Source organism: Xanthomonas floridensis, assembly GCF_001642575.1.
Classification (GTDB): domain Bacteria; phylum Pseudomonadota; class Gammaproteobacteria; order Xanthomonadales; family Xanthomonadaceae; genus Xanthomonas; species Xanthomonas floridensis.
In genome coordinates, this window is sequence record NZ_LXNG01000058.1 from 115343 (window position 1) to 160178 (window position 44836).

Annotated in this window: 34 protein-coding genes, 1 pseudogene and 1 riboswitch (1 of these 36 only partly in view); of the genes and pseudogenes, 22 read left to right on the plus strand and 13 right to left on the minus strand. The window is 66.5% G+C overall.

Annotated features, from left to right (window positions below; genetic code table 11):
• From A7D17_RS22100 to A7D17_RS22160, 13 genes are all read left to right on the plus strand, one after another.
• Positions 1-735 carry the 3' portion of an O-acetylhomoserine aminocarboxypropyltransferase/cysteine synthase family protein gene (locus A7D17_RS22100; protein WP_064511085.1) on the plus strand. It extends 552 nt beyond the left edge of the window, so 735 of the gene's 1287 nt are visible here — the last part of the coding sequence; the start codon falls outside the window, past its left edge; its stop codon occupies positions 733-735.
• A gap of 518 nt (positions 736-1253) precedes the next feature.
• A riboswitch (cobalamin riboswitch) is annotated at positions 1254-1480 on the plus strand.
• Between the two features lie 117 nt (positions 1481-1597).
• Positions 1598-3475: a TonB-dependent vitamin B12 receptor gene (gene btuB / locus A7D17_RS22105; RefSeq protein WP_064511086.1), complete on the plus strand. Its 1878-nt coding sequence runs from the start codon at positions 1598-1600 to the stop codon at positions 3473-3475.
• 398 nt (positions 3476-3873) lie between these two features.
• Positions 3874-4467 (plus strand): hypothetical protein, encoded by a 594-nt coding sequence (locus A7D17_RS22110; protein WP_064511087.1) that lies wholly within the window; start codon positions 3874-3876, stop codon positions 4465-4467.
• A complete protein-coding gene (locus A7D17_RS22115) occupies positions 4464-5075 on the plus strand; it encodes a hypothetical protein (protein WP_064511088.1) in 612 nt (203 codons plus the stop codon). Before A7D17_RS22110 ends, A7D17_RS22115 begins: the two co-directional genes overlap by 4 nt.
• A complete protein-coding gene (gene cobO, locus A7D17_RS22120; protein ID WP_064511089.1) occupies positions 5072-5683 on the plus strand; it encodes a cob(I)yrinic acid a,c-diamide adenosyltransferase in 612 nt (203 codons plus the stop codon). The genes A7D17_RS22115 and cobO overlap by 4 nt, the downstream gene beginning before the upstream one ends.
• 64 nt (positions 5684-5747) lie before the next feature.
• Positions 5748-6662 (plus strand): adenosylcobinamide-phosphate synthase CbiB, encoded by a 915-nt coding sequence (gene cbiB, locus A7D17_RS22125; protein WP_064511090.1) that lies wholly within the window; start codon positions 5748-5750, stop codon positions 6660-6662.
• A gap of 87 nt (positions 6663-6749) precedes the next feature.
• Entirely contained in the window at positions 6750-7733 is a 984-nt protein-coding gene (gene cobD / locus A7D17_RS22130; protein WP_064511124.1) for a threonine-phosphate decarboxylase CobD, read from the plus strand.
• The gene (locus A7D17_RS22135) at positions 7730-9205 is read left to right on the plus strand and encodes a cobyric acid synthase (protein ID WP_064511091.1); all 1476 of its coding nucleotides are present in this window, start codon (positions 7730-7732) and stop codon (positions 9203-9205) included. The genes cobD and A7D17_RS22135 overlap by 4 nt, the downstream gene beginning before the upstream one ends.
• Entirely contained in the window at positions 9193-9726 is a 534-nt protein-coding gene (gene cobU, locus A7D17_RS22140; protein ID WP_064511092.1) for a bifunctional adenosylcobinamide kinase/adenosylcobinamide-phosphate guanylyltransferase, read from the plus strand. Before A7D17_RS22135 ends, cobU begins: the two co-directional genes overlap by 13 nt.
• Positions 9726-10772 (plus strand): nicotinate-nucleotide--dimethylbenzimidazole phosphoribosyltransferase, encoded by a 1047-nt coding sequence (gene cobT, locus A7D17_RS22145; protein ID WP_064511093.1) that lies wholly within the window; start codon positions 9726-9728, stop codon positions 10770-10772. The genes cobU and cobT overlap by 1 nt, the downstream gene beginning before the upstream one ends.
• The gene (locus A7D17_RS22150; RefSeq protein ID WP_064511094.1) at positions 10769-11383 is read left to right on the plus strand and encodes a histidine phosphatase family protein; all 615 of its coding nucleotides are present in this window, start codon (positions 10769-10771) and stop codon (positions 11381-11383) included. The genes cobT and A7D17_RS22150 overlap by 4 nt, the downstream gene beginning before the upstream one ends.
• On the plus strand, positions 11380-12114 hold the full coding sequence (locus tag A7D17_RS22155) for an adenosylcobinamide-GDP ribazoletransferase (RefSeq protein WP_064511095.1): 735 nt from the start codon (positions 11380-11382) through the stop codon (positions 12112-12114). The genes A7D17_RS22150 and A7D17_RS22155 overlap by 4 nt, the downstream gene beginning before the upstream one ends.
• A 159-nt stretch (positions 12115-12273) precedes the next feature.
• Positions 12274-13113: an AraC family transcriptional regulator gene (locus A7D17_RS22160; RefSeq protein WP_239692269.1), complete on the plus strand. Its 840-nt coding sequence runs from the start codon at positions 12274-12276 to the stop codon at positions 13111-13113.
• 117 nt (positions 13114-13230) lie between these two features.
• Here the strand turns inward: A7D17_RS22160 and A7D17_RS22165 are convergent, their stop codons facing one another.
• The 7 genes from A7D17_RS22165 to A7D17_RS22195 all read right to left on the minus strand — a co-directional run bounded on the left by A7D17_RS22165 (position 13231) and on the right by A7D17_RS22195 (position 23651).
• Positions 13231-14427: a type III PLP-dependent enzyme gene (locus tag A7D17_RS22165; protein WP_064511096.1), complete on the minus strand. Its 1197-nt coding sequence runs from the start codon at positions 14425-14427 to the stop codon at positions 13231-13233.
• Entirely contained in the window at positions 14424-16193 is a 1770-nt protein-coding gene (locus A7D17_RS22170; RefSeq protein WP_064511097.1) for an IucA/IucC family protein, read from the minus strand. Before A7D17_RS22170 ends, A7D17_RS22165 begins: the two co-directional genes overlap by 4 nt.
• Positions 16171-17355: an MFS transporter gene (locus A7D17_RS22175; protein ID WP_064511098.1), complete on the minus strand. Its 1185-nt coding sequence runs from the start codon at positions 17353-17355 to the stop codon at positions 16171-16173. Before A7D17_RS22175 ends, A7D17_RS22170 begins: the two co-directional genes overlap by 23 nt.
• Positions 17352-19154: an IucA/IucC family protein gene (locus A7D17_RS22180; RefSeq protein ID WP_064511099.1), complete on the minus strand. Its 1803-nt coding sequence runs from the start codon at positions 19152-19154 to the stop codon at positions 17352-17354. Before A7D17_RS22180 ends, A7D17_RS22175 begins: the two co-directional genes overlap by 4 nt.
• Positions 19151-20377, minus strand: a complete 1227-nt coding sequence (locus A7D17_RS22185) for an ATP-grasp domain-containing protein (RefSeq protein WP_064511100.1) — start codon at positions 20375-20377, stop codon at positions 19151-19153. Before A7D17_RS22185 ends, A7D17_RS22180 begins: the two co-directional genes overlap by 4 nt.
• A 379-nt stretch (positions 20378-20756) precedes the next feature.
• Positions 20757-22889: a TonB-dependent receptor family protein gene (locus tag A7D17_RS22190; protein WP_064511101.1), complete on the minus strand. Its 2133-nt coding sequence runs from the start codon at positions 22887-22889 to the stop codon at positions 20757-20759.
• Positions 22890-23651, minus strand: coding sequence for an HpcH/HpaI aldolase family protein (locus A7D17_RS22195; RefSeq protein WP_064511102.1), 762 nt, complete (start codon positions 23649-23651; stop codon positions 22890-22892).
• A 326-nt stretch (positions 23652-23977) separates the two neighbouring features.
• Here A7D17_RS22195 and A7D17_RS24545 point away from each other — a divergent pair, with 326 nt between their 5' ends.
• The 4 genes from A7D17_RS24545 to A7D17_RS22215 all read left to right on the plus strand — a co-directional run bounded on the left by A7D17_RS24545 (position 23978) and on the right by A7D17_RS22215 (position 26924).
• On the plus strand, positions 23978-24145 hold the full coding sequence (locus tag A7D17_RS24545) for a hypothetical protein (RefSeq protein ID WP_162578030.1): 168 nt from the start codon (positions 23978-23980) through the stop codon (positions 24143-24145).
• A gap of 291 nt (positions 24146-24436) precedes the next feature.
• Positions 24437-25015 carry a hypothetical protein gene (locus A7D17_RS22205; protein ID WP_064511104.1) on the plus strand — a complete coding sequence of 193 codons (579 nt, stop codon included), beginning with the start codon at positions 24437-24439 and terminating at the stop codon, positions 25013-25015.
• A gap of 56 nt (positions 25016-25071) precedes the next feature.
• Positions 25072-26325 carry a Tle-like phospholipase domain-containing protein gene (locus A7D17_RS22210; RefSeq protein ID WP_425479659.1) on the plus strand — a complete coding sequence of 418 codons (1254 nt, stop codon included), beginning with the start codon at positions 25072-25074 and terminating at the stop codon, positions 26323-26325.
• A 29-nt stretch (positions 26326-26354) separates the two neighbouring features.
• The gene (locus A7D17_RS22215) at positions 26355-26924 is read left to right on the plus strand and encodes a hypothetical protein (RefSeq protein ID WP_064511106.1); all 570 of its coding nucleotides are present in this window, start codon (positions 26355-26357) and stop codon (positions 26922-26924) included.
• 129 nt (positions 26925-27053) lie between these two features.
• Here A7D17_RS22215 and ybaL read toward each other — a convergent pair whose 3' ends face one another.
• Positions 27054-28748: a YbaL family putative K(+) efflux transporter gene (gene ybaL / locus A7D17_RS22220; RefSeq protein WP_064511107.1), complete on the minus strand. Its 1695-nt coding sequence runs from the start codon at positions 28746-28748 to the stop codon at positions 27054-27056.
• Positions 28749-29494: 746 nt separating this feature from the next.
• Between ybaL and A7D17_RS22225 the strand changes: the two genes are divergently transcribed.
• Complete coding sequence (locus tag A7D17_RS22225; RefSeq protein WP_064511108.1) at positions 29495-30688, plus strand: cytochrome P450; 1194 nt, start codon at positions 29495-29497, stop codon at positions 30686-30688.
• Between the two features lie 141 nt (positions 30689-30829).
• Here the strand turns inward: A7D17_RS22225 and A7D17_RS22230 are convergent, their stop codons facing one another.
• The 4 genes from A7D17_RS22230 to A7D17_RS22245 all read right to left on the minus strand — a co-directional run bounded on the left by A7D17_RS22230 (position 30830) and on the right by A7D17_RS22245 (position 39621).
• Positions 30830-33229: a TonB-dependent receptor plug domain-containing protein gene (locus tag A7D17_RS22230; protein WP_064511109.1), complete on the minus strand. Its 2400-nt coding sequence runs from the start codon at positions 33227-33229 to the stop codon at positions 30830-30832.
• Between the two features lie 337 nt (positions 33230-33566).
• Complete coding sequence (locus A7D17_RS22235) at positions 33567-35954, minus strand: TonB-dependent receptor plug domain-containing protein (protein ID WP_064511110.1); 2388 nt, start codon at positions 35952-35954, stop codon at positions 33567-33569.
• Positions 35955-36229: 275 nt separating this feature from the next.
• Positions 36230-36655, minus strand: coding sequence for a VOC family protein (locus tag A7D17_RS22240; protein ID WP_064511125.1), 426 nt, complete (start codon positions 36653-36655; stop codon positions 36230-36232).
• A 572-nt stretch (positions 36656-37227) separates the two neighbouring features.
• Positions 37228-39621, minus strand: a complete 2394-nt coding sequence (locus tag A7D17_RS22245) for a TonB-dependent receptor plug domain-containing protein (protein ID WP_064511111.1) — start codon at positions 39619-39621, stop codon at positions 37228-37230.
• 181 nt (positions 39622-39802) lie between these two features.
• Between A7D17_RS22245 and A7D17_RS22250 the strand changes: the two genes are divergently transcribed.
• Both A7D17_RS22250 and A7D17_RS22255 read left to right on the plus strand, forming a co-directional pair.
• On the plus strand, positions 39803-41722 hold the full coding sequence (locus tag A7D17_RS22250; RefSeq protein WP_064511112.1) for an ABC-F family ATP-binding cassette domain-containing protein: 1920 nt from the start codon (positions 39803-39805) through the stop codon (positions 41720-41722).
• A 50-nt stretch (positions 41723-41772) separates the two neighbouring features.
• Positions 41773-42273, plus strand: a complete 501-nt coding sequence (locus A7D17_RS22255) for a YcxB family protein (protein ID WP_064511113.1) — start codon at positions 41773-41775, stop codon at positions 42271-42273.
• 18 nt (positions 42274-42291) lie between these two features.
• Here the strand turns inward: A7D17_RS22255 and ampR are convergent, their stop codons facing one another.
• Positions 42292-43167 (minus strand): LysR family transcriptional regulator AmpR, encoded by an 876-nt coding sequence (gene ampR, locus A7D17_RS22260; RefSeq protein WP_064511114.1) that lies wholly within the window; start codon positions 43165-43167, stop codon positions 42292-42294.
• A gap of 100 nt (positions 43168-43267) precedes the next feature.
• Here ampR and bla point away from each other — a divergent pair, with 100 nt between their 5' ends.
• Positions 43268-44161 carry a class A beta-lactamase gene (bla, locus tag A7D17_RS22265; RefSeq protein WP_064511115.1) on the plus strand — a complete coding sequence of 298 codons (894 nt, stop codon included), beginning with the start codon at positions 43268-43270 and terminating at the stop codon, positions 44159-44161.
• Positions 44162-44277: 116 nt separating this feature from the next.
• Positions 44278-44721: pseudogene (locus A7D17_RS22270) on the plus strand (alpha/beta hydrolase); the annotation flags it as partial.
• Positions 44722-44836 lie beyond the last annotated feature (115 nt).

A 44836-nucleotide genomic window follows, 5' to 3' on the forward strand; every position in this document is an offset into this window, starting at 1 on the left:
AACACTGTGGCCACGCCGTCGCTACTGCGGCCGATCGACTTCGGTGCCGACATCGTGGTGCATTCGTTGACCAAATACCTGGGCGGACACGGCAACAGCATCGGTGGTGCGATCGTGGACAGCGGGCGCTTTCCGTGGGCCGCACACAAGGCGCGCTTCCCGCGCCTCAACGAGCCGGATGTGAGCTACCACGGCGTAGTGTATACCGAGGCGCTGGGCGAGGCCGCCTACATCGGCCGTGCGCGGGTGGTGCCGCTGCGCAATACCGGTGCGGCGTTGTCGCCGTTCAATGCGTTCCTGATCCTGCAAGGGATTGAAACCTTGCCGCTGCGCATGGAGCGCATCAATGCCAATACGTTGGCGATTGCCCGCTACCTGCAGCAGCATGCGCGCGTTGCCTGGGTCAATTACGCGGCGCTGCCCGATCACCCCGAGCACGCGCTGGCGCAGAAGTACCTGGGCGGGCACGGCTCGGGCGTGCTGACCTTCGGGTTGCCCGGTGGGCGCGCGGCTGGTGCACGGTTTCTGGATGCGCTGCAGCTGTTTACCCGGCTGGTGAATATCGGCGATGCCAAGTCGCTGGCGACGCACCCGGCATCCACTACCCATCGCCAGCTCGGGCCGGCCGAACTGGAACATGCCGGCGTCAGCGAAGACACCGTGCGGTTGTCGGTTGGGATCGAGCATATCGATGACCTGCTGGCGGATCTGGAGCAGGCGCTGCAGAGAGCGTGAGGTTTTCAGCCATCTTCATAAGCAAGAACGGGGAGCCCCTCTCCCTGCGGCAGTGGGATTGGGGTGAGGGTACGGCGAAGCACGATGCCTGTCGGTAGCGGCTTCGGTAGGGGCGGCAGCGCGGCCGGGGACTGGCTCCTCGGCTCGGTCAGACATTCTGTCTGACTCGCCGCCGCGGCACATCCTTGTGCCGCTCTCCGCCAATCCCCAGCCACGCTGCCGCCTCGGCACGTTGCTTCCATGACCTGGAACCGTGAACACGCCGTTGAAGCGCGGCATGAAGCTCTTCTCGGGTCGGGGCATTACGGCACCGCTTGCGGCTACCGGTACGTGTGTCTCGGCTCGTGCGTGCTGCTGGCACGAGCCGGGGGCATGGAGAGTAGGCGGTACTTCACCTTTGAAGGCGCGTGGCGACGCGTGTGTCATTGCAGCCACTGACAGCTCCATGCGTCTCCGCTCATCCGGCGCTGCGCCTGGCCGGTTGCCGCGCACCTCCGAGGCGCCGCCGCCAATCCTGCTACCATGCGCGCCCCTGAGGTGACTGCCGGCTGGCCGGTGGTTTAAACGGGAATCCGGTGCGCGCATCGCCTTGGCGAGGCGCAAGTCCGGAGCTGCCCCCGCAACGGTGGGCGAGGCAAGGGTCCGCAGGTAAAGCCACTGTGCTGTGCATGGGAAGGCGCGGATCCGGGAAGCAACCAAGCTTCCGCTCGCAAGCCCGGAGACCGGCCTGAAGGGATTGACCCGGCACGCGGTGGGCGTGGCCTTGTGCATCTGGTGCGCGCGCGCCGGACGCCTGGCCCGTTGCTGCCTGCCGACCCCATTGCCCCCGCGCGGGTAGGCGCGGTTCCAGGAGCAGCAGTCGATGTCCGTTTCTTCCGTTTTGCCGTCTCGCGCCATGCTGGCCGTGGGGTTGTCGCTGTGCGTGGCCAATCTGGCCCAGGCCGAGGCCGCCATCGATCTCGACGAAGTGGTGGTGACCGCCTCGCGCACCGCACAGACCCAGGACCAGACGCTGGCGCCGGTCACCGTGATCGACCGCGCGCAGATCGAGCGCCGCCAGGTCACCGCGTTGCAGGACCTGCTGCGTGGCGAAGCCGGTGTGTCGCTGGCCAATAACGGTGGCCCGGGCAAGGCGACCTCGTTGTTCCTGCGCGGCACCGAGTCGGATCATCTGGTGGTACTGATCGACGGCGTGCGCATCGGCTCGGCCACGTCCGGTGGCGCGGCGCTGCAGGACCTGCCGATCGAGCAGATCGAGCGCATCGAAATCGTGCGTGGGCCGTTTTCCAGCCTGTACGGCTCCGAGGCATTGGGTGGGGTGATCCAGATCTTTACCCGTCGCCCGCAAGGCAGCTTCGTGCCCACGCTCAGCGTGGCGGCCGGCAGCGACAATGCGCGCCGTTATGGCGCCGGTGTCGCCGGGCGCAGCCAGGGCGATCTGAGCGAGGCCGGCGGCTGGTATTCGGTGAACGCCGTGCATGACGAAACCGATGGCATCAATGCGTATCTGGATACCAGCTCCAGTGCCTACGATCCGGACCGCGATGGCTATCGCAACGATTCGTTGAGCATGCAGGGCGGCTGGCGCTTCAACCGACAGTGGGATGCCGATGTGCATGCGTTGCGCGCGCAGAGCCGCAACGAATACGACGGCTCGGCCTTTGGCGGCAACCTGGGTAAAGGCGTGCAGCAGGCCGTGGGCGGGCGCGTGCGCTATGCGCCCAGCGACGCGCTCAAATTCACCGCCAGCCTGGGTAGCAGCGCCGATCTGAGCGATAGCTATTACGACGGCGCGTACCTGTCCACCTACGACACGCGCCGCAAGCAGGGCTCGCTGCAGGCCGACATCACCACCGCGCCCGGCCTGCTCACGGTTGGCTTCGACTGGCAGCGCGATGCCATCGCCAGCAGCGACACTTACGATGCCGACAGCCGGATCGACCGCGCCGCGTTTGCGCAGTGGCAGCAGAGCTTCGGTCGCCAGTCGCTGCAGGCCAGCCTGCGGCGCAACGACAACAGCCAGTTCGGCGGCAAAACCACCGGCAGCCTGCTGTGGGGCTGGGATGTTGCCGAGCATCTGCGCCTGACCGCCAGCTATGGCACTGCGTTCAAGGCACCCACCTTCAACGAGCTGTACTACCCCGATTACGGCAATCCGCTGCTGGGGCCGGAAACCTCCAAAAGTGCCGAGCTGGGCCTGCGTGGCAGCTACGACTGGGGCGTGTGGACGCTCAATGCCTTCCAGACCCGTATCGACGATCTGATTGCCTACGATGCGGGGCTGGTGGATGCCACCCATCCGTTTGGGCAGCCGAACAACATCGACCAGGCGCGCATCCGCGGTGTGGAAGCCGGCTACGACACCGAGCTGGCCGGCTGGACCCTGCGCAGCGCGCTGACCTGGCTGCAGCCGCAGGCCGATGGCGAGGTCAATCATGGCAACTGGTTGCCGCGCCGCGCACGGCAGAGCGGGCGGATCGATGCCGACCGCAACTTTGGCGCGTTCGGCGTGGGCGCGAGCCTGTTCGGGTCGGGCAAGCGCTACGACGACCTGGCCAATACCGAGCAACTGGCCGGCTACGGCTTGCTGGATCTGCGCGTGAGCTATGCAGTGAACGCAGACTGGAAGGTGCAGTTCACCGCCAACAATGTGTTCGACCGCCAGTACGAAACCGCACGCTGGTACGCACAGCCGGGACGCAACTACCTGCTGACCTTCCGCTACCAGCCGGCGCAGTGAGACGCGGCAAACACTGCGCGGTTCCTTGAGGTAGACAGGCGGCCGGTGTCGACGGGTCGCCATAAGGGCCATTCCCGTGCGCAAGATCGTTGTTGAGGCAGGCACTACCCCGCAGCGGATGAAACGGGCAATGCAGCCAGCGGGGCGGGTGGCCCGGCAAGACGGGGCCGCTACACTGCGGCCCTGGCCGGCTGCGTCGCTCCCTGTGTTGCCCCACCTGCGGTTGCGTTTTTGAAGCGCCGTGGAATCCCGCAGCGCCGCCGCGCCTGCAGCGCACCAGGGCATCTGCAGGCGGCATCGCGCATGCGTACCCGGCCATTGCCTCGCATCGCGCGGATGGATGGACCGATCTTCAGACCGACCGCTGCCTGCTGTTTGCCACTCTTCGAGGAACACCGATGACCCCGCTCTCCCGGCCCGCCCAGCGCAACCTGCTCATCGCCCTGATGCTGGCGATGACGGCCACCCGCTTCCATCACGTGGGCGATTGGCTGCATCTGCCCGATGCCTCGATGGCGGTGTTCTTCCTTGGCGGCTTGGCGCTGCGCCGGCATACGGCGTTTGCGCTGTTGCTGGCACTGGCGGTGCTGATCGACTGGGCCGCGGTATCGTTGGCCGGCGTCAGCGACTTCTGCATCACCGCCGCCTACGCCGCGCTGCCGCTGGCCTATGCCGTGCTGTGGTATGCCGGCCGTGCGTTGCAGGCGCGGCTTGCACCTGCGGCGATGCCGCTGTGCGCGGTCTGGGCGCTGGGGGTCGCGGCTGCAGCGGTATCGTTCCTGATCTCCAATGGCGCGTTCTATTGGCTGGGCGGGCGCTACACCGACCCGCACTGGGCGCAGTACCTGCAGCGTGCGTGGCAGTGGGGCCCGGTGTTCGTGCGTAGCACAGCGCTGTATCTGGCGGTGGCTCTGGTCGCTGCAGGGTGTGTGCTGCGCTGGCGCGCCACCCGCGCTGCCGCCGACTCGACCACCGCGCTGGAGCTGTCATGAGCGTAGCTTCGCATCAGGCCGCGCCTGCCCGAACGGCCCTGCACGGCGGGGCCGCATGGGCCTGTGGCATCGCGCTGGCGCTGCTGATGGTCTGCACCCGCGGCCAGCATTTTGCCAGCGTGGACGTGTTGCCCAGCGCCTCGTGGGCGGTGTTCTTTCTGGCCGGTGCATTGCTGCGCCCGGTGTGGATGCTGCCGCTGCTGTTCGGGCTGGCATCGGCATTGGATCTGATCGGCCTGGCCTCCGGCAGCATCAGCGACTGGTGCCTGTCCCCGGCGTACTGGGCCTTGGCGCTGGCCTATGCCACGTTGTGGCTGGGCGGGCGGTGGTCTGCCATGCGGCTGGAACGCGATGCCTGGTCGGAGCTGCCACGGGTGCTTGGCGCGCTGTTGTTCAGTGGTAGCGCGGCCTATCTGCTGTCCAAGGGGGGCTTTTACTTCCTTTCCGGCCGCTACCCACAGGCCACGCTTGGCGGCTTCCTGGCCCGCGTGCCGGTGTACTACCCGCGCGCGCTCGGCACCCTGGCCGGCTACGTGGGCATCACTTTCGCATTGCTTGCCGCAGGGCGCAGCCTTGCCGCACGTCCACTGATGGGAGAACGCGCATGACGCCCCCCGAGCACGACGACGCACATTATCGCGAACGCGCGCAACGCAAGAAGGAATTGGTGGACCGGCGCATCGCGCGCGCCGTGATCGACCGCGGCGTGCTGCTGGTCAATACCGGCAACGGCAAGGGCAAGAGTTCGTCCGGCTTCGGCATGCTGGCGCGCTCGCTCGGGCATGGCCTGTCCTGCGGCGTGGTGCAGTTCATCAAGGGCACGTTCTCTACTGGTGAAGAGGCGTTCTTTCGCCGTTTTCCCGATCTGCTCGACTACCACGTGATGGGCGAAGGCTTCACCTGGGAAACCCAGGACCGCAACGTGGACATCGCCGCCGCGCAGGCGGCCTGGCAGCTGGCGCGCGGCATGCTGGCCGATGCACGCTACGACTTCGTGCTGCTGGACGAACTCAATATCGCCCTGGTGAAGGACTACGTTGCGTTGGACGAGGTGCTGGCCGCAGTGGCTGCGCGTCCGCCGGGCCAGCACGTGGTGATCACCGGACGCGCAGCGCCCGCCGGCTTGATCGAGGTGGCAGACACGGTCACCGAGATGCGGCTGGTCAAACATGCCTTCAACGCCGGCATCAAGGCGCAGCTAGGCATCGAGCTGTAGGCATGCGTGCGCGTGCGTTGCCCGGCGGTGGGCTGGCGTGTGGCATGCGGTTGGGCCGCGCACGATGCTGCTGCTGATGGCCACCGCAGCAGTGCTGCTGGATCTGCTGTTGGGCGAGCCGCGGCGTGCACATCCGCTGGTGCTGTTTGGCCGCTGGGCGCAGCGCATCGAGCAACGCCTGCACCGTGACCACCGCAGCGCCGGCGTGCTGGCGTGGTGTGTGACGGTGCTGCCGTGCACGGTACTGGCCGCAGGGCTGCAGGCGCTGTTGTGGTGGTGGTCGGCCTGGGCAGCGGCCGGATTTGCCGCCGTGGTGCTGTATCTGGCGCTGGGATTGCGCAGCCTGGGCGAACACGCGCAACCGGTGATCGCTGGGTTGCAGGCCGACGACCTGCCGGCAGCCCGCGCAGCAGTGGGCCGCATCGTCAGCCGCGATACCGCCGCACTGGATGCCACGCAGGTGGCCGCGGCCGCCACCGAATCGGTGCTGGAGAACGGCAGCGACGCCGTATTTGCTGCGTTGTTCTGGGGCGTGATGCTGGGTGCGCCGGGCGCGGTGCTGTACCGGCTGTCCAATACGCTGGATGCGATGTGGGGCTATCGCACGCCGCGCTACGCCAGCTTCGGCTGGGCGGCGGCACGGATCGACGATGTGCTCAACTGGTTGCCGGCACGCCTGACCGCAGTGACCTACGCCGCGCTCGGCACGACGCATGCGGGCCTGCGCTGCGCCTGGCGCCAGGGCCGCGGCTGGAAAAGCCCGAATGCCGGGCCGGTGATGGCCGCTGGTGCCGGCGCGCTGCGTGTGCGCCTGGGTGGCCCAGCGCCGTATCACGGCCAGTGGCAGACACGTCCCGCCTTGGGCGAGGGCGCTCCGGCCAGCGCCGACAGCGTGCGCCGCGCGCTGCTGCTGGTGCGCGCAGGCGTGCTGCTCTGGTTGCTGCTCGGCGCCTTGTCGATGGCAATGGTGATGCAATGATCGCAGCCGGTGCCGACCGCCGCGCTGGCTGTGCAGTGCGCGGTTGCGACCGGGCGCGGCCGCATGTCTTTCCCTTTGGAGCACCGCATGCTTGAACATGGAGGCCGGTTGCGCCGCGCCGCGCAAACCTATGCGATCCCGCTGGCGCACTGGCTGGACCTGTCCACCGGCGTGAGCCCGTTTGCCTGGCCGGTGCCGTCGATTCCGGAGCCGGTGTGGCAGCGCCTGCCCGAAGACGACGACGGCCTGGCCGCAACCGCGGCGGCGTACTACGGCGCGCCGCAGGTGCTGCCGGTGGCAGGCTCGCAGGCGGCGATCCAGGCGCTGCCGCTGTTGCGTGGTCGCGGCCGTGTGGGCGTGCTTGCGCCGGGCTATGCCGAACATGCGCATGCCTGGCGACGCGCCGGCCACACCGTGGTGCCGCTGCCGGCAACGGCTTTGCTGCAGGCGGCGGATACCTTCGATGTGGTGGTGCTGATCCATCCCAATAATCCCTGCGCGGACAGCTTCGATCGTGAACTACTGTTGCAGCTGCATGCGCGGATGGCGGCGCGTGGCGGCTGGCTGGTGATCGACGAAGCCTTCATGGATGCGACCCCGCATGCGAGCGTGTGCGCGCAGACGCAGCAGCCGGGCCTGGTGGTGCTGCGCTCGGTCGGCAAGTTCTTCGGCATGGCCGGCGCGCGGGCCGGCTTCGTGTGCGCGCAGGCGCCGCTGCTGGACGCCTTGCGCGAACAGCTGGGGCCATGGTCCGTGAGCGGGCCCACCCGCTGGGCCGTGCAGCAGGCCCTGGCCGATACCGGCTGGCACGTGCAGGCACGCGCGCAACTGCACGCCGCATCGCAGCGGCTGGCGCAGTTGCTGCGTCGCCACGGCATCGTGCCATCGGCCGGTACCGCGTTTTTTCAGTGGTGCGAACGCGCCGATGCGCAGGCCCTGCACGTGGCGCTGGCAAGGCGCGGCATTCTGACCCGGCTGTTCGATACCCCGGCCAGCCTGCGCTTCGGCCTGCCGCCCGATGCGGCCGGCGAGGCACGCCTGGACGCGGCACTGCGCGAGCTGCTGGCATGAGCGCGCGCGTGCTGATGGTGCAGGGCTGCACCTCCGACGCCGGCAAGAGCACGCTGGTGGCCGCGCTATGCCGCTGGCTACACCGCCAGGGCGTGGCGGTGGCGCCGTTCAAGCCGCAGAACATGGCACTCAATTCGGCGGTCACCATCGATGGCGGCGAGATCGGCCGCGCGCAGGCGGTGCAGGCCCAGGCCTGCGGGCTGGAGCCGCACACCGACTTCAACCCGGTGCTGCTCAAGCCCAACAGCGATACCGGTGCGCAGGTGATCGTGCACGGGCGGGCGGTGGCCACGCTGGATGCGGTGGACTATCACGCCTACAAGTCCACCGCGTTCAGCGCCGTGCTGGCCTCGCACGCCCGCCTGGTCGAGCGCTTCGAGGCGGTATTGGTGGAAGGCGCCGGCAGCCCGGCCGAGATCAACCTGCGCGCCAACGACATCGCCAACATGGGCTATGCCGAGGCGGTGGATTGCCCGGTACTCCTGATCGCCGACATCGACCGCGGCGGTGTGTTCGCGCACCTGGTCGGCACCCTGGCATTGCTGTCGGACAGCGAGCGCGCGCGCGTGGCGGGGTTTGTCATCAATCGTTTTCGTGGCGACCTGGCGCTGTTGCAACCCGGTCTGGACTGGCTGGAACGCGAAACCGGCAAGCCCGTGCTGGGCGTGTTGCCGTATCTGCATGGGTTGCAGCTGGAGGCCGAAGATGCGTTGCCGCGGCATGCCGTGCACAAGCCGGATGCGCCATTGCGCGTGGTGGTGCCGGTGCTGCCGCGGATCAGCAACCACACCGATGTCGATGCCTTGCTGGCGCACCCACAGGTCGATGTGCACCTGGTCGGCCCGGGGCAGCTGCCGCCGCCCTGCGATCTGATCGTGCTGCCTGGAAGCAAGTCCACCCGCCGCGATCTGCAGTGGTTGCGCACGCACGGCTGGGACAGCGCCATTGCGCGCCACCTGCGCTACGGCGGCAAGCTGCTCGGCATCTGTGGCGGCCTGCAGATGCTGGGCGAGCAGATCCACGACCCCGACGGCATCGAAGGCCCGCCCGGCAGCAGCGCAGGCCTGGGCTGGCTGGCGCTGGACACGCAGCTGCACCCGCACAAGCAGCTGCGTCGCGTGCAGGGGCACTTGCTGCTGGGCAATGTGCGTGCGCACGGCTACGAGATCCATTGCGGCATCAGCACCGGCGCTGCACTGGCGCGTCCGCTGCTGCGGCTGGACGATGGCCGCAGCGATGGCGCCATGTCCGAGGATGGCCAGGTGCTGGGCACGTATCTGCACGGCATCTTCGACCACCCGCAGGCACTGCACGCATTGCTTGCATGGGCCGGCCTGGCGCAGGCGCTGCCAGTGGATCTTGCCGCGCTGCGCGAGGCCACGCTCGAGCGCCTGGCCGATGCGGTGCAAACACATCTGGATACCGCAGCACTGACGCGGCTGACCTGCAAGGACCCCTCATGCGGCAGTTGATCCTGGGAGGCGCGCGCTCCGGCAAGAGCGCACTGGCCGAACGCCTCGCCGCCAGCGCGCTCGCCGCCGGCACGGCTGCCGAGGTGGCCTACGTCGCCACCGCGCAGGCCTTCGATGCGGAAATGCAGCAGCGCATCGCACATCACCGCAGCCGGCGCCCGCCGCAGTGGCAGTGCGTGGAAGAACCCGTTGCGCTGGCGGCCACCCTGCAGGCACTGGCGGCGCCGCAGCGCTGCGTACTGGTGGATTGCCTGACCCTGTGGCTGAGCAACCTGCTGGGTCACCCGGATGCGGATGCCTTCGCGCGCGAGCGCGCGGCACTGCTGGCCACGCTGCCGCAGCTGCCGGGGCAGATCCTGCTGGTCAGTAACGAGGTGGGACAAGGCATCGTGCCGCTGGGCGAACTCACACGGCGTTTTGTCGACGAAGCCGGCTGGCTGCACCAGGCATTGGCGCTACAGTGCGAGCGGGTGGTGTTCGTGGTGGCGGGCTTGCCGATGGTGCTGAAGGGAGAGGGATGATGAGCAGCGACTGGATCTTTGCCGCATGCGCGGTGCCGGACGCACGCGTGCGTGCAGCTGCGCTGGCACGGCAGGAGCAACTGACCAAGCCGCACGGTGCGCTGGGCCGGCTCGAGCAGCTGGCGGTGCAGCTGGCGGCCTGGCAGCGCAACGAGCAGCCAGTGGTGCAGCGGATCTGGATCGCGGTGTATGCCGCCGACCACGGCGTCGCTGCCGAAGGCGTGTCTGCGTTTCCACAGGCGGTAACTGGCGAGATGGTGCGCAACTTCGCCCGTGGCGGTGCGGCGATTTCGGTGCTTGCGCGTGAACTCGGTGCGCGGCTGGAGGTAGTGAACCTGGGGGTGGTCAACGACCCGGGCGAGCTGCCGCGTGTGCGCCGCGCCTGGATCGCGCCTTCCAGCGCCAATATCTGCGAGCAACCGGCGATGACGCCCAGCCAGCTGCGCGACGCGCTCGCTGCAGGCGCGGAGAGCATTGCGCAGGCACGCAGCTGCGATACGCAGCTGTTTGTGGGCGGCGAGATGGGCATCGGCAACACCACCGCGGCCGCCGCGCTGGGCTGCGCGCTGTTGTCGCAGTTTCCGCAGGCGATGGCCGGCGCCGGTACCGGGCTGGATGCCGAAGGCATCGCACACAAGGCCACCGTGATCACCCGCGCGCTCGCGCTGCACGCCGATGCCGCCACCCCGCTGGAGCGCCTGCGCCGGCTCGGCGGTTTCGAGATTGCCGCCCTGGTGGGCGCCTACATCGCTGCCGCGCAGGCCGGCATCCCGGTGCTGGTGGATGGCTTCATCACCACCGCCGCGGCGCTGGTGGCCACCCATCTCAACCCCGGCGTGCGGCAGTGGCTGCTGTTCGGGCACCGCTCGCACGAACGTGGCCACACCGCCTTGCTGCGCGCCCTGGATGCCGATCCGCTGCTGCAGCTGGACCTGCGCCTGGGCGAAGCCAGCGGCGCGGCGGTGGCGATTCCGCTGCTGCGCAGCGCCTGCGCCCTGCACAACGGCATGGCCACCTTTGCCGAAGCAGGGGTCTCCGACGCATGAGCGCGCAGATTACCTTGCTGCGGCACGGCGACACCGGCCAGCGCAGCTATCGCGGCCAGCTCGACGACCCACTCACCGCGTTGGGATGGCAGCAATTACGTGCAGCCACCGCCGATGGCGTGTGGGAGGTGGTGGTGGCCTCCACGTTGCAGCGCTGCGCAGCGTTTGCCGCTGAACTCGCCGGCGCGCGCGGCTTGCCGCTGCAGCTGGAACCGCGGCTACGCGAATATCACTTCGGCCGCTGGCAGGGCGTGCCGGTGGCCGAGATCGATCGCGACGAAGGGCAAGCGCTGGGCCGCTTCTGGGCCGACCCGCTGCGCTACTCGCCGCCGCAGGCCGAGCCGTTTGCCGATTTCTGCGCGCGCCTGTCGGCCGCGCTCGATGCCATCGTCGCCCGCTACCCGGCACAGCGTGTGCTGGTGGTCACTCACGGCGGCGCCATCCGCGCCTTGCAGTGCCTGGTCGCCGGTAATGGTTTCGGCCGGATGACCGAACTGGCAGTGCCGCATGCGTCGCTGCATCCGCTGGCCTGGCCGCCAACCGACGCGGCTGGCGCCGTTGGGTCGCCGGTTTCATCCACGGCATTGCCACCGGCGCACGACACCGAATGATCGACGGGTTGCTGGCGGCGATCGGGTTTCTGACCCGTATTCCGGTGCCCGCCCGGGTGTTCACGCGCGCAGGCGCGCAGGCGCGCTCGCTGTGCTGGTACCCGCTGGTGGGCGTGTTGCTCGGTGGGGTGGTGTGCGGGTTGGCCTGGTGCCTGCGCGAGGTTGCGCCGTTGCTCGGCGCAGCGCTGCTGTTGAGCGCCTGGGTGTGGCTGACTGGCGCGTTGCATCTGGATGGCCTGGCCGACACGACCGATGCCTGGGTCGGCGGCATGGGCGAGCGCGCACGCACACTGGCGATCATGAAGGACCCCACCAGCGGCCCGATGGCAGTCACCGCAGTGGTGCTGGTGTTGCTGCTCAAATGCGCCGCATTGGCCACGCTGCTGCCGCATGCACCGGGTGCGTTGTGGCTGGCGCCCTTGCTGGCACGCGCCGCGGTGGTGGCGGCCTTCTTGACCACGCCCTATGTGCGCCCCACCGGCATCGGCAGCGCGCTGGTCGCCGCGCCGCGTGCAGGCCTTTGGCTTGCGTTGCTACTGGCGGTCGTGGTCTGCATGGCCGCCGGCCCGACGATCGCCGCTGCCTGCCTCGGCAGTGCCGTGGTGGTCTTCGTTCTATGGCGCCGCGCCTGCATGCAGCGCCTGGATGGCATGACGGGCGATACCTGCGGCGCACTGGTGGAACTGACCGAAGCCGCGCTGCTGGTGACGTTGGCGGTGTGGCTGGGCTGAGTCACACCGTGTAATGGACGCAACATCGCGCAAGATCGGGACCGCACCGGCAGGCGATGCAGGCGATGCTGATGCCGTCACCAGGGAGCCACTACCATGCATGCAGCAGACTCAGCAGTCACCACTTGGCAACGGGGTGTAGAGCGCGTCGTTGCGCATTTGCAAGCCAGCATTCGCAGTGGCGCCGCCTTGCCGGACCTGGCCGAATTGGCTGCCATCGCGCATCAGTCGCCGTACCATTTTCATCGGGTCTATCGCGCCCTGACCGGTGAGACCGTTGGCCACACCGTGGCGCGCTTGCGGTTGAGCCAGGCCTTACATCTGTTGGGCAGCGCAGATGCGTCGGTGACTGCGGTTGCACTGGCGGTCGGTTACCAGACGCCACAGGCGCTGGCGCGTGCCTGCCGCAGCGCACTGCAGGCCAGTCCCACCGTCTTGCGCTCGACACCGGCATTGCGGGCCAGCAAGTTGCAGCAGTTATCTGCGCCGGCATCCGCGTCATACCGTACATCTGCGCGACTGCAGGTCAGCGTGCAGACGCTCGAGCCATTCGAACTGGTGGTGCTGCGCAAGCGCGGCGCATTCGACGACCTGGATCGCGGCTTTGGGCAGATCGTGGCCTGGGCGGCGCACGCCGGCGTCGTCGACAGCCTGCGGTGTCTGGCGGGATTGCCGCTGAGCGATCACCGTGACGTTCCCGCGCACGCGCATCTATTCGAATGCGGCGTGGGCTTCGACGTGGCAGTCACGCCAGCGGCGCCCTTGCAGCTGCGTCGCCTGGAGGGCGGGCCGCATGCCGTCCTGCGCCATGTCGGCGCGTACGCCGGGCTGGAAGATGCGCTGGATCAGCTGCTGGCCGCTTGGCTGCCCGACAGCGGCTACCTGCTGCGCGACGCACCGCTGCATTACCTGTATCTGGACGACCCGGAAGAAACACCCGAGGCGATCCTGCGCGCCGATATTCGGGTGCCGGTGATGGCGACCGAAACGCGTGGTTGAGGGTACGCACGCCGCGCCGCGCGCAGCTGATCTGCGAGCGTGCGGAGCGGTGGTGCAAGCTGCTGCCTGCGCGTTTCACAGCTGCAAGCGCAGCATCGATGCCTGCGTGGGGCGCCGTCAGTCGATCACCGGTAAAAACACCTTCTGCGGCGGCGGGTGCATCAGGAACTGCTGGTGCGAAATATTCCACGCATAGGCGCCGGCCAGCGGGAAGGCCAGGCAATCACCGGGTGCAAGCGCGGCCACCGGTTGCTGGCGTGCCAGCACGTCCTTGGGCGTACACAGCTGGCCAACCAGGGTGACCGGCGTGTCGCTGATCACCGGGGCGCGGGTGCCGCGCAGCACGCGGAAGGGGTGGTCGTGGGCCTGCGCAGCCGGGGTGCGGAAATGGTGGGTGCCGCCGCGGGCAATCGCGAACCACTGGCCGTGGCTGCGCTTGAGATCCAGCACCTCCATCAGGTACCAGCCGCAGCTGGCGCTGACGTAGCGGCCCGGCTCCAGCCGCAGGCGCAGTGCGCTGCCGTGTTCGTGCAAGAGCGCGCGCAGCCCGGCGCAGAAGCCGGCCCAATCGAACGAGGCCTCCGGCGCCAGATAGTCCACGCCGAACCCGCCACCGGCGTTCACTCGCAACGGCCCGAGCGCGTAGGTCTGCCGCCAGTGCTGCACGGTGCGCAGATAGGCGCCGATCAACTGCAGTTGCGCACCGGCATCGCGCTGGTGTGACATCAGATGAAAATGGAAACCCTGCAGCCGCAGCGACGGGCTGGTGCGCAACAGGTGCATGGCCGCATCCAGATCCTGCGGGTCCAGGCCGAATGGCGAGGGCTGCCCGCCCATCATCAGGCGCGTGCTCTGCGCGCCAGGCACGGCGATATTCATGCGCAGGAACACCGGCACGCAGCGGCCGACCTGCGCCGCGATGGCGGCCAGGCGCTGCAGTTCGCCGATGCTTTCCACATGCACGCTGCAGTCGGGCAGGGCAGCGGCCTGCGCCAACTCGCTGTCCAGTTTGCCCGGCCCGCCGAACAGCAATGCCGCCTGCGGTTGCCGGGCGTGCAACCAGGCCAGTTCGCCGCCGGAAGCGGCTTCGAAGCCATCCACATGCGCTGCGAGCGTGCGCAGGATGGGCGCCTCCGCATTGGCTTTGGCCGCATAGAACAGCTCGCACTGCGCTGGCAGTTGCGCACGCATCCAGGCGGCATGCGCGTCCAGAGCGGCCAGATCGTAGACATACGCACACAGCGGGCCGTCGCTGTCGGCGCGCAGCTGTGGCAGCGCATGAATCACCGCGGCGGTGTCGATGCGCAGGCTCATGCGGCCACCTGCCGTGCAATGGCGAGCGCGGCGATGGGATTGGGCAGTGCGGTGTAATCGGCCTGGCGGTCGGCGCGTTGCAGCAGACGCGTGCCAAGATTGTTCTTGCCCGGCAGCGGCGCGCCATCGATCAGCCCCTGCAACGCCGGTTGCGCACCGTGACGCTGCTGCCAGCGCAGCGCCATCTCGCCTACGCAGTGCCACAGGCGCGCCTCCAGCACCGCGTCGCCTTCGCTCAGGTGGAAGATGGCCTCGGCCAGGTTATTGACCAGCGCGCAATACGCCACCCGGTTCCAGCCCTGTTCCGGTGTGTAGTACAGCGATTGCCGTGCGCGTGCGCCCACGCCGTGCAGGCGTGTTTCCGGCCAGTGGTGGGCGAGTAGCTTGGTGCCTTCCAGATCGCGGATCCACACGCGCGTGGGCCAGCCGTCGCGAAATCCGATCACGGTGTTCTGCAGGTGCGGCTCCAGAGCGATGCCGTGCTGGAACAGCGCACTCCACACGCCGTCCAGCAACAACCCGGCATAGGCGCCGAACCATTGCACGGTGCAGCTGTGCCGATCCCTGCGTGCACTGGTCAGCGCCTGCAGACGTGCGGCACAGACGCTGTTGCCCTGCGCATCGCAGGTGAACAGGGCAGCGGCCACCTGCGGCTGCCAGCGCGCGCGCTGCGCGGCGGGAATGGTCGTGCGATACAGGATGCCGAAACTTTCGGAGAGTGCACGCGCCGCCAGCGGGTTGGCGTCATGCAAGGCGCGATCCACCTGCGCCACCTCCAGCGAGGTGGCCGCCGGTTCCAGCATCACATCGAACCCCGGCACCTGCGCCGCCAGCGTGCGCCAGCTCGGCGCCAGCAGCTCGGTCAGGGCGACTGCACTTTCCAGCTCGTACCAGGCGTTCTTGCGCACGCAGTTGGTCAGCCGCACATGGACCGAGCATTTGAGGAAATAATCCAGCTGCGGGTGATACAGCGTGCGCACCGAGGAGGTGGGCCATAGCGCTTCGCCGCGTGGCCCCACCGGCTCGATCAACCCACGCGATTGCAGCCTGCGCAACAGCGGGTCGTCGAGCAGGCGCTGCGCTTCCCACGGGTGGCAGGGATAGAGCGTGTCGCTGCCGCTGAGGTGCCGCAGGCTGGCGCGGACGTCGGCGCCCTGTGTCCGCAGCAGGCGCGGGTCGATGCGGAACCAGAACAACGGGAACGTCGCCCGCGCTTCCGGCGCGCAGGCCAGGACCTGGTCGAGCGCGACACCTTCGCGGCTCTTCGGCGTGGGATGCAAGGCATGGCCCCACAGCAGCGACTGTTCGGCATCGATCATCGCCTCGCCGGTCGGTGTCCTGGCCTGCGCCTGGCGCAGCAACGCGGCGGTGATCGCCACGCTGTTGGCACTCTGTGCAAGCAGCTCCGGGTTGACCGCGTGCGTACTGCCCAGCGATTGCAGCAGGCAACGCGCCAGTGCAGGCGCGTCCAGGCTATGCCACGGCTGCCCGGCGGCCTTGAGGAAGGGCGTGGACGTGAAGCGGCAGCGCCCCAGGCGGTCGGCATAGGCGATGCGTGCGCATAGCGTGCCGGTCTCGCCCAGGTCGATGCGCAGCCAACGCTGCTCGGCCACGCGTGGGCCGGGGCGATCCAGGCCGCGGTAGTCGAAGTCGGCAGCGCGGCGCGGAATGGCGAACTCGCGCAGGTAGCAGTTGAGCCAGCAGGTGCAGGCCTGCGCGTCGGCCATGCTGGCGTACCAGGGATCATGCATCGTGTGCGGTGACATCGGCAGGTCTCCTCGAAGGAAAGCGCACCAGAACGGTGAGCGCAGCAGCGGCCGCAGCCAGCGCGGCGGCAAGAAAGGGCACGGCAGTACCGGCGGCCTGGGTCAGCGCACCCGCGGCGGCGCCGGCGAGCACGCCGGCCCACTTGCCGCACGCATCGAAGCGGCCGAACAGGCGACCGGCGCCGTGCCCGCTGGCCACCAGTGCCAGGCTGCGATTGAGCCCGCGCAGGCCGGCCAGCATGCCGACGCCGAACAGCAGGCGCGCGCAGGTCAACGCGACAGGATCGTGCAGCACCGCATGCCATACGCAGGCCAGCGCGAACAGTGCCAGGCCGGGCACCAGCCACAGCTCGCCATCGCCGCGCCGCCACCACGGCAGCACCACCAGGTAGACCAGATGCGGCAGGCTGTAGAGCAGCCCGGCCAATGCATCGTGCCCGGCGCCGCGCGCCAGTGCGTACGGAATGAAGTACGGAAACGTCACCACCATCGCGAAGCAGAACAGGAACTGCGCAAGCAGCAGCGCAGGCCATCGCGATGGAGTCGCCGGTGCTGCATGCGCGGGCGGCGTGCTGTCCGCGGCCGCAGCGTCATCGGCAACCGAGCGTACATGCGGTTGGTCGGCCGGCAGCCGCCAGGTCAGCGCGAACGCGACCAGTGGCAACAGCGCGAGCGCGCGATACAGCGCTTGCGCCGGGCCCAGCGCCAGCGCAAGCCCGAGCACTGCGGGGGCGCTGACCATCGCCAGCCGCGCCGAGTACTGCGTCCAGTCCAACGCCCGTGCCAACGGCCCGGCTTGCGGCTGGCTGGCGAGGTAGGCATTGGCCGCCGCCAGCGAACCGCCGCAGGCGCCTTGCACGACCAGGCCGATCACCAGCCAGCTCAGCGTGGGCGCGAAGCCGGCGATCGCAAAGCCCAGCGCCAGCCCCAGTTGCGCGCGCAGCAACGAGCGCTTGCGCCCGTAGCGATCGGCCAGCCGCCCCCAGCTGCCGGCAGTCAGTGCGGTGCACAGCGTCGGCAGCACGTACAGCACGCCGCTCCAGCCCACCGCCGCGCCCGGCGCCAGGTCGGCCAGCACCTGCGGCAGGAACAACGGCATGCCCAGCGCGGTGAAGGCCGCCAGGTAGTGCGCCGCCAGCACCGGGCCCAGGACGCGCCTCATCGCCGCCCCCCGGCCTGCAGACGCGGCGATGGCTGCGCGGCGGCGAACGCGGTGCCGAAGGGATTGGGCGCGCTGTCGCCGTAGAACTTGTTGATGTCGGCCGCACCGGTGACTTGCTTGCTGAGCAGGCTGCCGGCGCTGAGCAGGTACTTCACCGGCAGCCGTGGCGCAGCCAGCAGGCGATACGCAGGCGCGGTGTCGATGCCCTCGGCGTCCAGCTGCGCCAGGACCTGCAGCAATTGCTGCTGCAGCTGCGCAAGCAATGGCGCGCGCAAGCCGGGCTGCCATTCGGCCAGGCCCTCCAGCACCGCCTGCAGATCCAGCTGCAGCACGATGGTGCAGACCATCTGCGCCAGCGCCTGCGCATCGTCCACCGCGATACGCGCATCCTGCAGCGGCCCCAGCCCGGCGATCTCCGGCAGCTGCGCGCGTAGCTGCGGCAGGGCGATGCGTGCGGCGTCGTTGTCCTTCATCAGCAGCCGGGTGGGCCGGCCGGGCGCATACACCAGCACGCTGTTCTGCTGATTGGCCTCCAGCGCGATGCCGTAACCCAGCCACAGCCGCAGATGCACGGCAAGCAGCAGTTCGGTGTAGTCGCGCCACCAGGCGTGCACGTCGCCTTGCGCAAACCGCTCGGCCAGATGGACCGCCATCGGCCGGCCATCGGGCAGCGGCGCGCACAGCGCGGCAACCGGCACCAGCGTGCTGTCTTCCAGTGGCGGATAACGCCGCAGCAGATAGGCCAGATGCCGGGCCTGGCCGACATGCCCGCCGTGCGATTCGTCCACGAAGACGCAACGCCCGCGCAGCGCCGCATCGCGCGCATCGATCAGCCGCAAGGCGAGTTCCAGCCAGTGCCCATCGTAGAGCGTGGAGGGTTTGATCAGACGCAGGTTCAACGCGCCCAGCGTACGCATCGGGATCGGCAGCTTGAGATGCAGCTGCGGGTGCTGCAGCGGCACCAGCGTGCGCACCGACAAGCCAGGGCGCACCAGCAGCCAGGGCTGCGGTGCACGCACCGCGCAAGGAGTCAATTCGAAGCCGGGTTGCTCCAGCCGCTCCCACACCAGCGGATGCACCGGCCACAAGCCGTGCGTGGCCGCAAGCGCCGGCGACAGCCCCACATCGCTGAATGCCGGCCACAGCTCGGCCGGCGGCGGGCTGGTGCAGCTGAGCTGCGCCTGCGGCAGCGCCAGCCAGCGCAGCGCAAAGGTGGGCGCAAACTCGGGTGCGTAATCGCGCAGTTCGGACGGCTCCAGACCGGCCTTGGCACGTGCGGTGGGGTAGAACGGATGGTCGCGATAGCTCGCCAGCTGGTCGCAGCGATACGCGCGTTCGGCGGCGTCGGCGTGCTGCAGGGCAGCGTTCAATGCCGGTGCCTGCACGTGGTACGCCTGCCGCGCCAGCCCGCGATGTGCGGCGGCGCAATCGGCCTCGTCGGCATAGGCGCGATGCAGGCGCTGGGTCTCCGCGTCCAGCCCGGCGCCCAGGCGCTGCAGCCAGGCGTGGCTGCCCTGTTCAAGCAGTGCGCTGGCGGCGGTTTGCACGATCCAGCGGTCGTCGCAGGCGCTGATGGCCTGCAACACGCCGTGGCGATGGATCGGCAGCCACAGCGTGCCGTCAGGCAGATGGGCGATCTTCCACCAGCCATCGCCCGGCACGGCGCCTGGCCACGCCGCGAGCACGTGCGCCTCCGGCGTGGCCAGGGCACCCCGGCGGGTGATGGCGCGCAGGTCTTCGCGCAGGCAGGCATCGATGATGCGGATGGCGATATAGCGCTGGTCGGCGGCCAGACTCATGCACGTGCCCCCGCGCTGTCGATCTGCCATTGCAGGCCGGCCTCGGCCTGCATCACGGCGTTTTGCAGCGCCTGCGCATCGCTGGCCAGCGCGCTGAGCACGCCCAGGTAATCCTTGTTGGAATGACTGAGCTGGATGCGCTCGCCCGGTGCACGCATGCGCCGGTAGTGCACGTCGCTGTGCGCATCGTGATGACGGCGGTCTTCGCTGGCGGTGACCAGCTCGCCGTCGCGCTCGGCCACGTAATAGCGCAGCAGTGCATGCGCGCGGTCGCTGCGCAGCTGCGGCAATGGCTGGCCCAGGTGCGGCGCCAGCGCGGCGGAAAACCATTGCCCGCCGAACATGCCATCGAGCAGGAATTCGCGGCGGTCGCCAATGCTGCGGTAATTGATCTCCACCAGCACCGGGCCGTCGGCGGTGAGGATGAATTCGCTGTGGCAGAGCCCGAAGTTCACCCCGAAGCTGCGCACTTGCTGCACTGCCTGCGCGATCACCGGCGTGTCCACGTCGCCATCCCACTGCGCCTCGCATTCGACGAAGTGCGGGGGCGGCGACAGCCGGACCTTGAACCCGCCGATGGGCTGCACGCTGTGCCCGTCACCCAGCGTCTCCAGGGTGAATAACGGACCCTGCAGCATGGCCTCCAGCAAGACGGTGCGCTGCGGGTGGCGCTGCCAGCTCTCGTCCAGATAGCGCTGTAGTTGCGCGGCATCGGCGCAATGGCGCACGTCCAGGCTGGCGACGCCTTCGCGTGGCTTGGCCACCACCGGCCACGGGATCTGCGCAGGCAGCGCGGCGCCGGGCGCCAGGGTGCAGAACCACGGGCAGGGCAATCCATGCGCGCGCAGGCGCTGCCGCATCGCGGCCTTGTTCTTGGCGGCGTAGCACACCTGCCAGTTCTTGCCAGGCAGCCCCAGGCCGGCCGCCACCAGCGCAGTGCTGGTCTGCAGGTGATCGCTGTTGCTGAAGACGGCACGCGGCTGTACCTGGACGTCGTGCAGCACGTCCAGCACGCCGAGCGGATTGAATACATCGCACTCGATCACCCGCTGCGGCGCATGTTCGGGATGGTCGTGAAAATGGCTCAGGTGATCGAGCCGATGGTCGGTCAGCAACCAGACCGGAATGCCTTGCGCATGCGCGGCCGGCAGGAAGCCGTCGGTGATGGCCGGGTGGCAGACATGGGTGAGGATCACCAGGGGGGCGTCGGGTACGGCGTTCATGGCAGCTCTCGTTCGACAGGGCGGTAGGAAAAAAGCCGAGACTGAAACGGGCTGCCTGGCGCCGCATACGGCGTTGGGTGGCCTGCGACGCATCGATCGCAATGCCGCGTGTTGCGGCGCTGAAGCGTGCTTCGTGCACGCTGTGTTCTGCGGCGATCGCAGACCGATCGCCGTTACCATCAATGGCGACCGATGCCCCTGTACAGCGGTCGTTTCGTGCATCTACTGGACCTGCGCAGCCCACCTGTGCAGTAAACAGTGCGCGCAGTGCTTGGCCAGGGCTGTCGGCGGAAGTGGTCGCAGCGTCTGCGAAGTACGTATGGTGCCGCAGCTCCCACTTTCGGCAGCGCGAGGATGCGCTGCCATGGTGTGTGATCGCCTAGAACGTGTATTCCAGGCCTGCGGTAAACGTGCGGCCAGGTGCGGCCTGGCGGCCCCATGGGCTGGTGTCCACGCCACGGAACCAGTACTGCCGGTCGAACAGGTTGTTGACCGCCAGTGATGCGCTGAATTTTTGTCCATCACGTTCGAACAGCGTGCGGCTCACCTGCGTGTTCCAGACCATGTAGGCGGGCAGCTGGCCTACCGAGGCGATGGCGTTCTCCTGCACGGTGTTGGCGGCATCGCTGTAGGCCTTGCTGAAGTAATAGCTCGACAGCGCGACCGTGGTATGACCGAGCGCGTAGTTGCCGCCCAGGGTGATCTGGTTGCGCGAGGTGAACGGCACCCGGAAGCCGCGGAATGCGCCCGATTCCTGGCTGGCATCCAGATACGCATAGCCGGCGTTGAGGGTGAGCGCGCGCAGGTTTTCCGGGCTCCACTGCAGTTCCACCTCGCCGCCCTGGTGACGGGTCTTGCCCAGGTTGCGGAACACGCGGGTGGTGTTGTCCAGCTGGATCTGCTGATCGAAGTCGATCAGATAGGCGCCGACCTGGATGCGGGTGCGGTCGTTGGGCTGGTAGCGCGTGCCGGCTTCGTAATTCCACGCCAGCTCGGCATCCAGATTGTTGCCGAAGATGATCTGGGTGACCTGCGGCGCGCGCATCGAGCGCTGCCCGTCGGCATAGAAGAACCACTGTTCATTGGCCTGGAAGCCCACCGTCAACCCTGGCAGCACGTCGCGGGTCTGGTTGAGCGTACGCACGCCGGTGGCACGGTTGAAGTAGCGCGAATCCAGGCGCTCGTAGCGCAGCCCGGGGGTAATGGTCAGGCGCTCATCTGCAAGCGTGATCGCGTTGCTGACATACGCCGCCAGTGCGCGGTCTTCGAACTGCCAGTCGCGCACGGTGGTGAACAGGCCATCGCGCAGGCGCAGGTTGCCGACCAGAAAATCGATGTCTTCGCGCACGGCGCGCACACCGGCGGTCCACTGCTGACGCACGCCGCCCGCAGTGCCCATGCTCCAGCTCAGCCGCGGCTCGCTGCCGACTACGCGGAAGTCGCGCGGCGCGGTCTGGCGCAGTTGCGGTGGCAGGTCCGAGCGCCAGGTTTCGGTGGCGGCCTGGCGCATGCCGACGATGAAGTTGCGGCTGCTGCGCGCACTGAAGTTGGTCCAGTCCAACCGCACGTCCTGCAGCGGGCCCCAATCGCCCAGCAGCTGTTCGTAGCTCAGCGACGCGCGCGTGGTGCGGCCATTGAAGCTGTCCAACGGCCGCGTGGACTGGCGCGGGTCGCGCCGGTAATCGGCCGGGCTCAGCGCCCCGGCCAGATCCATGTCCACCAGATAGCGTTGCACGCTGGCCTTGATCAACTTGGTGTCGTCCAGCCACCACTCCGCACGCACGCGCAGGTTACTGATGTCGGTATCGCTGTGCGCGCGCCAGTACTCGCCATAGGTGCGATTCGCATCGACCTGCATGCCAAAATTGTCGGTCAGATAGCCGCCGCTGCTGAGCGCGCTGTCCTGCAGGAACTGGCCCTGGCCGCCGGCGGTGATCTTGTGCGCCAGGGTGGTGCTCCACGCGCTGGGAATCTCCTTGCTGACCAGGTTGATCACCCCACCCACGTTGTTGGGCCCGTATTGCACGGCCGCGCCGCCACGCACGATGTCGATGCGATCGATCTGATTCAGCCCCACCGGAAACAACGACAGGCTCGTCTGCCCATAGGGGGCCAGCGCGAGTGGAATGCCGTCTTCCAGCACCTGCACGCGGCCGCTGCGGCTTTCGTACAGGCCGCGCAACATGATCTGCGGGAGCGCGCCGGTGCCGGTTTCGTCGAAGATCTTGATGCCCGGCACGCGTTGCAGCGCATCGTCGAGCGAGCGATTGCCGCCATTGCGCAATTGCGCGCGGTCGATCACCTGGCGGCTGCCGGCGTAGCGCTGCACATCATCCGGTTTGGAGCGCCCCAGCAGGCTGCCCTGTACCTGGATGGCGTCCAGCGCACGGATGGGGGGCTGGCCTTCGGTGTCGTCGAACGCTTGCGCGTCTGCGGCCATTGCTCGCAACGGCAGGCTCAGGCTGGCCGCCACGATGGCAAGGGTCAGGGCATGGAAACGGAAGGTCGACATCTACGGCGTGCTCCTGCAGGCGGGTAGGGAAGTGGGTGTGTCGAACGTGGCCAGGTGGCCGCGCAGTGCGCGTTGGATCAGGGCGCGGTCCTCGCCGGCGAGCAGCCAGCGCAGATCCGGTTGTTGCAGCCAGTGCGCGCGTTGCGCGTCGGTGCGTGGATTGGGGCAGAACGGCACGCTGGCCGCGCGGCAGTGCGCCTGCACTTGCAGCAGCAACTCCCACACCTGCGCATGGGTGGGCTGCGGACCCAGGCCCAGATCCAGCGCCAGATCCAGCGCCCCTTCCATCACCAGCGTCACGCCGGGCACGGCAAGAATGGCGGGCAATGCGGCCACGCCAGCGGCGCTTTCGATCATCGGCACAATGCGGATGTCGCGATTGGCCTGCGCGATATAGGTCGGCAGGTCGGTGTTGCCGAAGCCGGTGACGCGGCCGCCGGTGATGCCGCGCCGGCCCAGCGGCGGAAAGCGCGCGGCGGCGACCGCGCAGGCCATCTGCTGCGCCGATTCGGCACGCGGCACCACGATGCCGCGCGCGCCGGCGTCCAGCACGCGGCCGATCAGTTTTTCGTCCACCTCCGGCACCCGCACCCAGGCTTCGCAGCCGGAGAGCTCACACGCGCGGATGGCATGTTCCAGTTGCTCCGGCGCACGCAGCACATGCTCCAGATCGAGCACCACGAATCCATAACCGATGCGGCCCAGCAGCTCGCACAGCTGCACGCTGGGCAACGCATTGAGAAGGCCGACTGCATACGCCATGGTAGAGGCCGCCAGGGAAACGGGCGCTCATCCTGCGCTTGATGGGAATGATTATCAAGTGTGTCTTTCGGTCTTTTTGGGTAACCAGGAGAGGTGGCTTGACTGAATTTGGAGATAGGCATCGATACCGGTGCAGCTATGTCGCCCGATTCAAGTAGCAGCACTGGCGTTGCGCCAGGAGAAATATTGTTGCTGTCCAGGAAAGGACGTAGCCTTGTAGAAACAGGGCGTTTATCGGCCAACTACACGATATATCCCACTTCAGTCGCGCTGCTATGCATTTCCCTGGCGACTTTACTGTGCGCCTGCCAGCAGAGGATGCCGCCGTGCAATCCAAGGACGTGCAGGCCCGCGACGCTGACGTCGATCCGATCTATCGAAAGAACCCGTATCCAAAGCAGGCCTATCTGGTAACTATGACCATCGAGGATGCGCCAGGACCAGTCGGTTTCGTGGATGGCGCGGCTTTTTATCAGATGACTAAGCTTTCCTAGGGGAGTGTTTACGCCGACGGCGGCATACTGTTTAGGCGGCATAGCTCCTATGCTCAATATGTCATCGAGCTGATGCAATGGGCAACGGAGTTGGCGGAGCGTCAAGCAAGCGCGATTGGCTAGCGGCTGGATTGCGTTTCCGATGAATCCTGTTGAGGTGATTATAAAAACGGCGTAGGCTCAGATATCAAGCGTTTATTGGCCAAACCAATCGTGTATCGAACCCCCGCCGCACTGCTATGCATCTCCCTGGCCGCATTGCTGTGCGCTTGCGGAGCAAAGGAGACCCCCATGCAATCCAAGGATGTGCAGGCGCGTGACGCTGACGGCGATCCAATCTACCGGAGGAACCCGCGCCCTACGCAGGCCTATCGGATCACCATGACCATCGAGAATGCGCCAGGACCGTTCGATTTCGTAGATGGCGCGGCTTTTTATCAGATGACTAACCATACGCTGTGCACCCCGATTGAGCCGATTGCCGGCGTCTGGTCAAAGCAAAAAGAAGATAGTGTTCCTGCAGTTTTCAAGAAAATCGATACCACTACCTATGTTGCGACGATTTTTGCAGACGGCATGATTGACGCAGATTACTATGGAAAGGGCGTGTGTCATTGGGAATTGATGGGTGTCGGCATTTCTTTAAAGGCGAATGGCAAGAAAGAGGAGACGAACTTTTCGCCTGGTCTGGAAAAAGATCAGATTCTAAGTTCAGGCAGAAAGACGACTTATTTTTGGAAGGGTGGCTACCCGCGAGACGAGTTGGAAGACTTTCCAGATACTGGCGAGGGTGATCCTGCTAAATTCAAGGGTGAGTTGCGTGGGGAATTGTTTAAGGTGACCTTATCTGCCAGGAAGGAAGTGCCGTGACTCTATCTGGCCGAGATTGCGCAGCACTGGCAAATGACTCTTATAATCGGCCTGATATGGTTGGATTAAAGAGTCCCGTTATTTCAATTGGAGAGGGTCGATATCAGCGCCTCGAGTATATGGATCGCCCATCGGGATATCAGGGGGTCGTCTATCGGAGCGTGGATACTAGGGAGGTAATCGTCGCACACCGCGGTACCGAGCCTGATAGACAGCTCTTGAAAGATGGCGCTTATGCTGATGGCAGCATGGTGGTGAAGAGTCATAATCCCCAGGTCGACGACGCCATCGAGCTGACACAACGGGCGATCGAGCTGGCGGAGCATCTAGCGAAGCGTGATGGGCATAAGCCCGAAGTCACTGTCACCGGGCATTCCCTTGGCGGCGGACTGACTCAGGTCACGGCGCACCATTTCGGCTTGAAGGGACAGACATTCAACGCCTACGGAGCGACGAGCCTGGATCGGCGAATTCCCGAGGGTGGTAACGAGGTAATCAACCACGTAATGGCCGGCGATGCGGTCAGCGCCGCCAGCCGGCATTACGGGCGCGTGGAGATCTACGCTACGCCGCAAGAGATCGCCACGCTGAAGAGAGCTGATTACGCCAACGACAATGAAGTGCTGGATGCGCGCCTTTCGTTGTTAGCGGCAGCCAAGCTGGGCGATTCGCACGTCATGCATAACTTTCTCCCCGTCGATGCCGACGGCAAGCCGGATCGTTCCGTATTGGACGATCCCGCAACACGTCAGCTCGCGCAGCAGTACGCGCCAATGATCGAGAAGTATCGCGGCGACGTCGAAACGCTGCGGGCGGGCTTGACGTTGTATTCGCGTGGAATCCCTGGCCTTGTCCGTGATGGGATCGACCAGCTGCGTGGTCCGGTGGAGCCGGGGACCGGGCGTCGGGAAATGGATGCGCCCAGCTGGCAGCAGCAGATGCAGCAACTTCAGCAAGACCGCGAGCGCAGCCATGCGCCACAGACCTGGCAGGTGCCGCTCAAGCAGGATGCGCAGGAAGTGCGCGCGGCGTCGCCGACACACGGCGGCAAGCCGTCCTTATTGCAGGACGACCCCAGCGTTTTTCTGGACCGCATGTTGGCCGCCGCACAGAGCGGCGATCGTGATCAGTTCCGTCAGATGACGCAGACCCTAGCCAATGAGCCACCTGGTCGCGCACTGCGCGCCGAGGCCTTGGAGACAGTGAATCAGCAGGAACAGCAGGCGGCCCAGCAGGCGGTGCAGGCACAGCGGCAACAGGCCGAGTCGCAACAGCAAGAGCCCATGCGCATCGGTGCGCGCAGCCTGTAGCCGTCATCAACAGGAAGACAGGACGCACGATGGACGCACAAGACCCAATGGCGCTGGTCAGCAAAGCCGCCATACTGATGGAACAGTTCGAGCGCCGATGCGGCGAATTGGAGCAGCTGCAGCGCCGGCTTGCGCAGCAGTTGGAACAGGTGGCCCAGTCGCTGCCAAACGTAGTGACGCGCTCAGCCGAACAAACGTTGCAGCGCGTGCCCGATACGCTGATTCGGAGCATCCAGCAGGGAATGGACCAACCCGTTGCCGGTTTCGAAAAGCGGCTGCAGCAGGCCGGTGGTTTGATCGGCGAGGGTGCGCAGTCGCTGGCCGATCAACTCAAGCGCGTCGAGCGCGGGCAGCGCCTGCTGTTGTGGAAAGGTGCTGCGATTGTCCTGGGAAGTCTGCTGCTGTTGCTGGGTGGTGGTGGATGGTTGTTGAGCCAGTACCGCCAGGAGATCAACGACAATCAGTTGCGTGCGGAGTTGCTGCGCGCTTACAACGCCGCCGACGTGACATTGTGTGGCGGGCAGTTATGCGCCAATGTAGAAACCAAGGGCGCAGCCTATGGTGATCGTCGGCAGTATCGGCTCGTCAAGCCGCGCTGAGGTGGGCGGTAAGCTGGCATGCATTGCTCATGGCAACCCCTGGTCGCTGCGATCCGGTAAATCAAATCCTGAAAGCGCAGGGCATGCGCATGCGCCTTGTCAACGGCGCGCAGTGGAGAGTATCCGTCATCACGATGCCGGCACGTTCAACGCCCGATACGGCGGGGTGGACATCACCATCTCGGCCAGCGAATAGGCCAGCTCGCGCTCGGCCAGCACGGCGCCGTCGGCACCATGGTCGAGCAGATGCTTGACCTCGGTGTCGCTGTGCGCGCGCGCCAGCAGGGTCAGCGACGGGTTGATCGCGCGCAGCTTGGCCAGCGCTTCGCCCGCTTCCAGCGGCTGAGGGATCGCCAGGATCGCGATCTTGGCGTGCTCCGGGCGTGCCTCGGCCAGCACCCGGTCGGCAGCGGCGCTGCCACGGATGCCGGGAATCCCGGCGGCATGCGCCTTGGCCACGTGATCGCCGTTGTCGTCGATCACCAGCACCGGGACGCCGCGGCTGCGCAGCAGTTGCGCCAGCGCGCTGCCCACGCGGCCATAGCCGATCACGATCGCATGGCCATCGGCGGGCAATGGCGGGCCGGGCGGCAACTCCGGCTCCACTGCAGCCGGCGCGTCCTGGATCTGCCGCGCCTGCCAGCGGTCCAGCCACGAGAACAGGAACGGGTTGGCCACGATCGACAACAGCGCGCCGGCCAGGATCAGGTCGCGCCCGGTCTCGGGCAGGATCGCCAGCTGCACGCCCAGCCCGGCCAGGATGAAAGAAAATTCGCCGATCTGCGCCAGGCTGGTGGAAATGGTCAACGCAGTGCCGGTGGGGTGGCCGAAAGCGCGCACGATCAGGAAGGCGGCCAGCGACTTGCCCACGGTGATGGTCAGGAAGGTCGCCAGCACCTGCCAGGGATGCGCGATCAGAATCATCGGGTCGAACAACATGCCCACCGACACGAAGAACAGCACCGCGAACGCATCGCGCAGCGGCAGCGAATCGCTGGCGGCCTTGTGGCTGAGCTCGGATTCCTTGAGCAGCATGCCGGCGAAGAACGCGCCCAGTGCAAACGACACGCCGAACAATTTCGCCGAAACGAAGGCCACGCCCAGCGCAATGCCGAGTACGGCCAGGGTGAACAATTCGCGCGAGCCGGTGGCTGCCACCTTTTCCAGCGACCACGGAATCACCCGCCGGCCGATCACCAGCATCGCGGCGACAAACGCCACCATCTTGAGCAAGGTCAGACCGAGCGCGGCCAATAACGAGCTGGATTCGCCTGCATGCGCGGTGGGCGCACCGGTACCCAGCACATCCGCTAGCGCCGGCAACAACACCAACGCCAGCACCATCACCAGGTCTTCGACGATCAGCCAGCCCACTGCGATGCGCCCGCGCTGCGTATCGAGCAGACGGCGTTCTTCCAGTGCACGCAACAGCACCACGGTGCTGGCCACCGACAATGCCAGGCCGAACACCAGTCCGTGGATCAGCGGCCAGCCCATGCTCCAGGCCAGCGCCCAGCCGAGCAGGGTGGCCACCACGATCTGCGCCAGCGCACCGGGCACCGCGATCCACTTCACTTCCATCAGGTCTTCGAGCGAGAAGTGCAGGCCCACCCCGAACATCAGCAACATCACTCCCAGCTCGGACAGCTGGTTGGCCATGGTCTGGTCGGCCACGAAGCCTGGTGTAAACGGCCCGACGCACACGCCGGCCAGCAGGTAGCCGACCAGCGGCGAGAGCTTCACCTTCTGCGCGAGCGTGCCAAGGATGAAGGCGACCGCGAGGCCGACGGCGATGATGTCGATGAGGCTGGTGTCGTGATGCATTCCAATCCGTTGTGAACGTGTCCGGGAGAACGATGAGGGCGTGTCCAGCCAACGGCACTGCGCCGGGCATCGCCTGCGGGCATTGCGTGAATCGTCGCTGGGGTCCGGCGCGAGGGAGCAGGACCGCATGGTCCGGTTGGCCGGACGCCCATAGTACACAGCGCATGATTAACGCGATGCGACACGCGACGCAGCCTGCGTGGTACGCGCGTGGGTGCAGTGCATTGCAGGTGTGCGGTCGGGCAACGCTGCACTGGCGATCGCAGCGGGCATCACCCGCCTGCCGGAGTTCGCGCGATGGCACGCGGGTGCGCACGTGCAGCGCGCTGTCGCAGGGCTGCGCAACGTCACCAGGCGCAGATCGTGTCTCCAGGCGCAGGCGGATGTGCATGCGCAAGCGCACGCAATCCCTGCGCGCATATCACGCGTGGTCGTTGCAGCGAAGACCTGAGCCTGTCATGGCCGCAGCCGTTTCCAGCAGATCAGAGGCGTGCAGATCGCCGGGCGATGGTGTCGCCCATCGCAACGCGTGTGCATGCATGCCCGCCATCCATGCCTTCGATGACGCAATCGCGCCGGCGTGATCCATCCATTCAAGTTTGACGACAAGGCTTCGCGCTTGGGCGGTGCGCGTGCGAAACGAGGTCCGACAATGCTGGCGTTGCATCGCGCAAGCGCTCTGCAGACCTCTCCCACGCCCACGCCATGTCGCGCGTTATGGCGACTAGGCCTCACGAGCCCAGGCCATGCACCTCAGCGATCTTGCAACATCACAGTTCCGCCAGGATCCGTATCCCACCTATGCGCGCCTGCGCGCCGAAGGGTCCTTGGTGGAAGTCTCCGAACGCCGGCTGATGACAGGCCATTACCGCGTGGTCGACAGCCTGCTCAGCGACCGGCGCGTCGGCCGCGATTATCTGGAAAGCATTCGTTTGCGCCACGGCGAGGACGCGCCGGAGATGCCGCTGTTCCAGGGCCTGAGCCGCATGTTCCTGATGGCCAATCCGCCCGCGCATACGCGTCAACGTGGATTGATGACGCAGGCCTTCAGTGCACGGCACATGGAATCCATGCGCCAGGTGGCCAGCGAGACCGCTGCGGATCTGATCGCCGCATTCCGTGCCGATGGCCAGTGCAATCTATTGCGTGACTTCGCGTTTCCGCTGCCGATCAGCATCATCTGCCGCATGCTGGACATCGATCCTGCCGACGCTGTCATGTTGGGCGATGCAACCAGTGCGCTGGCAAAGGCCTTCGACCCGACCCTGATCCGCGAAGAGTTCGAGGTCACCACGGCGGCCTATCTGCAGCTGGAAAGCTACTTCCACGAGGTCATCGAACAGCGGCGCAGCAGCGACGGTGATGACCTGATCTCGCGTTTCATCCGCGCAGAAAGCGACGGGCATCGCCTGAGCACGGACGAAATTGTCTCCAACGTGATCCTGCTGTTCTTTGCCGGCCACGAAACCACCTCCAACATGATCTGCAATGCGCTGATCGCCCTGCACAGGCATCCCGCGCAGTTGGCGATGCTCAGGGCCGATCCGGCATTGCTTCCCAATGCAGTGCTCGAATGCATGCGCTACGACAGCTCGGTGCAGATGGTCACGCGCTCGGTATTGCAGGAGTTCGAGATCGATGGCGTGCCGCTACGGGAAGGCGCGCTGGTGTATCTGATTCTCGGTGCCGCCAATCACGATGCCTTGCAGTTCACCGATCCGCATCTGCTGGATCTGCGGCGGCAGCAGGGACGCGCGCTGTCCTTCGGTGGAGGCATCCACCACTGCCTGGGCAACCGGCTTGCGTTGATCGAGATGGAGGCCGCGCTGGCGGCGTTGCTCGAGCATCTGCCAGGGCTGCGCCTGGAGCGGCTCGATGCATTGACCTGGAACGACCGGTCCAATCTGCGTGGCGTGGATGCCTTGCCGGTCTCCTGGTGAGGCACCACCGGCCGCGCTGCCGGCATCGCGCGCGCGCCGGCGTCTGACCCAGCAGCGGGCGGGCATCGCCGATATTGCAGCGATGCCCGCGCCATGCCTGCGCCGATCGCGGTCGATCAGCACAGGCAGCCTGGCTGCCGATCAGAACCGGTAGGTCACCCGGCCATACCAGTAGCGGCCGTTGAAGCCGAACGGCGACAGCGACGAGTACTGCAGGCCGCCGGCGCGGTCGTCGTAGGCGGTGGTCAGCTGCGCCTTGGTCGGATACTGGTTGGTGAGGTTGTCCGCGCCCACGGTGAAGGTGAAGGCGTTCCAGGTCTGGCTGGCAGCCAGGTTCAATAGCCAGCGCGCGTCGTAGGTCTGGTCCTGGCTGCCATCGGCCGGGTCGCTGATGCGCTTGATCGCGCCATAGCGGGTGGCGTTGAGGTTGAGCGCAAAGCCGCCGATCGACCAATCCGCGCCGGCCATGTACTTGGTCCGCGGCGTGGCATCGGTGAGCAGGCCCTGGCTGGCGCGGCCGAAGTTGGGGTTGGACAACTCCAGGATGGTGGTCTTGTTGTAGTTGGCGCTGGCGCTCAGGTTGAGCTTGCCGTAGCTGCCCAGGTCGGCCTGGTAGCTGTTGATCCAGTCCACACCGCGCGTGCGGCTGGTGGCGCCGTTGACGAAGAACTGCACCGCCGCCACCTGGCCAATCGGCTGCGCCAGCTGCAGCTGGTCCGAATACAGGATCTGGTCCCAGATGCGGATCTGGTAGACGTCCAGGCTGGAGGTGAAGTTGGCGGTAGGCTGCCACACGCCGCCCAGGCCGTAGTTGGTGGATTTTTCCGGGCTCAGCGGGCGGGCCCCCAGGGCGACGGCTACCGGGTCGGAGGTACGGTAGGTACCAACCTGCACCAGCTCGCCGTCCTGGATCAGCGTCACCACCGAGGCGTAGTTCTGCTGCGCCAGTGACGGCGCGCGAAAGCCGTTGGAGATGGTGGCGCGCAGCGCGAACGTGTCGGTGAAGGCATAGCGCGCCGATAGCTTGCCCGAGCGGGTGGAGCCGGCATCGCTGTAGTTTTCGAAGCGGCCTGCAATACCGCCGGAGAGCTTGTCGGTCAGATCCGCTTCCAGGTTGGCATACACCGCGTTGCTGTGGCGGCCAAACCTGCCGGCCACCGAGGGCTCCAGGCCGGAGAACACCTGCGCGCCGCCGGGGTAGGGCGCGCCGGTATCGGGGTTGATGGTGTTGGGATCGAAGAAGTACGAGGCCGGCGAGCCGGCGGTGATCTCATAGCGGTCCTGGCGGTGCTCGGCACCGAAGGCGACGTTGACCGGATACGCCAGGCCCCAGTCGAAGGACTTGTTGATATCCAGATTGACCACACCCTGCTCGGTCTCGAAGCCGCCGGAATTGAAGCTGGTCGGAGAGCTGCCGGTGGTCCAGTACAGATTGGTGTTGATGCTGTCGAGAATGTTGAAGCTCATGTCGTTCTTGCCGTAGGTGGCCGACACGTCCCAGTTCCATTCGCCCGCGGTGGTGCCCTTCAGCCCCAGCACCGCCGAGCGGTCGTTGACCGGGTTGTAGATTTGCGGGAGGAAGCCATTCGGATACACCGCCTGCACGTTGCGGCTGGTGTTGTCGTAGGCGCGGTAATAGCCGTTGGAGGTGACCTCGCGCCGGCTTGCGCTGACATGGCCGTAGAGCTCCACATTCGGCGAGAAGTCGTAGCCGAAGGCCGCCAGCCCCTGGTAGAAGGTCGAATCCGGATCGCCGTGGCGCTGGTAGGGCACGCCACTGGGATTGGCCGCACCGGCGATGGTGGTGGCGCGGTTGGTGTTCTCGCTGCGATTGGTGTCCATGGTGTTCTGGTAGTTCCAGGACAGCCGCACCCAGCCCGGCGCCGTATCGCCACCGGCGCCGCCGAACGGCAATCCGATCGAGCCGTCGATACCGTTCTGCGCGCCATCGCCCTTGTCCATGAGGCCGCCGTTGATCGAAACGCTGTTGCTGCCCGCATCGGCGCCATGCTTGAGCACGATGTTGACCACGCCGGCGATGGCATCGGAGCCGTACTGCGCCGACGCGCCGTCGCGCAGCACTTCGATGCGCGCAATTGCCGACATCGGCAGCGAGTTCAGATCGGCCGGCGCCGAGCCGCGGCCCACGTACGGGTTGTAGTTGATCAGCGAAGAGGTGTGATAGCGCTTGCCGTCCACCAGCACCAGCACCGCATCCGGTGACAGACCGCGCAACGTGGCCGGGCGTGCGGCATCGTTACCGTCGGAAATCGCCGGGCGCGGGAAATTCAGCGACGGCAGCAGCTTGCCCAGCGCGGTGGCGATGTCGGTCGCGCCGGTGGCCTGCAGCGACTGCTCGGTGATGATGTCGATCGGCGATTCGGATTCGGCCACGGTGCGGTCGCTGACGCGCGTACCGGTGACGATCAGGGTGTCCAGGGTCTTCTGCGGCTGGGTCGATTGCGACTGCGCACTGGCAGCGAAGGAACAGACGGTGAGTGCGACTGAAATCGCCAGCGAGAGTGCGTTGGAGGTGTGCATGGGAATCAAGGCTCAAAGGGGACGATGGACGCAGCGACGAGGCACGGGTGATGCCGGGGGGGGGAATGCAACTGCGTAGGGGGAATCGGTCATGCCTGCGCGCCGGATGCTTCCGGGGTGCGGAATCGCGTGCGCGAAGATGACAGCAATCGGCAGGGCGCGATGTGGCGCCTTGCGCAGTTTGCTGAGCGCGTCCTTGCTGAAGCGGTGCAGCGGCGCCTCGGTCAGGCAGGCCCGCGCAGGTGCGCGAGCAGCCAGAAGACGTGACGTCGTCAGGAGGGACTGATGCGTTGCCGCACCATGCCTGCGCCGGTCGTTGCCGACCGGCGCAGGGGACTTACCACTTGTAGTTCACGTTGGCGTACACCAGCGCGCCATTGAAGCCAAACGGCGAGGCGCTGCTGTAAGGCAGGTAGGTGCGCGTGCCCAGGCCGGCCTGCTGGCGGTCCGGATACTCGTTGAGCACGTTGTCGCCGCCGACGGTGAAGTTCCACGCGCCCAGCTTGTAGGACGCGGCCAGATCCAGCGTCCACTTGGCCGCGTAGGTCTGGTCGCTGCCGGCATTGGTACCGAAGGTGCTGAACTCGCCCCAGCGGGTGGCAGTGCCGGTAAACGACCAATTGCCAGGCGACCAGGTCCCGCCCAGGAAGAATTTGTCGCGCGGCGTGCCTTCGGTGATGCGGCCCAGTTCTGCACGGCCGATGCGCACTGCACCCGGGTCGATGGCTTCCAGTGCAGCCGGGTTGGCGGCGATGCGTTCGACTTCGGTCTTGTTGTAGTTGTAGCCGGTGGTCAGCTCCGCGCTGCCGCCGTCCAGGGCCCAGCGATAGGTGCCGACCGCATCCACGCCCTGGGTCTTGGTATCCACGGCATTGGTGAAGTAACGCCCACCACCGATACCCGGGAAGCCGTTGGCCTGCAGATAATTGCGCGCCGCGGTGGACGTGAGATTCTCCGACAGCACGATGCGGTCATCGATATCGATCCGGTAGGCATCGATGGTGATGTACAGGTTGTCCACCGGCTGCAACACCACGCCCAGCCCGTAGTTCTTGGATTCTTCGGCCTTCAGCGGTTCGGCGCCGAGCGCGATCGCGGCCGGATTGTCGGTACGGAAGGTGCCGATCTCGAACGGAATCGCGGTCACCGTGCCATTGGGCTGCGCGACGTTGAGGAACTGCGTGGCGATCGACTGGAAGTTCTGCTGCTGCAGCGAGGGCGCACGGAAGCCGGTGGAGGCGGTGGCACGCAGCGCCACCTTGTCGGTGAACGCATAGCGCAGCGACAGCTTGCCGGTGGCGGTGTCGCCGAAGTCGCTGTACTTCTCGTAGCGCCCGGCAAGACCTGCGGAGAATTTCTCGGTCAGATCCGCTTCCAGGTCCACATACGCCGAGTGGCTGTTGCGGTTGTAGTACCCGGCATCGGAGAGCTTGAAGCCCGGGAACACCTGCGCGCCGGGAATCAATGCGCCGTTTGCGGAGGGAATACCGCCGTTGGCCGAGGACGCCGCGTCGCCCGGCGACTGGTTGAACTTCTCGCCGCGCCATTCCGCACCGAAGGCCAGCGTGACCGGATACGCCAGGCCCCAGTCGAGCGTCTTGGTGAAGTCGGCATTGAGCACGTTCTGGGTCACTTCCAGTGTGCCGGCATGGAAGTCGGTGGGGCTGGCCAGGCCCAGGCTGTTGTTCAAGCTGTTGCGCACATCGAAGGTGAGGTTGTTCTGGCCGTAGTTGTAGCTCAGATCGATGTTCAGGCCGCCTTCGGTGGAGGTCTTCAAACCGCCCACCCACGACACGTCCTTGCTGACGTTGTAGATCTGCGGCAGGAAGCCATCCGGATAGATTTCCGGGCGGTTGCGGTTGTCGCCGGCAAAGCGGAAATAGCCGTTGGACAGCACTTCGCGGCGGCTGACCATGCCGAACGAGTAGAAGGTCAGGTAATCGATGGGGCTGTATTCGCCGTTGAACGAGATGGCGCCCTGGTCGATCTCCGGATCGCCGTAACGCTGCTCCACGCGGCCGCCAAACGGCAATGCGCGGTTGGTCTGGTCCGAGTGCCCGGCCTGCGCAGCCAGATGCACCTTGCCGGTGCCGGCGAAGCTGAAACCGGCATCGCCGGACAGCTGGTACTGTTCGCCGTCGCCGGCGCTGTACTTACCGTACCGGCCATTGAGGCTGCCGCCTTCGCCGCTGCCCTTGAGCACGATGTTGATCACGCCGGCGATCGCATCCGAGCCGTATTGCGCCGACGCACCGTCGCGCAGCACTTCGATGCGCTCCACTGCGGCGATCGGAATGGTGTTGAGATCGGCCGGCGACGAACCACGGCCCTGGGTGTCGTTGAGGTTGATCAGCGCGGTGCTGTGATAGCGCTTGCCGTTGACCAGCACCAGCACCTGATCGGGCGACAGGCCGCGCAGCTGCGCCGGGCGCACCGCGTCCGAGCCGTCGGAAATGGCGGGTCGGGGGAAATTGAGCGAGGGGATCGCGCGGGACAGCGCGGTCGCCAACTCGGTGGTGCCGGTCGATTCCAGTGCCTGTGGCGAGATGATGTCGATCGGCGATGCCGATTCGGCCACGGTGCGGTCCGCCACGCGGGTACCGGTGACGATCAATGTGTCGAGGGTTTTCTGTGCGGGAGCTTGCGACTGCGCGACTGCGGTTGAAGCGGAAAACGACAAGGCAACAACAACAGCGACTGCGAGTGGACTGGACTTGCAATTCATGCGGTGACAACTCCGAGTGGGGAACGGATGCAGCGCAGTGGGCCCCCTCCCAGGCCGCGTCCGTTGCGGCAGCTGCGGTGCGTTCTCAACCATTAACCACGCGTAACCGCATGTCAAATTTTGGTTACGTTGCGCATGCAACTGTCATCGAACGTATGCCAATGCCAACGTTGTCATCGTGCACCAAAGTGAGGCGTCGATTGCATATCCCCAACAGGAGCAACGGATTGCGTTGCCCCATTTTGGGCATCGATACCTGTTATGAAACTTGTGCATCAATATGTGATCTGCACCGCATCGGCGCTGCGTTGCGCAGGGCCATGAAAGGCCACTTCGATATTGTTGCCATCCGGATCAAGCACAAAGGCGGCGTAATAGCTCGGGTGATACGGGCGCAGGCCCGGTGCGCCGTTGTCGCGACCGCCGTGCGCCAGCGCAGCCTGGTGAAAGGCATGCACCATGGCGACATCGCGGGCCTGGAAGGCCAGGTGATGGCGGCCGGTCAGCACGCCCTGCGCCACGGTGTCGCGGTCGGACACGAACAGTTCGTCGGCCCAGAAGAATCCTTCGCCCTCGCCGCCGATCGGCACGCCTAACACGTCGAGCACGGCCTGATAAAAACGCCGGCTTGCCGGCAGGTCGTGCACCACCAGATGCAGATGATCGATCAGGCGGCCACGGCTCAACTGCGATGCTTCCATCTGCATGCTCCGACGAGGACAGGAACACGCGTGATAGCACGGAGCCGGCGCAGGCGTCGTCATGAGCATCGGCGCGGTCTGTGCAGCAAGCCTGCGCGGTGCGGGATGGCTGGCGGCAGGCGAGCCCGTCAGGATACGGGTGACTGCAGCGCCTGGTGATCGCGGCAGCAGGCACGCTGTTTCTACGTTCGGCCGTGTTCGGTTGCATGCGCGTGATGGATGCGCAACCCAACGCAAACGCCCCGGGCAGGCCGGGGCGCTTGGCGGAGGGCGGGGGCTGCCGATGCAATACGCATGCATGGGCCGAGTTCAGTGCGCGATCATCAGCGCGGGCACGGTCGTCATGCAGGGCGTGCAGGCTTCGAGCGTTTGCCGAGGCTGGCGTTGCGCCAGCCAGCACCGACGAACGACCAACTCGGCATATGACGCGCTTCGCACTCGAGTGCCGCATGAAGCCGCACCCACAACGCACGTCATCATCCGTAGCTGGCCCACGCCGAGGTCGGCACCACCGCCACCGACCTCACGACTGCACCAGCTCCCTGCGCAGCGCCTCTGCAAGGAGGCAGCGCTTACCAGCGGTAGTTGATGCGCCCGTACACATACGCACCATTGAAGCCGAACGGCGACAGGTTGCTGTACGGGAATTGCCCGCTGGTGGAGTTGGCGAAGTTGTTTTCGTCCGGGTATTCGTCCAATAGGTTGTCTGCGCCCAGGGTGAGCGTCCAGCGGTCCACCTTGTAGCTGGCCGATGCATCCACCACCCACTTGGCGCCGAAGGTCTGGTCGTTGATCGCTGCCGCCGGACGCGTGCTGTACTTGCCGTAGCGGGTGGCGCCCAGCGCCAGCGTCCAGTGTTCGGAATTCCAGCTGCCGTTGACCAGGAACTTGTCGCGCGGGAAGCCTTCCTCGATGCGGCCACGTTCGGTGCGGTCGATACGCTCCAGGCTCAGCCCGTTGGCCGACAGCGCCGCCGGGTTGGCCGCCACGCTACGCACTTCTGTCTCCGAGTAGTTGTAACCGGCAGTCAGGTCCACGCTGCTGGCAGCCAGCTGCCAGCGGTAGCTGCCCACCACGTCCACGCCGCGCGTGCGCGTGTCCACCGCATTGGTGAAGTAACGTCCGCCGTTGATGCCGAAGATGCCCTGCGATTCCAGCAGGCTGCGCACGCCGGCACCGGTGAGGTTGGACGACAGCACGATGCGGTCGTCCACGTCGATCTGGTACGCATCCACGGTGAGGTAGAGCGCATCGGTGGGCTGCAACACCAGGCCCAGGCTGTAGGACAGCGAGGTTTCCGCATCCAGCGGTTCGGCACCGAAGGCACGCGCCACGTTGCTGTCGGCCGGGAAGGTGCGGATCTCGAAGGGATTCGGGTTACCGGCCAGGAAGGTGGTGCTGGTGGACTGGAAATACTGCTGCGCCAACGACGGTGCGCGGAAGCCCGAGGCCACCGTGCCGCGCAGCGCAACCTTGTCGGTAAACGCATAGCGCGCCGACGCCTTGCCCGAGGCCTGGCTGCCAAAATCGCTGTAGTCCTCATAGCGCCCGGCAAGCCCAGCGGAAAACTTGTCGGTGAAGTCGGCTTCGATGTCGGCGTACAACGCGTAGCTGTCGCGCGAATACTGCCCGGATACGCTGGGTGCGAATCCGCCAAAGCCCTGCGCGCCGCCGGGCAGCGTGCCAGCCTGGAAATACGAGCCCACTTCGCCCGGCGACTGGTTCCACTTTTCGTTGCGATATTCGGCACCGAAGGCCACGGTCACCGGATACGCCAGGCCCCAGTCGAAGCCGCGCTTGACGTCCAGGTTGACGATGTTCTGCGTGGTTTCCAGTGTGCCGTCGTAGAACGACGTCGGCGAGGTCGGGCCGAGGCTGACGTTGAGCGTGTTGCGGGTGTGGAAATCGATCCGGTTGTAGCCGTAGTTGTAGCTGGCATCCCAGTCCCAACCGCCGGCGGTGGAGCCGCGCACGCCGGCCACCAGCGAGCGGTCCTTGGCGTAGCTCTGGATCTCCGGCAAAAAGCCCTGCGGGTAGACCGACAGGATGTTCTGGCTGCTGCCCGGGGCGCGGAAGAACGCGAACGAGGTGATGTCGCGGTTGCTGGCGGTGGCGAACGCGTAGCCGGTGATGCTGTCGCTGAACTGGTATTCGGTATTAAGCGAGGCCGCCTGCGCATTGACGTCCGGGTCGCCGATCTTGAATGCCTTCTGGCCCACGGCCGGCTGGGAGACGCTGGGCGCGCCGGCATAGCCGCGTGCGCGGTCGGTCGGGTCCTGCTGGTTGAGCTGAGCGGCCACGTGCAGCCAGCCGCGCTCGTTGCCGTAGGCCACGCCGGTGTCGCCGGACAGCTCGTAGTTGTTGCCGTCGCCGGCCGAATACTGGCCGAAGCCGGCCTGCAGGCTGCCGCCCTTTTCCGCGCCCTTGAGCACGATGTTGACCACGCCGGCGATGGCATCGGAGCCGTATTGCGCCGAGGCGCCGTCGCGCAGCACTTCCACGCGCGCGATCGCGGCCACCGGGATGGTGTTCAGATCCACCGCCGCTGCGCCGCGCCCGATGGTGCCGTTGAGGTTGAGCAGCGAGGAGGTGTGGCGGCGCTTGCCGTTGACCAGCACCAGCACCTGGTCCGGCGACAGGCCGCGCAGCTGCGCAGGGCGGATCGCGCTGGTGCCATCGCTCAGCGCCGGGCGCGGAAAGTTCAGCGAGGGCAGGGCGCGCGCCAGCGCGGTGGCCAGTTCCGGGGTGCCGGTGGCCTGCAGCGACTCGGCGCTGATGATGTCGATCGGCGACTGCGATTCGGCCACGGTGCGGTCCGAGACGCGGGTGCCGGTGACGATCACCGTATCCAGGGTGTTGGCGGTGCTGGCCGGCGCGGTGGCGGGCGCGGCGGTCTGGGCCTGGGCGGGAGAGGCAAGCAGTGCAGCGACCACGGCGGTCGCAAGGCAGGACAGGGGGATGGTCATGACAACTCCGAAAACGGCAGCCCGAGCGGGGCCAACTAGACTGGGCGGGTGGCGATCACGGCCGTGCGAAGCGCGCGTGTCGTCCAACCTGAAGGCGCTAATTATTCGTTAACGCTAGAATGGCGTCGCAGGAATGCTGCTCATCTGCTCATTCCTTTTCGTTCTATCGGACTGTCCATCAATGATTTCCCTGCGCAACTTCTCCATGCGACGCGGCGAGCGTCTGCTGTTGTCCAACGTCGACCTGACCATGCACGCCGGCTACCGCGTCGGTGTGGTGGGCCGCAACGGTACCGGTAAGTCCAGCCTGTTCGCTGCGGTGAAGGGCGAGCTGGAGGCCGACAAGGGCGACGTGGACCTGCCCGGCAAGGTGCGCACCGCCAGCGTCTCGCAGGAAACCCCGTCCTTGCCGGACCCGGCGCTGTCGTTCGTGCTCGGCGGCGATATCGAGGTGTCCGCGGTGCTGCAGGAAGAAGCCGAGGCCACCGCGCGCGAAGACTGGGAAGCGGTCGCCAACGCGCACCAGAAGATGGCCGAACTCGGCGCCTACGATGCCGAGGCGCGCGCCGGCAAGTTGCTGCATGGCCTGGGCTTCCCGGCCGATACGCACCACCGCGCGGTGTCCTCGTTCTCCGGCGGCTGGCGTGTGCGCCTGAACCTGGCGCGCGCGCTGATGATGCCCAGCGACCTGCTGCTGCTTGACGAACCGACCAACCACTTGGACATGGACGCGGTGCTGTGGCTGGAGCAGTGGCTGCTCAAGTACCCGGGCACCTTGCTGCTGATTTCGCATGACCGCGAGTTCCTCGACAACGTGGCCACCCACACGCTGCACCTGCATGGCGGCACCGCCAAGCTGTACGTCGGCGGCTACACCGATTTCGAGCGCCAGCGCATCGAGCACCTGCGCCAGCAGCAGATTGCGCACGACAAGGAACAGGCCGAGCGCGCGCATCTGCAGAGCTTCATCGACCGCTTCAAGGCGCAGGCCAGCAAGGCCACCCAGGCGCAGAGCCGCATGAAGCGCCTGGCCAAGATGGCCGGCACCGAAGCGGTACGCGCCGAGCGCGAATTCCGCATCCAGTTCGCCCAGCCCAACCGGCTGCCGTTTTCGTTGATCCGGTTGAATCATCTGAAAGCCGGCTATCCGGCTCCGACCTCCCTTCCCCCGCAAGCGGGGGAAGGTGCCCGAAGGGCGGATGGGGGCGACGCTGCCACCGTCATCCTGCACGACGTCGGCTTCGGCCTGGAGGCGGGCGACCGCATCGGCCTGCTCGGTCCAAATGGCGCGGGCAAGACCACGCTGGTCAAGACCCTGGTGGGCGAGCTGGCCCCATTGGCCGGCGAGCGCAGTGCGCATCCGGACCTGCGCATCGGCTATTTCGCCCAGCACACGGTGGAGTCGCTGCATGAAGGCCAGTCGCCGATGGACCACTTCCGCGATCTGTCGCCGGATGGCTCCAATCAGGCGTTCCGCGATTTCCTGGGCAAATGGAATTTCGCCGGCGACCGTGCGTTTGAAGTGGTGGACGGCTTCTCCGGTGGCGAGCGTGCGCGTCTGGCGTTGGCGTTGATCGCCTGGCAGCAGCCCAACGTGCTGCTGCTCGACGAACCGACCAACCACCTGGACCTGGAAATGCGCGAAGCGCTGGCCGAGGCGCTCAGCGATTTCGAAGGCGCCATCGTGATGGTCTCGCACGATCGCCATCTGATCGGCCTGGTCTGCGACAGTTTCTGGCGTGTGGCTGATGGCGTGGTCGAGCCGTTCGATGGCGATCTGGACGAATACGCCGCCTGGCTGCGCAGCCGCCCGGCCGCGCAAGGCACCAAGCAGAAGATGGCCGAAGTGGCGCCGACCCCGCCGCCGCCGACCAAACCGCTGCCGCCGAAAAAGGCCGTCAACCCGCACAAGCTGGCCAGCGCCGAAAAGCGCGTCGGCGAGCTGGAAGCCGCGCTGGCGGAGCTGGACCGCGAGCTGGCCAATCCCGGCAACTACGCCGACAGCGACAAGATGGCGGTGCTGGGCCGCGACCGCGAGGCCACCGCACAGCAGCTGGCCACAGCGGAAGCGGCGTGGATGGAGTTGATCGAGGGCGCGTAACGCGCAGGCGTTACGCTATGTACCGAGCCAAGCACAGGGATGTAGCGAGCATGATCAGCGCCACCATCAGTCTGGAAGACCATCTGGCCGCACAGCGCCTGCATGCGCGGTACACGGCAAAGGTCTTGATCGTGATCCTGGTGGTCCTGCTCCTGATCGGCGCGGGCATGCTGCAACTGATCGGGGTCGGCGAAATCATTGGTCCTGTGCTGGTCGGGGCCGGTGGCGGCGGCTTGATCGGCTTGGCGTTGTTGTACCTGTGGGGCTTGCCACGCAAGATCAAACGCCTGCACGCCCAGCAGGCCGCGCTGCGGCACACCTATACCTTTGCGTGGGACCAGACCGGGCTGGAAATCACCTGGGCAGACGGGCGGCTGCGCCGGCCCTGGTCCGATTACATCCGCTACCGCGAGAACGAGCGGGTGCTGCTGCTGTATCACAACGACCGCTTGTTCGAGCTGTTCGCCCCGCACTGGTTCGCCGACCAGGCGCACTACGAGGCGTTTCGCCGCATGGCGGTGCAGGGGATCGAGGCATCCGCGCGCCGCTGAGCACAGCGTCGGGCTGGCTCAGCCGGAACGCTGTTGCTCTGCCAGCAGCCAGTCGCGTAATCGCGCATCGGCATCGCCTTCCGGGCGCGAGCGCAGCCGGGTGAGCCAATAGCGTCCGGCGTCGATCTGGATCGGAAACGGGCAGGCCAGGCGCCCGGCATCCAGGTCCTGGCGAAACATCGGCAATGGCAACAACGCCACGCCGGCACCGGCGGCCGCCGCGCTGGCCAGCGTCAACGAGGAATCGAACATCGCCCCGCGTGCGGCGACTTCGGCGACGCCCGCCGCGCGAAACCACTGCGGCCATTCGTCCAGACGGTACGAGCGCAATAACGGCAGCTGGGCCAGATCGGCCGGTGTGCGCAGGCCACGCGCCATGCTGGGCGCGCACACCGGCGCAAACGGTGCTTCCATCAGCGCATGGGCGATCTGGCCCTGCCAGTCGCCGTCGCCGAAACGGATCGCCAGATCCAGCCCTTCGCCAGCCAGATCGACCCGGTTGTTGTTGGTGGACAGGCGCAATTCGATATCCGGATGCGCGGCATGAAACGCTGGCAATCGCGGCAGCAGCCAGCCGGTGGCGAAGGTGCCCACCACGCCGACGCTGAGCACCTCGCGATAGCGGCCATCGGCAAAGCGCTCCAGGGTGGCAGCGATGCGGTCGAAGGCCTCGCCCAGCACCGGTGCCAGTGCCGCGCCCTCGTCGGTGAGCGCCACCCCGCGTGGCAGGCGGTGGAACAGGCTGGTGCCCAGCTGCTGTTCCAGCGCCTTGATCTGGTGGCTGAGCGCGGCCTGGCTCACGCACAGCTCGTTCGCCGCACGGGTCAGGTTTTGATGGCGCGCGGCGGCTTCGAAAGCGCGCAGGGCATTGAGCGGGAGGCGGGGGCGGGCCATGTAGAGAGATTAGTTCAATTCATGCCTGTGATCGAAACATCGCGATGGTCGGCCGCGGCGTACACATCGATACTGCGGACTCCCTCCAAGAGGCAAACGCATGTTGAATCGGCGAGAGTTCTTGTACGCAACCGGCGCGGGCATGCTGTTTGCAGCGTCCAGGCCCGCACTGGCGCTCAGTCCGGCGGTGAATATGGATGACATGCTGCGGGCACAGTGGGCGGAAATCGAACGTGGCACCGGTGGTCGCCTGGGCATCAGCCTGCTCGACAGCGCCACCGGCTGGCGCCTCGGGCAGCGCCAGAACGAGCGCTTTCCGATGTGCAGTACCTTCAAATTTGTATTGGCTGCCGCGGTGCTGCAGCGGGTGGATGAGAGCAGGCTGACGCTGGCGCAACCGGTCAAGATCCGTGCCTCGGACATGCTTGAGCATGCCCCCGTCACCAAGCGCCATGTCGGCAGCGCGCTGAGTGTCGGCGAACTGTGCCAGGCCACGATGATCTATAGCGACAACCCGGCCGCCAACCTGTTGTTCCCGCTGGTCGGCGGCCCGCCCGGCGTCACCGCCTTCCTGCGCAGCATCGGCGATGCCAAGACCCGCAGTGACCGCTACGAGCCGGAGATGAACGGGTTCGCTCCCGGTGAGCCGCGCGACACCACCACCCCGGCGGCCATGGCGTCGACGCTACGCACGCTGCTGCTTGGCGATGCCCTGCAGCCTGCCTCGCGCAAGCAGCTGACCGACTGGATGATCGACAACCGCACCGGCGACGATTGCCTGCGTGCGGGGCTCACGGCCGACTGGAAGATCGGCGACAAGACCGGTAGCAACGGCACCGATACCCGCAACGACATCGCCATCCTCTGGCCGCCGAAAGGCCAGCCGCCGCTGCTGCTGACGACGTACTTGAACGGTGCCAAGGTCGACGATGCTGCACGCGATGCGGCGCTGAAGGCAGTGGCGGCCGCGGTGCGCGACAGCATCGTGGGTTGAGTGCGACGACCCGCTGCCTCCCGCGTTCCATTTCGCGGGTGCGTCGGCGAGGTGCTTCCTGTTTCCTTTGAGCTTCTCGAGGTACGACAGTGCGAATCAGGGTGTGTCATTGGTCCGTGGTCGTTGCGCTGCTGCTGGTTCATGGGCTTGCAACGGCCGGTGCCTGGCAACCAGCGCCTGGCCAGGTAGAGAGACCGCTCTGGCCGCATGCGGTGCCTGATGCCTTGCGCAATCCAAAGCCCGAAACGATGGGCCCCGGCGAGGGGCGCTTCCCATGGACCAAGGTCAGCGATGTCAGCCGCCCGACGATGACGGTTTATACGCCCAAACATCACAACACCGGTGCGGCGGTGCTGGTGTTCCCCGGCGGTGGTTATCAAGTGCTGGCCATGGATCTGGAAGGGACGGAGATCTGCGATTGGCTGACCGCGCGTGGCATCACCTGCGTGCTGTTGAAGTACCGCGTACCGAACTCGGGACCCACCTGGACCAACGGACGCCGTTATTACCCGAAGGTGCAAACTGCCTTGCAGGATGCGCAGCGCGCGCTAGGGAAGGTCTGAACAACTCCATCTGATACTGCCACAATGGATCAACGAACCGAGCGGACGATCTCGATGCAGCTGAGCTTTGGCGACGCGGAGTACAACGGCAAGCGCAAGCAGACACGGCGCG

Excerpts from the sequence above, each read along its gene's own strand:
- A7D17_RS22185 (WP_064511100.1), bottom strand. The coding sequence starts at position 20,377 with ATGAACGCCGTACCCGACGCCCCCCTGGTGATCCTCACCCATGTCTGC.
- cobO (WP_064511089.1), top strand. The coding sequence starts at position 5,072 with ATGACGCCCCCCGAGCACGACGACGCACATTATCGCGAACGCGCGCAA.
- A7D17_RS22225 (WP_064511108.1), top strand. The coding sequence starts at position 29,495 with ATGCACCTCAGCGATCTTGCAACATCACAGTTCCGCCAGGATCCGTAT.
- A7D17_RS22165 (WP_064511096.1), bottom strand. The coding sequence starts at position 14,427 with ATGAGCCTGCGCATCGACACCGCCGCGGTGATTCATGCGCTGCCACAG.
- btuB (WP_064511086.1), top strand. The coding sequence starts at position 1,598 with ATGTCCGTTTCTTCCGTTTTGCCGTCTCGCGCCATGCTGGCCGTGGGG.
- A7D17_RS22170 (WP_064511097.1), bottom strand. The coding sequence starts at position 16,193 with ATGTCACCGCACACGATGCATGATCCCTGGTACGCCAGCATGGCCGAC.
- A7D17_RS22240 (WP_064511125.1), bottom strand. The coding sequence starts at position 36,655 with ATGGAAGCATCGCAGTTGAGCCGTGGCCGCCTGATCGATCATCTGCAT.
- bla (WP_064511115.1), top strand. The coding sequence starts at position 43,268 with ATGTTGAATCGGCGAGAGTTCTTGTACGCAACCGGCGCGGGCATGCTG.
- A7D17_RS22110 (WP_064511087.1), top strand. The coding sequence starts at position 3,874 with ATGACCCCGCTCTCCCGGCCCGCCCAGCGCAACCTGCTCATCGCCCTG.
- A7D17_RS22245 (WP_064511111.1), bottom strand. The coding sequence starts at position 39,621 with ATGACCATCCCCCTGTCCTGCCTTGCGACCGCCGTGGTCGCTGCACTG.
- cbiB (WP_064511090.1), top strand. The coding sequence starts at position 5,748 with ATGCTGCTGCTGATGGCCACCGCAGCAGTGCTGCTGGATCTGCTGTTG.
- ybaL (WP_064511107.1), bottom strand. The coding sequence starts at position 28,748 with ATGCATCACGACACCAGCCTCATCGACATCATCGCCGTCGGCCTCGCG.
- A7D17_RS22215 (WP_064511106.1), top strand. The coding sequence starts at position 26,355 with ATGGACGCACAAGACCCAATGGCGCTGGTCAGCAAAGCCGCCATACTG.
- cobD (WP_064511124.1), top strand. The coding sequence starts at position 6,750 with ATGCTTGAACATGGAGGCCGGTTGCGCCGCGCCGCGCAAACCTATGCG.
- A7D17_RS22180 (WP_064511099.1), bottom strand. The coding sequence starts at position 19,154 with ATGAGTCTGGCCGCCGACCAGCGCTATATCGCCATCCGCATCATCGAT.
- A7D17_RS22235 (WP_064511110.1), bottom strand. The coding sequence starts at position 35,954 with ATGAATTGCAAGTCCAGTCCACTCGCAGTCGCTGTTGTTGTTGCCTTG.
- A7D17_RS22155 (WP_064511095.1), top strand. The coding sequence starts at position 11,380 with ATGATCGACGGGTTGCTGGCGGCGATCGGGTTTCTGACCCGTATTCCG.
- A7D17_RS22135 (WP_064511091.1), top strand. The coding sequence starts at position 7,730 with ATGAGCGCGCGCGTGCTGATGGTGCAGGGCTGCACCTCCGACGCCGGC.
- A7D17_RS22230 (WP_064511109.1), bottom strand. The coding sequence starts at position 33,229 with ATGCACACCTCCAACGCACTCTCGCTGGCGATTTCAGTCGCACTCACC.
- A7D17_RS22115 (WP_064511088.1), top strand. The coding sequence starts at position 4,464 with ATGAGCGTAGCTTCGCATCAGGCCGCGCCTGCCCGAACGGCCCTGCAC.
- A7D17_RS22250 (WP_064511112.1), top strand. The coding sequence starts at position 39,803 with ATGATTTCCCTGCGCAACTTCTCCATGCGACGCGGCGAGCGTCTGCTG.
- A7D17_RS22150 (WP_064511094.1), top strand. The coding sequence starts at position 10,769 with ATGAGCGCGCAGATTACCTTGCTGCGGCACGGCGACACCGGCCAGCGC.
- A7D17_RS22190 (WP_064511101.1), bottom strand. The coding sequence starts at position 22,889 with ATGTCGACCTTCCGTTTCCATGCCCTGACCCTTGCCATCGTGGCGGCC.
- A7D17_RS22255 (WP_064511113.1), top strand. The coding sequence starts at position 41,773 with ATGATCAGCGCCACCATCAGTCTGGAAGACCATCTGGCCGCACAGCGC.
- A7D17_RS22175 (WP_064511098.1), bottom strand. The coding sequence starts at position 17,355 with ATGAGGCGCGTCCTGGGCCCGGTGCTGGCGGCGCACTACCTGGCGGCC.
- A7D17_RS22195 (WP_064511102.1), bottom strand. The coding sequence starts at position 23,651 with ATGGCGTATGCAGTCGGCCTTCTCAATGCGTTGCCCAGCGTGCAGCTG.
- cobT (WP_064511093.1), top strand. The coding sequence starts at position 9,726 with ATGAGCAGCGACTGGATCTTTGCCGCATGCGCGGTGCCGGACGCACGC.
- A7D17_RS22205 (WP_064511104.1), top strand. The coding sequence starts at position 24,437 with ATGCAATCCAAGGATGTGCAGGCGCGTGACGCTGACGGCGATCCAATC.
- ampR (WP_064511114.1), bottom strand. The coding sequence starts at position 43,167 with ATGGCCCGCCCCCGCCTCCCGCTCAATGCCCTGCGCGCTTTCGAAGCC.
- A7D17_RS22210 (WP_425479659.1), top strand. The coding sequence starts at position 25,072 with ATGGTTGGATTAAAGAGTCCCGTTATTTCAATTGGAGAGGGTCGATAT.
- cobU (WP_064511092.1), top strand. The coding sequence starts at position 9,193 with ATGCGGCAGTTGATCCTGGGAGGCGCGCGCTCCGGCAAGAGCGCACTG.